The sequence below is a fragment of the Trujillonella endophytica genome, assembly GCF_900110555.1.
GTDB lineage: Bacteria > Actinomycetota > Actinomycetes > Mycobacteriales > Geodermatophilaceae > Trujillonella > Trujillonella endophytica.
Genome location: NZ_FOEE01000004.1, coordinates 57,067 through 113,456 on the forward strand (window position 1 = coordinate 57,067; position 56,390 = coordinate 113,456).

Genomic DNA, 56,390 nt, shown 5'->3' on the forward strand with positions numbered 1-56,390 from the left:
CGCTGCGTCTTTCTCGACGACGTCGATGTTCAACTCAAGATTCTTGAATAGGCCGGCATTCGTCAAGTTGGATGAGCCAACATAGGCGCGGCGTTCTGCAAAGGCATTGCCCGGTGCGTGAAAGATGTAGGTCTTACCATGCAGCGGCGCGGTCGTGAACACCTTCACCTCGACAGCCCCAGACTCCAGTTGCCCCTTTAGTTGCTGGAGGGTTGTCTGTTCTCCTTCGGACGGCAGGCCGCGCATCAACTGCGTCCGGAGGTGCTTGACAAGTTGATCCTTGGCGGCGAGGGCCTTGCCCATGTCGTTGAGGTCCGAGCCATAGGGAGGCGGCTGAACTGCATCCTGCAGCGCAGCGAGCATGAGCGCCGAGTCCGCTGGCATCACCATCCCGATGAGCACCCGCGCCACGGCGGGTTCGGTTGATTGCCTGTCGGCGACCTTGTTGTTCACTATGTCGGAGAAGCTGGCCCAGCCTCGGAGATCGAAGTACCCAGTGGCAATATCACAAGAGTCGAAGTTGGCGAGGGCTGTCTTGAGTGCAGGGCCGATGGATGACTCAGTCGTTAGGTTGTCGAAGATGTCCGGCATAAGTCCTCCATCGGGTCAGCTTCGCGGCGGCTGACCCTACTTGGGGACCCAGAGGTCCTCGGCGCAACGCGCGTCAGCGTCACCGCCCAGCTTGATGGATTGACCTCAACCGGCGGCATCCGGCTCATGGGGCCTGACGGGCCACGTACGGTCATCGCCCGATGCCTAGCGCAGCAACGCGCGGGACCATCGATGGCCCGCGGCGCTCTGTGTCGGGCCGGCGGACGCCTGGAGCCGGGGCGGGTGGCCGGGCACGCGTCGCCGGGGGCTGGTCGAGCGGTCGGATGGGGGCGTAGCGGTCGGCTTCCCGGGCGGCGAGTCCGGCGGCGTGGCGGGAGCCGAGGTCGGCGCGGTCGCGGCTGAAGGCGGCGATCCACTGCTCGCGAGCCTCGTCAGGGTCGGCGGCGATGAGGTGGGCGGTGTTGGCGGTGCGGCCGCGGGTCATGCCGACGTAGGCCGCGGCGGCGCCGGTGTGGTGGCCGAGGACCAGATGCGCTGCGGTGACGGTGTCGCCCTGGACGCCGTGCACGGTGCTGGCGTAGGCAAGCTCGACGTAGTCGGTGACGTAGTCGGCGGGCAGCACGCGGACGTCGGGACCGGTCGAGGTGACTTCACCGCCTGGCCCGTCACCTCCACGAGTGCAGGGCGTGACGAGTAGCCCGCCGCACTCGTCGACCGCGGTGACCGTCCAGGTGTCGCGGTTGGCCACGTCTAGGCCGCGGTCGTTGCGGCGGGTGGCGATCCGGTCGCCGGCTCCGATCCGCTGCCCACTCCGGGTGGTCACCACATCGGCGTCGTCTACCCGGCCGGCGGTGACCAGCCGGGCCTGGACGGTGGCGCTCAAGGCGTCGACCTGCTCAAGGGTGTCGGCCACCAGCGCGACCTCGGCGGTCGGACCGTCGGCGGCCACCTCGGCGAGGGCACCGCACAGCGCCTTGAAGTCGAGGTGCAGTCGGATCTGGTTGCGGGCCAGGAGGGCGTCGAACACCGCGCCCGAATCGTGGCCGCGGCGCATCGCCAGGGTCAGCTGGGCGTACTCGTCGTCGGGGACAGTCGCGCCGGCGGCGTCCGTACGGGTGAACCGGTGCACCGACTCGAGGTTCAGGGACGCGCCGGGGTCGACCCTGTCGGTGGCCGCGGCGGCGAGGTCGAGCACGCCGCCCCGGCCGACCGCGGCCAGCTGGTGGCGGTCGCCGAGCAGCGCCACGCGCGCCTGGCACTCGTCGGCGATGTGGAGCAGCGCGCGGGCGGTGTCCTGGTTCAGCATGCCGGCCTCGTCGATGACCAACAGATCGCCCGGCCGCAACCAGGTCACTCCTGGGCCGGTGTAGTCGTGGCCGGTGCGCGGGTCGAGCTGCCCGTCGGTGAGTCGGGTCCAGTCACCGGATTCGGTCCAGCGCCAGCCGTACTGATAGGCCAACCAGGCTGCCGACCCGGTGGGCGCGCCGGTCTCGGTGCGGGCGACCTTGGCCGCCTTCATCGTCGGGGTGACCACGGCCAGCCCGCGCCCTTCGCACTCGAGGAGGTAGCGGGTGGCGGCCAGGGTGGTGGTCTTGCCGGCCCCTGCCGCGCCCTCCATGACCACGAGCTGCCGGCCGCCGGCCAGCAGCTCGATCGCGGCGGCCTGGCCGTCATCAAGCCCGGCGACCGCCCACGCGGGCAGACGCTCCTGCCGTGGCTCCGGCAGGGCCGGTTGACCGGCGCGGGCGGCGAACCGGGCGGCCAGATCGGCTTCCACGTCGAGCACCGGGCGGGAGGTCCAGGCCCGAATGTGCTCCGGAACGCCCTCGCGCTCGAGCAGCGGCACGCACCGGCTCAGGGCGCGGGCGGTGAGGTCCTCGGCCAGCTCGAGGCGCACCGCCGCCTCGGCGACGATGCCGTCGGCGGCGAGCATCTGCTCGACCTCGCCGCGGATGTCGGCGGCGTTCCACGCTGACCGGGCGGCCGCCAGCCGGGTCAGCACCCGGTCGGCGGCGGCGTTGCGGTCCAGCGCCCCGACTGGCGTCGGCGTGAAGGCCACCGGGTGGGCCGGGTCGCGGTAGCCCAGGACGGTGAGCTCCTCCCGCCAGCGGTCCTCCAGTACCTCGCCCGGGCGGGGGTGGACCTTGTCGGGGCGGCCGTCGGCCCAGGCGCGCGCCTCCCACGCCCGCCGCAACGCCGGCCCGGCGTGTTCGCCGGGATGCGTCTGGGTCCATTCGCGTTCGTAGCGGGCGATGTTCGTGGCGATCTGCGCTGCCCGGGCACTCATCGGACCGACGAAAGGAGCGAGCTGCAGTAGTTCTCCGGTGGCGTCCGGGGTGTAGCCATGGGCGGCCCAGGCGGCCCGCAGTTGTGGGTCGGTGGCCATCGCGGCGTGCCCGATCCCGTTGATCGCTGCGAGGAAGTCGCGAATGGCGACGGTGTGCAGCCCGCGCCATTTCTCGGCGGCGAAGACGCGGGCGAGCAGCTGCAGGTGCAGATGCCGGTGCGGGTCCCCGGCCCGGGAGGTGTAGTGCTGAACCGACGCCGCCTCCAGCACCTCCACCGGCACCTGCACCTGCACCCCGCGTGACCCGACTCGGGTGGTGGCGTGTTCGGACAGCCACGCCAGGATCTGCTCGACCGCGCAGTCCTGCGCGGCGTCGTAGGCGGCGGCGATGTCCGGATGCAGCGCCGCGGCCAGCGACCACGACTTCGGACCGTTGACCACCACCTCGACGAACCGCACCGCCCGGTCGTCCGTACGCAGTCGGCCCCGCGGCTCACCGGTGGCCGGATCCAAGCCGGCCACCCATCCCTCGTAGTCTTCCCCGGACAGCGGAGCCAACTCACGAACCCGCCCGGCACCGGCGGCGTAGCGACGGGCGATGCCGGCCCCCTTGGCCAGGTAGTAGTCATCCGCCCGACCGCGGTCAGCCCCTATGTAGTGGCGCGCAGCGGCCGGCCCCCCGGCGTAGACCTTCATTCCGCCGCGCATTTATCAACGCCGTCCAATAATGACCAACACATGACCCCCAGAGATGCCGAAGGGCCCCGCGAAGCGGGGCCCGAGCTACCTCCATTGGTAGCATGCGTGCCGTTCTTAAGTCCATTCAGCGACACTTCTGACAATCGCTGACTGTTGTTGCGGCCTCAAATCGTCTTGGCAGGACTCCGTTCAGAGGTCGGAGCGGCGGGGTGCGGTCCGTGTGCCCTCGGGTCGTTCAGGTGGATGCCGGCCCTGCCCGTCGCCGCGCGGTCGCCGGATGGAGTTAAGGACACGCGTCGAGGACACCGGCGATGACCCTCCGCTCCGGGGCGGGCGAGGCCTGCGACGGCCCGAAGGCACGGAGTGCGAGGTGTCTCTGAAGGCGGCCTATGGGACAGGATGCCTCGGTGAAGCGAGACGCCCAGGTTCTGCACAGCAAGGCGATCGCCTCGATGCGGGTAGCCACAGCGGCGTTCAACTCACCGGATGACGTCGGCCGGGTGACCCAGGTGCTCCTGTCCCTTCAGCACTCGTTCGAGATGCTGCTCAAGGCCGCGCTGGTGCAGAACCGCGTCCGGGTCTTCGACAAGGAGTCGGGCCGGTCCATCGGGATGGACAAGTGCATCAACCAGGCGCAGAACGACACCGTCATTAAGCTGACCGACGACGAGGCGGGCACTCTCCGCACCATCGATGCGATGCGAGACGACGAGCAGCACTGGTTCGCCGAGGTGTCGGAGCAGATCCTCTACCTGCACGCTCGTGCCGGGATCACCCTCTTCGACGAGCTGCTGGACCGGGTGTTCGGGCAGCGGCTGGCCACCTACCTGCCCCTTCGGGTCCTGCCCCTGTCGACAGACCCTCCGCGCGACCTCCACCTCCTCCTCGACGAGGAGTACAGCGCCATCGCCGACCTCCTGAAGCCGAAGCGCCGGATGACCGAGCCCGCGAAGGCAAGGATCCGCACCCTGCTTGCAATGGAGGCTCACGAGGAGCCGGACACCCGCGTCTCCGACAAGGACGTCGCCCGAGTCGTCAAGGGCATCCGGGCGGGCAAGACCCGAGCCGAGGTCTTCCCCCGCCTGGAGAACTTGGCCACGGACGTGACCGGCGAGGGGCCGAACGTCACGGTGCACTTCAACAAGAAGGGCGAGGGCGCTGCCGTGCACTTCGTCCCCGAGGACGCCGACGTCGAGTCGGCCGCGATCCGCGAGGTCGATCTCAACGCTCGCTTCTCCCGCACGAAGGCCGAGCTCGCCGACGCGCTCGGGGTGAAGCAGCACATCGCGACCGCGCTCAGGGACCACCTCGCCGTCGACCAGGATCCCCGTTGCTACCGGGACATCACGTACAACAACTCCGTTCTCCGCAAGTACTCGGATCGGGCCTTCGCCCCCATGCGCGAGTTCATCAAGGCCGGTAAGGCCGAGGCGGTGAGGGCGGCGCACAGTCCGAACAAGGGCATGCGCCACGAGCGCTGCTCGATCGAGGGCTGCAAGGCCGGAGCGGACCCCACCCCGCCGCTGGGGTGACTCAGCGGCAGCGCCCCCTGGACTGGCGTGCCCGGTCTTGAGGCACCAGTCCAGGCAGCGGCTTCCCGCCACCACACTGCCGGGCCTGGAGTGTCGTCAGCTCGCTGCGGCCGCGGCGGCGACGAACACCCGGCCCGGCTCGTTCAGCAGAACTAGCCCGTCATGATTGGTACGGGTGGATTGCTATGTGGACATCGGCCTGACCTGCTGTTGCAGCATCTTCGAGCCCGCCGGCCGTGTCACCAAGCGTGACTCGAAGGTGTCCCGAAGGCCGCCCTTCGAGCACCGCGCGAGGTGTCCTCAAGCGGCCCACTATGGGACAGGACGATGGACTCTCGCCGCAGCGTGCCGCCTATGGCCTTGACCGTCGGCCCTCCTCCTGGAGCCACTGCATCACCGTGTGGCGGGCCTCGAGCAGTCCTAGTCCGGTGCGTTCACGCAGCAGTTTGATCGCCCGTATCCGGTCACGATCTGCACCGCCTGCCGCAACGGACATCACTTCGGCGCGTGCCTGCTCCGCCGGGACCCGTGGACGATTGGCCGCCCGCGTCTTCTCAATGCGCTTGGACCAGAAGGTCAGCAAGACGCACGCCAGGACAGCGATCGCTGCAACGACGGTCAGTGTCACGTCGCCAGCATCGTCGATGCGTCACGACGAGGCCCACTATGGGACGCGGCCGCGATCTAGCGATGTGCCTGGTCTCAGCGCTTGGCTCGCTTGAATGTGGGTGAATCCAGTACCGACATGTATCGGTGGCTCTATCGTCCTCACGTGCACGCGCGGTGGGCGGAGGCAGCAGCCCGCGCCGTGCTGTTGGGACTCACTGCGGCGATCTTCCGCCGTATGGGTCAGCGGGCTTACCGGGCGGCGTTCCGCGCTGAGCCCCGGGTCGCTTCGTTGTCAGCTTGACCGACACCATTCTCAGCTGGCGTCGGACCAGTCGTCGGCGACGCGAGAGACGTGACCGCGTCACCGTCCGCGACGGCGAGTCGTCGGCGCCTGGCGTAACCCCATCTGCTGGGACGCGTTAGCTGCTGGACTGCACACCGCGCGCTGCGCTGCTCGCCCGCAGGTCGTGTCTCCAAGCGGCCCACTACGGGACACCGGGGGGCTACCGTGAGCGGACAACTCCCGCTACTTGATTCACAAGTGGCTGAGCGCCTCTAGCGGACCCAGGGCGTGGCAGGCGGTCCGCGCAATAGTTTTCCGGAACGGAGTGGGGACGCTCATTCGTACGGTCCTGAGCGTCATTCTAGAGGGGGCCACGACTCCGGGACGCCGACCGACCGAGACGCGGGTACGGGACGCCGGTACGGGACGCGGGTCTGGGACTGGATGATCTTCACTGCAGCGGGCTGCGCTGGCCTAGCATGCCCCCATGGACTCTTGGGCGACGGGGCGCAATATCAAAGAGCATGCGACAAACTTGTGCGTTGAATTGTCCACAACCCTTGCTGCTAATGCAGCAAAAATCATCGAGTTCGACATTCAAGCCTTCAATCGAGCCCCAGGCCGACAACACCACGCGGGTCAACCACCCCGCCGGGTCGATCTTGCTAATGCCGAGTTGGCAGAACGATGGCTTAGTCAATCAGACGTGCAGGCGCGCATGCCCGATGGTGTTCGCATGGAAACAGAGGAGAATCCGGCCCGACCCTTCGGCTCTGACTTTCGGTCCCTATTTCTACGCGTTGACGAATTGGATGGCACCTCTAATGCCGCCGCCACCGCGCAGAACTGGAGCACAGTCGCACTCGCATTTGTTTGGGATCAGACGTACGCGAAGCACGTCCTGGCGGGTGGAGCTATCGCCCTGCCGGACGGGCACGCTGTCAGCTTTACTGACCGGACTCGACACCGCGCCGACGGCACCCCGCGCCCACTGGAAGCATCGGTCTATCTGCACAAGTGGGATACATACGCGGATCGAACAATTGGAGATCCCACACCGGTTGACGTCCGTACGTTGGGCGAAATCCCCGACCCGCCACATGATGGCGAGCCCGATGTCGTGCTCATCAACGCATCCGCAGGAACAGTGCGCTGCCCAAGAATTCTGGATCGGTATCCAGCCCTACTGCGGAGCACATCTTACCGGAGCTTATGTGCAGGTACGCCCATCACCTATGCGGCCGCGAGAGGTTTGACTGGAATGATCGTTGACCCTGGCGAGTCCACCTTGCATGACTCAGCACATCTTTTTATATTGGCAGCTCTCGGTTGGACCATTATGGACCTGGAAACCAGGGAGACGATCAACCTGATCGCCATTGCCGAGGAGTTTGCACTTGTCCCGGGCTACGTTAAGGCACTACCGCCAACTGTCGCATTCCGCCAGGAGAAGGCGCTAGAGCTATTGGGAGCGGTTCAGCCAGCATGACCCAGTCTCCAGCCCCCACTATCCTTCACCTGAGCCCGCACCCGGACGACGAGATGCTAGGAGCCGGTGCCGTATTACTGGCGGCCCGTCGGTCAGGTTTACGGGTTATCAACCTAGTCTGCAGCCTAGGCAGACCGCCGGATCATCAACGACGGCGTCAGGAAGTTGAGTGCGCAGCACGATTGTCGGGGATTCAGCTGGAGGTTTTACAGCCACCCCTAGGGCTGTCTCGCGGCGACGACCTTGAGGCTGCCGAGGAGTTGCTTTGCCAGACTCTGCGCCAGTTGATTGACGAGTACCGCCCCGCGCTCATCATTGGACCACATGAGCGAGACGCGCACCATGCGCACGAGCTGGTTGGGCGGGTCACCCGACGTTCCATCGAAGACAGCGGTCACAAGGGCCCTTGGTGGGCTTGGGGTCTTTGGGCCGACCTCTTGCAGCCGACACTCTACTTCTCTTATTCGGACGATTTGATGTCCGATGCGCTCCGCTGCCTACAGTGCTACGCCGGAGAGAATGCGAGAAACGACTACATTCGGCTTGCGCAAGCAAGGGGGACGGTACAGTCCGTTATCGGGTCAGAACGCATTTTTGGTTTTGGCGCCGGCCGTGCAAGCGAGTTGCCTTATGCGACCCTATTCACGGAAGAGATATTCAACGGGGGGTGGAGACTGGGAGTCAAGCGAGTCGTCGATGCCACTTCGCAACATTCATGGATCGACTGAAAACTAACCCTTAAGCATCCCCTCGTTCCGCTAGGCTGCGCCCGGATTCTCTGAAGAGTCCGCTGTAAGTGTGGGCTCAGTTTCAACGTGCTGTTCGTAACGGCCGACTGCCTTTGGGCGCCGCTTGGCAGTACGCCACGGCAAGATTAGTCGGTATAACGCCGCCATCGCCAGCGCGCCAAGCAAAAGAATTTGGTTTAGGCCTTGCCGATGGCCCGCAAGAAGGTCCTTCACCTCCACGACCTTGTAGCACGAAGCGACGACAATAAAAAATACGCTCACCGATACGGCGCGCCAAGGCCTTGGTGCACGAGTTGAACCGGCTGCTATCAAGGCTCGAATTTGGTTGCCTCGCGCGAAACTGGCGACCGCATAGCAGGCGAACACCGCCGCACACCCCCACCAGAAGTCGGTCAAGGATCCCGCACCAAAGTGTGGTGGCTCAGAAACGCGTCTCACTTGGATAAGGAGGTATGCATACAGGCAAACCGCCGCCACGTCGCTGTAGAAACGAACCTTGCCAGCCAGGCCGTCGGGGTCATATGGCGCTTCGCTGACGCGACGCGACAGTGCTATCCAGCTGCTAAGTGCGATAAAGAAGACTAGTACCAAAGCAAGTGTGGCAGTCCGGCTATCGGCAGCTGTGGCCGTTAGGATCACGTTCTCATACTTCAAGAAGGCCTGCCCCAAGACGACGCCCAGCAATACCTGCACCATCCGCTCGAGCCAGACGGAGGTCCGCTCCGCGACCTTCTCCCGCCCAGGTAGCGTCTCTTGCGGCGGGCCGGCGCTATCAGCTTCATGCATCTTCTCTCCCAGAGGCGCCTCGCCGGGACTCATTGTCGCCGACGATCCATCACAGTGTCTGCTCCCCGCCAACTTTGCCGAACCGAGGTCAGCAAACTAGGCAGGGCCGAGGAGTCAAACTGGTTATGGGTGATGCGCGCAGAGGATCGCATACGCTCGGCGGTCAACCGATAGTGCGTCTTCTGGACGCCGGCGATGCTGAAGGTACCCCGTACACCCGACTCCGATGTTCGGGCTGGACTTAGTGGGTAGATGCCGCGGTAGGGCGCTATTCGCCACAGCGAAGGTCTCGCTCCGTCCGTGATCCGCGCGTCCGCCCGGGGAGGGGCTCCCGCTGAGCCAGTCGCGGAAGCTGGATACCGATCCCTGTGGTATGCGCCAGGCGGTGTCGTCGGGCAATCCGTCGGTACTGAGCGCACGGACCACAGGGGAGGTCATTTTGTGGCGGCCTCACGCCGAGTAGGCGTTGAATCGCATGGCTGTTTTGGACGACCGGCCGGGTGTCCCATAGGCCGCCCTTAGGGACACCCGTGCGAGGTCACTGCAAATGCGGCTGGGGCCAGGGAACCAGCGGCGGCAGCCGGTGACCCGGTTGCGGGACGCCGTCGGCGTCGCGAGACGTGTGGTGCTGTTCGTGGCTTCCGGCGGCGTGGGCCATGGCGGCAAGGACGAGGGTGAGGGCGTGGCGGTCGAGGCCGGTGACAAGGTCGCCGAGGTCGACCGGGTGGCCGTCGGCGATGCTGGCGGCTGCGCGCAACACCCAGCGTTGGCTGCTGGTGCCAGTGATTGTGCCGATGCGCATGGCCCCGTCGAGTTCGGGCCAGGCGATGTGAGCCCACAGCCCCTCCCCGTCGACGTTCCCATCGAGGGTGATCAACCCAGAGGACTGTAGCTGCGGTAACCAATGGCCGGAGGTGATCAGCAGAAGGACCGCGGCCTCGTCTGAGTAGTCGCCCAGTGCGGCCCGCAGGAGTGCGTTCTCCACGTCGACCGGGTCGAGGTCGGCGGCTCTGGGCTCGAAGAGCACGGGTTCTCCTCTCCCGGCCGGCGTCAGGTTCCGGTCGAGTGTGCCGACAGGGTCTGACAGCGCGGCCGGCCCTATGAATCACGCCTGAGTCGAGCGTGGCCACGGTCGCCCGCCGCCCGGGGCGTCCGTCCGGACTCTGTGGACGGGGAACCGTGCTCACACGTACCCCTTGCCCCGGAGGAACTCCGTGCGGGAGAAGCGCACGTCAGGCAGGCCAACAGCCGACCTCCAGTAGTTGTCCAGTTCACGGCGGCGCTGCTAAGTCGCGCGGTGGTCACCAGGGACCGGAGAACCGCTGCGCACGCGCGGCCCGCTCAGGTCGGCAGGGGGCCACTCGCGGCGACCACTAGATCAACCGGCCGGAGAAGAACCGGAGAGAGCCAGACAAAGCTGGCTGTGACGTGTCACCAACGGGCCGGAAATGGCGCCTTCTGTGGTGACAGCACCGCCAGCACCGACGACCCCGGGAGCCAGCCATGCCCGACCCCACCGCCGGCCACCAGCCCGAGCTGCTCACCATCACCGAGGCCGCGGACATGCTCCGCGCACCCGTCGCCACTCTCAGGTACTGGCGCCACCTCGGCACCGGACCGCGCAGCTTCCGACTCGGCCGGCGCGTCCTCTACCGCCGGGCCGACCTGCGCAGCTGGATCGATGCCCAAGCAGACCCATCACCGCGCCCATAGCCCCGCGTCTGGCAGAGCGGCGGAACAAGGGCCTGGGGGCGCTGCGTGTTCGGGGCAGGCATCCGGTGCGGCCGTCGCGGGCGCCTGCGCCAAGCAAGGGGCTGCGCAGCATGGAAGGCCGAGGGCGGTACGGATGCAGCGGACGGGCCATCCGCGCAGCGGCAGGCCCCGTCTAGGGGCTTACAGTCCGCACTGGGTCCGCAGAAAGTCCGCAAGATGCCCGTATCCGGCCGTAGAGGGTCAACTGCTTTCCTCTCCAATAAGCGCAGGTCAGGCCGCCGATTTGAGGGAAGCGGGCAGGTCAGCGAGACGCCTGTCAATCATGTCCGGGATCACGACGTGCAGCCGGGAGCCGTCGGGAAGCATCGCGTCGACGAACGGCGTCGACATGTCGAGGCGTCGACCCGAGGTGCGCAGCATCCGCTCGACCAGGTCGGCCAGCTCCCCGGCGCCCAGGATCGTCGTCGTCAGCTCGCTGCGGCCGTGCCGGGCGACGAACACCCGGCCCGGCTCGTTCACCCAGATCTCCTCGACCTCGGGATCGTCCAGGTAGCGCTGCAGCGGGCCGAACCCCGCGACCCGGTCCAGCACGTCGCGGACGACGGACTCGGGGTCGCCGATCGGCGGCAGGGTCGAGGTCAGCGACCGCTCGGAGTAGTCGGCGACGACGTCGCGCACCAGCACCCGCACCGGCGCCGGATCGACCAGCGGGTCGAGCCCGCGACGGCGGATGAGCTCGCGCACCTCGCCGTCGACGACCTCGAGCGCACTGGTCGCAGTCGGCACACGCACCCCCATCGAGCACTGACGGTTCCGGAACGCGGGGACCATAGGAGAAGGGACGCGTTCCGTGGGACGCCCGACCGGGTGCCTGTGGACAGCTCACGCTCACGGGCCGGCACGGACCACCGGAACGGGTGTCGCCCGGGCGGGCGGCGCCGCCGCTTGACGGCGACCCTAGGGTCGCCCTGAGCAGGGGGAACTCGACGTCCATCGTCCGCGCACGTGCCCACCTCGGGATCCCTCATGAGCCTCTGGCTGCCCTCCTGGCGCCGCGCCGTCTGCCTGACCGCGCTCGTCGCCCTGTTCGCCGTGACCGGCCTGGCGGGGGCCTCGCCCGCGCGGGCCGCTCCGGGGGTCCCGGCCGGCGGCTGGCAGATCGTGACGATGGGCGACTCGTACAGCTCCGGCGAGGGCGCCCCGCCCTTCCGGTCGACACCCGGGTACGGGGACAGCTACGCCAGCGGCTGCCACCGCTCGCCCTGGGGGCACGCGGGCTTCGCCGCCACGCTCTCCGCGTGGACCGGCTGGGACCAGGCCAACGTCGCCTGCAGCGGCGCCGGGGTGCAGGACGTGGTCGACGGCTACCGCGGCGAGCCCTCCCAGCTGGACGCGCTGGGCCCGCGCACCCGGGTCGTCACCCTGAGCGTGGGCGGCAATGACGTCGGCTTCACCACGATCATGGCGGCCTGCGTCCTGCAGACCCTCCGGCTCGGGATCGCCTGCGCCACGGAGCTCGCGAGGGCCGAGACGGCGCTGCGGGAGCTCACGTCCCCGCAACCCGGCGGTGTCTCCCGCCTCGAGGCGTTCTACCGCGACGTCCTCACCCGCGCGCCGAACGCGAGGCTGCTGGTCACCGGCTATCCGCTGCTGTTCCCCACGTCCGCCGACGCCGCGCAGCCCTGCTTCGTCGCCCCGCGGTACTGGGCGACGATCAACGACCTGACCGTGCGCGGCAACGCGCTGATCCGGCAGACCGTCGAGCGGCTCGGCGGGACCTACGTCGACCTGGAGCCGACGTTCCGAGGCCACGGCGCCTGCGTCCGCGCGGGCGAGACCCCGTGGATCTGGCAGGTGATCGGCATCCCCGGTGACATCTGGGGAACCGGGAACTTCAGCTTCCACCCGACGGCCGCCGGGCAGCTCGCCATCGCCGGCGCGCTCGGTCGGGCCCTTCCCCGCGCGCGGGTGCCGCAGCCGGCCGGGGTCGCGCCGCTACCGTGACGCACCTCCGACCCGAACCTGGGGAGCCAGCCATGAACCACGCCCGCACCAAGCAGATCGGCTGGTGCGCCTTCCTCCTCCTGGCCGTCGCCGCCGCGCTCGCCGCCTGGGGCTACGACACCGGGTCGTCCAGCGGCCGCGGCCGGGGTCTCGAGCTCGCCTGGCACGGCCTGCTCGCCCTGATCGGGCAGGAGGACGTCTCCGGCTGGCGGATCTGGGTCGCCCGCGGCCTCGCGCTCGCCGGGCTGGGCCTGCTCGCCTGGTTCGTCGTCCGCCGGGTGCGCGGTCGGCGCCCGGCGGGCGCGGCGCCGGCCCCGTTCCACCCGCCGCAGGACGGCGTTCCCGGCCCGCCCTGGCAGCCGGCGACCGAGCAGCCGCGCCTGCCGGAACCGCAGCCGCAGGTCCGGTGGTCGACGGACGGGCCGCAGCCCGCCCCGCCCGTCGCGCCGGTGCTGTCCTGGGGCGCGGAGACCAGCGGCCCGACGGTGCTCCCTGTGCTCCCGACGGCCCCGCCGAGCGCCGCGTCCGGGGCCCCGGTCCCCCCGGCCGACGCCACCCGCGAGGTGATCATCCCGCCCCTGCCGCCGGGCTGGGCGCGGAACTGAACCCCGGACCGGGCCGTCAGAAGGCCATGACCGACCGCACCGCGTCCGCCGAGGCCGAGCCGCCGTCCCCGGTACCGGTCACCCGGCCCGACTCCATGACGTAGTAGGTCGTCGCCGCGGACAGGGCGAACCCGACGTGCTGCTCGACCAGGAGCACCGACAGCCCGCCGCGCCGGGCGAGGGCCAGGATCGCGTCCTGGATCTCGGTGACGACGCTCGGCTGGATGCCCTCGGTGGGCTCGTCCAGCACGAGCACGCGGGGCCCGGTGATGAGCGCCCGGGCGATGGCCAGCTGCTGGCGCTGACCACCCGACAGCAGGCCCGCCCGCCGGGCCAGCAGGCCGCGCAGCGCCGGGAACAGGTCCAGCGCCTCGTCGGTGCGCTCCCGGCCGTCCCGCCGCCCGTCGGCCACCAGTTGCAGGTTCTCCGCCGTCGTGAGCTGCGGAAAGCTCTGCTGGCCCTGCGGCACGTAGGCCAGGCCGCGGCGCACCCGCTGGTGCGGCCGCAGCCGGGTCACGTCCTCGCCGTCGAGCAGCACGCTGCCCGACCGCGGCTTGAGCATGCCGACCGCGGCGCGCAGCAGCGTCGTCTTCCCGGCGCCGTTGTGCCCGAGGACGACGGCGATGCCGTCCCGCGGGACGACGACGTCGACCCCGTGCACCACCTCGGTCCGGCCGTAGGCGACCCGCAGGTCCCGGAGCTCGAGCATCAGAGCACCTCCCCCAGCGCCGGCGCGGGCTCCGCCGTGTGGCCGGGCCCGAGGTAGACCTCCTGCACCCGCGGATCGGCCTGGACCTGCGCGTAGGTGCCCTCGGCGAGCACCTTCCCCGAGGCCAGCACCGTCACCGAGTCCGCGTAGGACCGCAGGAACTGCATGTCGTGCTCGACGACGATCACCACGTGGTCGCGGCGGATCCGGCGCAGCAGCTCCCCCGTCTGCTCGCGCTCCTCGCCGCTCATGCCCGCGACCGGCTCGTCGAGGAACAGCACGGTGGCGTTCTGCACGAGCAGCATGCCGATCTCCAGCCACTGCTTCTGCCCGTGCGCGAGCTCCCCCGCCGGGCGGTCGCGCAGGGCGGTGAGCCCCGTCGTCTCCATGGCGAGCTCGACCGTCGGCGGGATGCCCGACCGCGCCCGCAGCAGGGTCCGCCAGTTCCGAGCCGCGCCCGCGGCGATGTCGAGGTTCTGCAGCACCGTCAGCTGCTCGAACACGCTCGCCGTCTGGAAGGTCCGCCCCACCCCCGACCGGGCGATCCGGTGCACGCTCTTGCCCAGCAGCTGGACACCGTCCAGGCGCGCGGAGCCGGTCGCCGGCACGAGGCCGGTGACGGCGTCCACCAGCGTCGTCTTTCCGGCGCCGTTCGGGCCGATGAGGAACCGCAGGTCGCCCTGCAGCACCGTCAGGTTCACCCCGTCGACGGCGACGAACCCGTCGAACTCCACCCGCAGGTCCCGGATCTCGAGGTAGTCCTCACGCATCACGCGCCTCCGCTGCGTACGTCGGCCGGGGTCGGTTCGGGGTCCGGGGCGTCCGGCTCGGGTACCCCCCGGGGCAGCTCGTCCGCCGCCGGTCGCCGCCGCCGGCTGCGGACGACGGCGGCGATGGAGCCGAGCCCCCCGGGCAGGAACGCGACGACGAGGATGAACAGGAAGCCCTGGACGTAGACCCAGCCCGACTCGATCTGCTCCGACAGCGTGCTGCCGGCGTAGGAGACGGCCAGCGAGCCGAGGACCGGGCCGAACAGCGTCGCCCGCCCGCCGACGGCGACGCCGACCAGGAAGCCGATCGACGGGACGACCCCGACGTTCTGCGGCGAGATGATGCCGACGATCGGCACGAACAGGGCCCCGCCGATCGCGGCGAACACCGCGGCCACCACGTAGGCGACCACCTTCACCATCGCGGTGTCGTAGCCGAGGAACCGGGCGCGCTCCTCGCCGTCGCGGACCGCGGTGAGCAGCTCGCCGTACCGGCTGCGCCGCAGCTGGTGGACGACGGCGACCATCGCGATGAGGACGCCGGCGGCGATGAAGTACAGCATCCGCCGGTTGACCGGGTCGTTGAGCGCGAACCCGAAGAACTGGCGGAAGCTGCTCAGCCCGTTGGAGCCGCCGATGGTGTTCTGCTGGCTGATCAGCAGCAGCGCGAACGCCGCAGCCGAGGCCTGCGACAGGATCGCGAAGTAGGCGCCCTTCACCCGCCGGCGGAACACGCTGAGCCCCAGCAGCAGGGCCAGCAGCCCGGGCACCGCGACGATCCCGAGCAGCGCCGTCGCCGGGCTGCGGAACAGCTCCCACCACCACGGCAGGTCGCTGCCGGTCACCATGAACGCCGGCCGCCCGCTCGGGCCCGCGCTGCTCAGCTGCAGGTGCATGGCCATGATGTAGGCGCCGAGGCCGAAGAACAGCCCCTGCCCCAGGGTGAGCATCCCGCCGCTCCCCCACGCCAGCCCGATGCCGACGGCGACCATCGCGACGCACAGGAACTGCGCCAGCATCCGGAGCCGGAAGTCCGTCAGCATCGCCGGCGCCGCCCCGAAGAGCACGATCGCCGCGACGGCGTAGGTGGCCAGCATGGCCGCCCGCCCGGTCCACGGCCCCCGCGCCCGCGGCGCCGACACCTCGGCCGCTGCCGCTTCCGCGGGGGTGGCACTGCCGATCACACGAGACTCCTCGACTTGACGCTGAACAGCCCCTGCGGCCGCACCTGCAGGAAGGCGATGACGCAGATCAGCAGCAGCACCTTGGCGGTGCTCACCGACTGGGAGTAGGCGAACGTCGCCTGCAGCACGCCCAGCCCGAAGGCCATGAGCACCGCCCCGCGCACCCGCCCGACACCGCCGGCGACGACCACCAGGAACGCGTCGACGATGTAGGTCTGCCCCATGTAGGGCTGCGTCGAGGCGATCAGGGTGAGCGCGACGCCGGCGATGCCGGCCAGGCCCGATCCGATGAAGAAGGTCAGCCGGTCGGTGGCGCGGGTGTCGATGCCCGACGTCTCCGCCAGGCCCCGGCTCTGCACCACCGCCCGGATCCGGCGGCCCAGCGCGGTGTAGCGGAGCACCACCCCGAGCACGAGCACCGCGGTCAGGGCCAGCCCCAGGATGAACAGCCGGCCCTTGGTGAAGGGCGCGCCGAACAGGTCGACGTTGCCCTTCAGCCACTCCGGCGTCCGCACCTCGACGGCGGGGGCGCCGAAGACGTCCCGGGCCAGCTGCTGCAGGACCAGCGCCACCCCCCACGTCACGAGCAGGGTGTCCAGCGGCCGGGAGTACAGCCGGCTGATCAGCGTCGTCTCCAGCAGCACGCCCAGCAGGCCACCGACGAGGAAGGCCAGCGGGAGCGCGATGAGGAGCGACAGCCCGGCTCCGCCGACCACCTGCTGCACCACGTAGGTGGTGTAGGCGCCCGCCATGAGGAACTCGCCGTGGGCCATGTTGATGACCCCCATCTGACCGAAGGTCAGCGTGAGCCCCAGGGCGATCAGGAGGAGGACGGAGCCGAGGCTGAGCCCGGCGTACAGCTGACCGAGGACGGCGTCCACGGGACTATCCCTGCCCGACCGGGGTCAGCAGTAGGTCTCGTCCCGCTCGAGCGAGGCGGCCCAGGCGTAGCCCTCCAGGCACGGGTCGGGCTCGATCGGGCCGGCGGAGGACCAGACGGTGTCGATCAGACCCTCGGGGTTGACCCGGCCGATGAGCGCGGTCTTGGCGATGTGGTGGTTGTCCCCGTTCACCGTCACCGGGCCCTCGGGGGCGGCGAAGCTGATGCCGCCGGCCGCCTCCTGGACGTCGTCGACCTCGAAGGACCCGGCCGCCTCGACCATGTTCCGCCACAGGTAGAGCGAGGTGTAGGCGGCCTCCATCGGGTCGCTGGTCACGGCGTCCGAGCCGTAGGCCTCCTGGAAGGCCGCGACGAACGCCTCGTTCTCCGGGCTCTGCACGGTCTGGTAGTAGTTCCAGGCCGTGTACTGGCCCACGAGCCGCTCCACCCCGATGCCGGGCACCTCCTCCTCCGCGATCGACACCGACAGCACCGGCATGGTCTCCGCGGTGAGGCCGACGTTGGAGTACTGGGAGAAGAAGCTGACGTTGGAGTCGCCGTTGAGCGTGTTGAAGACGGCGTCGGCCCCGGAGGACTGCACCCGGTTCACGATCGTCGGGATGCCCTCGACCGACCCCAGCGGCTCGTAGTCCTCACCGACGATCTCGATGTCGTACTCCTCCGCGTACGCCGTGATGATGGCGTTCGCGGTGCGCGGGAAGACGTAGTCGCTGCCGACCAGGTACAGGGACTGTGCGCCGAGCTCGGTCCGCAGGTAGTCCAGGGCCGGGATGATCTGCTGGTTGGTGGTCGCGCCCGTGTAGAAGATGTTCTCCGACGCCTCGAGCCCCTCGTACTGCACGGGGTAGAAGAGCAGGCCGTCGTTGTCCTCGAAGACCGGCAGCATCGCCTTGCGGCTGCTGGAGGTCCACCCGCCGAACACCGCGGCCACGCAGTCGCTCTGCAGCAGCTTGGTCGCCTTCTCGGCGAACACCGTCGGCTCGGAGGCGCCGTCCTCGGTGACCAGCTCCAGCCGCTTGCCGAGCACCCCGCCGTCGGCGTTGATCTCGGCCGCGGCGAGCTCCAGGGACCGGCGCACGGTCTGCTCGCTGATCGACATCGTGCCGGACATCGAGTTGAGCAGCCCGATCTTGACGCTGTCGCCCGAGGTGTCGATGCAGGACTCGACGTCGGCGGTCGAGTCGCCGTTCTCGTCCACCTTGGCCCCGCAGGCGCTGGCCGCGAGGAGTGCGGCGAGGGCGAACGTGACGGTCACCGGTCGGCGGAGGGCGGTCATGGGGCTCCTTGTCGTCGAGGCGCCGCGCCGGCAGGGGCTGCCGGGCGGGGCGGAGGGCAGCGACGGCGCGGCCTCGGCGAGGCCTCGGTGCTGTCCGACGACGGGGAAGGTAGGAACCCCGTGTTCCGGTGCTGGACGTTTGCTGTGAACGGGCAGTTAACGCGAATGTGCTGGTCAACACGTCGTCACGGTTACGACACGATCGCCGTGGCGCCCTTGCCCAGCCGCGCGGGAAATGCCCGCGGGGGGCTCAGGCGCCGGCGCGGACGCTGGTGGCGAGCAGCAGCAGCGAGGCGTCGGCCGGCTCCAGCGGCCGGGCGAACAGGTAGCCCTGGGCCGAGTCGCAGGAGCCCTCGACCAGGAGCCGCCGCTGCGTCTCGGTCTCCACGCCCTCCGCGACGATCTCCAGACCCAGCGTGCGGCCGAGGTCGATCATCCCGCGCACGATCGGCGGCATCACGCCGTCGTCACCGATGGTCGCCACGAAGGAGCGGTCGATCTTGAGGACGTCGACGGTGAACTGCCGCAGGTGCGCCAGCGACGAGTACCCGGTGCCGAAGTCGTCCAGCGCCAGCCGCAGGCCCAGCGCGCGCAGGGCCGCCAGGCACTCGCTGGCCCGCTCGGGGTCGCTCACCAGCGCCGTCTCGGTCACCTCGAGGACCAGCGCCGAGGCCGGCAGGCCGCTGGCGGCCAGCGCGTCGGTGATGTGTCCGATCAGGTGCGGCGAGGTCAGCTGGACGGCGGAGACGTTGACCGCCATCGTCAGGTCCCGGCCGTGCTCGGCGCGCCAGGCCGCCGCGGCGGTGCACGCCTCGTGCAGCACCCAGGCACCGATGGCCTCGATCAGCCCCGACGCCTCGGCCACCGGCACGAACCGCGAGGGGCACACCGGGCCGAGCCGGCGCGAGTCCCAGCGCAGCAGCGCCTCGAAGCCGGTCACCCTGTCGTCGGCGAGGTCCACGACGGGCTGGTAGGCCAGCCGCAGCTCTCCCCGTGCCAGCGCGCCCTGCAGTTCCTGCTCCAGCTCGCGCGCCGCGACGGCCGACGCGCGCATGGCGGGGTCGAAGACGACGGACCGGCCGCGTCCGGACAGCTTCGCCGCGTACATCGCGATGTCGGCGTCACCGACGAGGGAGTCGCTGGTCGAGGCCGCGTCGCCCACGGCGATGCCGACGCTGCCCGACACGGTGACGCTCTGCCCGTCCAGCGGGAACGGCTCGGCGAGCGCGTCCAGCACCCGCTGCGCCGTCGCGACCGCCTCGTCGGCGCCGGACTGCTCGACCAGGAGGGCGAACTCGTCGCCGCCGAGCCGGGCGACGGTGTCCTCGATGCGGACCACCCCACGCAGCCGGGCGGCCACCCCGCGCAGCAGCGCGTCTCCGGCCGCATGGCCGAGGGTGTCGTTGACGCCCTTGAACCCGTCGAGATCGATGAAGACCACCGCCGGACGGCCGCCGCTGCGCGCGCCGCGCCGCAGCGCCTGGTCCACCCGGTCGGCGAACAGCGCGCGGTTGGCCAGCCCGGTCAGCGCGTCGTGGAAGGCCTGGTGGGCCAGCGCCTCCTCGGCGCGCTTGCGGGCAGTGATGTCCGTGATGTGGATGACGACGCCCCGCACGTCCGGGTCATCGGTGAGGTCGGCCAGCCGGACGCCGTACCAGTACGCCTCTCCCTGCCGCGCGCACTCGAGCTCGGCGTCCACCATCTCGCCGGCGGCCTCGATCGCCCGCAGGAACATGGCCAGCGCCTCGCCCGGGTCGGCCCCGAGTTCCCGCACCAGGTCGGCCGACTCGATCCCGCGACCGCGCTGGTACTCCGCCGGCAGGGTCGCGGGGTCGCTGAGCAGCTGCCCGTTGCGGCCGAGCACCACCACGGCGTCGGAGCTGTGGGCCGCCAGCGCGGCGCTGTAGCGCTGCTGCGAGACCAGCCGGGCGCGGGCGGCAGCCTCGGCGCGCACCAGCAGCATCGTCCGGGCGAACAGGAGCCCCACGAGGAGCACGCTGACGACCAGGAGCAGCCCGGGCTCCTCCTCGACGCCACCCATGTCGTTGACCGCCTCCATGCCCGTGGGCACGAGGAGGGCGCAGAGGCAGATCGCCAGGCGGCCGAGCACACCGCGCGCCGAGTCCTCGCGGTCGCGCCGGGGGTCGATGGGTCGCTCCGACGGCCGCGACACGGTAGCCAGGGCGATCAGGACGGCCCCGGCCATCCACCCGCTGTCCAGGGACAGGCTCATCACCGTGGCGTTCGCACCCAGCAGGTACCCGATGTCGCAGACCAGCCAGATGCCGGCTCCGGCGGCGACGACCAGCGGAGAGGCATCCCGCCGCACGAACAGCCGTAGGGCCAGCCCGATCAGCAGGGCGTCCAGGGCGGGATACAGCGACCAGACGATGCGCGTCCCCGTCGGCAGGTGGGCGTCGGAGGCGAGCGAGGCCAGCGACAGATGCCACACGACGGTCAGCGCCGCGAGGAACACGACGACCGCGTCGATGAACCCGGCCAGCAGGTCCTCGGTCCGGCGTTCCCGAGACCCCGCGAGCCGCCACAACCCGCTCGCCAGCGCGGCGTAGCTGCTGAGGTACAGGGCGTCCGAAGGAGCGACCTCGGCGCCGAGGTCCAGCTGGGCCTGCGCCCACCAGGAGAGGTCGGCGAGGAGGAACAGGGTCAACCCGAGGGCCAGCAGCATCGCCGCGGTCCGCCGGTGGGCGGGCTGCCGGCGGCTCCCCCACCACGCCAGGGACGCGGCGGCCAGTTCCACGCCGTGCGAGATCGTCGACCCGAGGACGCTGCCGTGGCGCGCGACGTAGAGCACGAGCAGCACCGTGACCGCCAGACCGGCGAGAGCCGGTGCCGCGCGTCGAGCTGATGCCACGCCTGTCCCCTCCACCCGGTGGTCCATCCCGTCGGGGAAGGCATCGGCGGCGGTACACCGGGTCTGCACCCGGGGCGGCCGGGGCTCCCCCGGAGGGGTGAGGAGGCCGGCGGAGGCGTTTCCCGAAGAGGCCGGGGTTCAGCGCAGGACGGCGTCGATCAGGTGCGGTCCGGGCGCCGCGAGGGCGGCGCGCAGCTGGTCGGCGAGCTCCTCGGCCGTCGCGGCCCGCGTCGCCGGCACGCCCATGCCGCCGGCGAGGGCGACGAAGTCCAGCCCGGGACCGCCGAGGTCCAGCAGCCGCCCGGCCCGCTCGCCGCCGCCGGAGGCACCGACCCGGCCCAGCTCCCCCTGCAGGATCGCGTAGGAGCCGTTGTCGCAGACGACGACGGTGACGTCGAGCTGCTCGCGGGCCATCGTCCACAGCGCCGAGATCGTGTACATCGCGCTGCCGTCGGCCTGGATCACCAGCACCGGCCGGTCCGGGGCGGCCACGGCCGCGCCCACCGCCAGGGGCAGCCCGTCGCCGATCGCGCCGCCGGTGAGCGACAGCCAGTCGTGCCGCGGCGCGCCGGACGTCAGCTCGGCCAGGCCGACGCCGGAGGTCAGGGCCTCGTCGACGACGATCGCCCGCTCCGGCAGCAGCGCCCCGACCACCGCCGCCATCGACCGCGGGGTCAGCGGCCCGCTCGGCAGCTCCGGCCGGGAGGCCTCCAGCAGCTCGGGTTGCACCTCCCTGGCCACCAGATCTGCCAGCTCGCGCAGCGCCGCGACGCCGTCCTCCCCGGGCTCGGAGAGCACGTGCACCGTGCAGTCCACGGGCACCGGGGTGCCGGGGGTGTCCGGGTAGCCGAAGAAGTGCACCGGGGGCAGGGCACCGGCCACGACGAGGTGGACGGTGCCGGCGAGCGAGGCCATCGCCATCTCCGGCGGATAGGGCAGTCGGGGCAGGTCCGGCAGTCCCGCGCCGCGCACGGTGCGCGCGGGGAACGTCTCGCTCATCAGCCGCGCGCCGGTGCCCGCGGCGACCTGCCCGGCCGCCCGCAGCCCGGCCTCGGACGCGACGACGTCCCCTCCGACGAACAGCACCACCGGCGCGCCGGAGCGCAGGACGGCGGCGACCTGCGTCAGCCGGTAGCCCGTCGGCACCGGCGCGTACCGGGCGGCGGGCGGGGCGGCGGGCTCGGCACCCTCGGACCACGAGACGTCGGCCGGCAGCAGCAGCGTGGCCACCTGCCCGCGGGCCGCGGCGGCCACCGCGTCGACGGCGTCCGCGGCGACGTCGGCCGGCGACAGCGACCGGCGCACCCAGCCCGAAACGCTGCCGGCGATCGCGTCGACGTCGGACTCCAGCGGCGCGTCCAGCCGCTTGTGCGACCGGGCGTGGTCGCCCACCACGTTGACCAGCGGCGCGCCGCCGCGGCGGGCGTTGTGCAGGTTGGCCAGCCCGTTGCCCAGCCCCGGCCCCAGGTGCAGCAGGGTGGCCGCGGGCCGGCCGGCGATGCGCGCGTACCCGTCGGCCGCGCCGGTCGCCACCCCCTCGAACAGCGTGAGGACGCCGCGCATCTCGGGCACGTCGTCCAGCGCGGCGACGAAGTGCATCTCCGACGTGCCGGGGTTGGCGAAGCAGACGTCCACCCCCGCTCCCACGAGGGTCCGGATCAGTGCCTGCGCTCCGTTCACGCCCGCGACCCTCGCACGCGGGCGCCGCCTCCGCTGGGCCAGACTGACCGCGTCCGCCGCCGCACCGAACGAGGAGCCATGACCACCCCGCAGCCCGCCACCGCCGCCACCCGCCCGCACCCCGCGTTCAGCGCGCTGGTGGGCCTGACCTCGCTCGGCGTGCTGCTCCAGGGGCTGTGGGCCGGCCTGTTCATGGGCACCGACGACGGCAGCACCTGGGTGTCGGTGCACCAGCACGGGGGCGAGGTCACGGTCGTGCTCGCGCTGCTGGCGACCGTCGCCGCCGTCGTCCTCGTGCGGCACCGGCGGGCGGTCGTGATCGCGACCGCGGTGCTGTTCCTCGCGCTGGTCGTCGAGTACTTCCTCGGCTACTTCGCCGAGGACGCCCGGGGCAACCTGGTCGTGCACGTCCCGCTGGCGATGCTGCTCATGGGGCTGGCCGTCTACCTGCCGGTGCTGGCCCGCCGCGGCTGACCCCCGCGCCCGCGCCGCCGGAGGTTCGCCCTCGCCGCCGCCCGTCGAGCCGCGCCAGGCCCTGGCTCCACGGGCGGTGGGGCGGCTCCACCTCCGGGCGTGCCGGTTCAGCGCTTGAGCTGGTACTCCCGCAGCAGGCTGCGGCTGATGATCGTCTTCTGGATCTCGCTGGTGCCCTCGCCGATGAGCAGGAACGGGGCCTCGCGCATGAGCCGCTCGATCTCGTACTCCTTGGAGTAGCCGTACCCGCCGTGGATGCGGAAGGACTCCTGGGTGACCTCGGCGGCGTACTCGCTGGCCAGCATCTTGGCCATGCCGGCCTCGACGTCGTTGCGCTGGCCGGCGTCCTTGAGCCGCGCGGCGCGCACCATCATCTGGTGCGCGGCCTCGACCTTGGTGGCCATCTCCGCGAGCTTGAACGCGATCGCCTGGTGCTGGGCGATCGGCTTGCCGAAGGTCTCCCGCTGCTGGGCGTACCGGATGCCGAGTTCGAACGCGCGGATCGCGATGCCGCAACCGCGGGCGGCCACGTTGACGCGGCCGACCTCGACGCCGTCCATCATCTGGGCGAAGCCCTTGCCCGGCACGCCGCCGAGGATCGCGTCGGCGCCGATCCGGTAGCCGTCGAACACCAGCTCGGTGGTGTCGACGCCCTTGTAGCCCATCTTCTCGATCTTGCCGGGGATGGTCAGCCCCGGGGCGACCTCGCCGAAGCCGCGGGGCTTCTCGACGAGGAAGGTCGTGAGGTTCTGGTGCGCCTTCTCGGCGCCCTCGTCGGTGCGCACCAGCGTGGCGACCAGGCTGGAGGAGCCCCCGTTGGTCAGCCACATCTTCTGGCCGTCGATGACGTAGTCGTTCCCGTCGCGCACGGCCTTGGTCCGGATCGCCGCCACGTCGGAGCCCAGGCCCGGCTCGGACATCGAGAAGGCGCCGGTCACCTCGCCGGTGGCCATGAGCGGCAGCAACCGCTCCTTCTGCTCCGCGGTGCCGTGCTGGCGGAGCAGGTAGGCGACGATGAAGTGGGTGTTGATCACGCCGGAGACGCTCATCCAGCCCCGGGCGATCTCCTCGACCGTGAGGACGTAGGTCAGCAGGCTCTCGCCGAGGCCGCCGTACTCCTCGGGGATCATCAGCCCGAAGATCCCCAGCTCCTTGAGCCCGTCGACGATCTCCTGCGGGTAGGTGTCGGCGTGCTCGAGCTCCTGCGCGACGGGGATGATCTCCTTGTCGACGAAGCTCCGGACCGTCGACAGGATCTCCTGCTGCACGTCGGTCAGGTCGGCGGTCTGGGCGAGACGGGCCATCTGGTGTGCGCTCCTCCGGGACTCCGGTGTCCTTTGTTACCCGCGAGTATGCGGGACGGCGGGCCATGGTTCTCCGTGGCTCCTGTCACCTGGTTCCCCGCGAGGCTAGCGTCGGCGCCGATGAACGCCCGCCGCCGGTTCCTGACCGCCGTGGCCGCCACCGCCCTCCTCCTCGCCGGCTGCGGCGGGGAGGACGACGCCGGCGGCCAGGACGGCGTCCCCACCGGCGAGCCGGCCCCCGCGCAGGCGGCCGAGTCCGTCGCGGCGGCGCTCGACCCCGCCACCGTCGCCCACACCGGGGAGGCCGCGCTCGCCGTCGCCCTGCGCGCCACCGATCTGCCGGCCGGCTGGTCGGTGCAGGCCAACCCGGTGCCCGACGGGAGCGACCTGGCCGGCAACCCGAGCCTGGCGGGGATCTGCGGGGTCGCCTTCGCCTCGGAGGAGCGGCGGGTCGTCAAGTTCCCGGTCGTGGGCCTGGACCCGCAGGGGGCGCCGTCCGTCGTCTCCGAGGCGATCGGCTACGACTCGGCCGCGGCGGGCGCCCTCGCGCTCACCGAGCTGCGCGACGCGCTCTCCGCCTGCCCGGCCGGCGACCGCACGTTCGTCGAGCCGCCCCTGGTGGAGTCGCTGGCCGAGGACGTCGTCGTCGCGCGGTACCGCCTCGCCGACGGCACCACCCAGGACGTGATCGCCCAGGGGCGTGGCGCGGTGGTGTCGGTGCTCATCGCGGAGGATCCTGCGGCGGGCGCGGCCGCCGCCCAGGGCATCGCCGGACGGCTTCGGGCGCTGCCCGCGGCCGCGGTCGGCCAGTGACCGGGAGGACCTCATGAGCAGCGACGGCGACTTCTACCGCGGCGACCCGCCGGCGCCGGGATACGTCCCGCAGCCGGGCTACGGCCCGCAGCCCGGCTACGGCCCTCAGCCGGGGTACGGGCCACCGGGCTACGGGCCGCCGGGCTACGGGCCACTCCCGGGCGGCCCCGTGCCGTTCGGCTACCGGCGGCCGACCAACACCATGGCGATCCTCGCGCTGGTGTTCATCTTCGTGTTCACGCCGGCGAGCCTCGTGCTCGGGCTGATCGCGCGCCGGCAGATCCGCGAGACGGGCGAGGAGGGCGACGGCCTGGCGCTGGCCGGCGTGATCGTCGGCGGCATCTCGGTCGCCTTCGGTGTGCTCGGCCTGCTGCTGTTCGTCGTGCTGGCGGCGTCCGTCAGCCCCTGACGGACGCCGCCGGCACGACGGTCACTCCTCGGGCGGGGTGAAGGTGGAGGTCCGGGACATGCCCGCCGCGCGGCCCTTGCCCGCGATGACCAGGGCCATCTTGCGGCTGGCCTCGTCGATCATCTCGTCGCCGAGCATCGCCGAGCCCTTCTTGCCGCCGGCCTCCGACGTCGCCCAGTCGTAGGCGTCGAGGATGAGCTCGGCGTGGTCGTAGTCCTCCTGCGACGGCGAGTAGATCTCGTTGGCCGCGTCGACCTGGCCGGGGTGCAGCACCCACTTGCCGTCGAAGCCGAGGACGGCGGAGCGCTTGGCCACCTCCTCGAACGCGGGCACGTCGCGCACCTGCAGGAAGGGGCCGTCGATGGCCTGCACGCCGCGGGCGCGGGCGGCCATGAGGATCTGCATGAGGATGTAGTGGAACGGGTCGCCCGGGTAGTCCGGGTGCAGGGCGCCGACGACCAGCGACTTCATGTTGATGCTGGCCATGAAGTCGGCCGGGCCGAAGATGATCGTCTCGATGCGGTCGCTGGCGAACGCGATGTCGTTGACGTTGATCAGGCCCTGCGCGGTCTCGATCTGCGCCTCGATGCCGATCCGGCCGACCTCCAGGCCGTTGGCCTTCTCGATCTGGGTCAGCAGCAGGTCCAGCGCCTTGACCTGGGCGGCGTCGGCGACCTTCGGCAGCATGATGCAGTCGAGGTTCGCGCCCGCGCCGCCGACGACCTCCAGCACGTCCTGGAACGTCCACTCCGTCGTCCAGTCGTTCACCCGGACCGTGCGGATCTTGTCGCCCCACCCGCCCTCGTTGAGCGCCGCGACGATGTTCTTGCGGGCACCGGGCTTGGCCAGCGGCGCGCAGGCGTCCTCGAGGTCGAGGAAGACCTGGTCGGCGTTCAGCCCCTTCGCCTTCTCCAGGAACCGCGGGTTGCTGCCCGGGACGGCCAGGTTGGAACGGCGGGATCGGAGCTCGGCCACGGTGCCTCCGCGAGAGTCGGTGGATGGGTTTGTTACCGGAGAGTAGCGACGGCGGGAACGCCCCGCCGTCCCAGGGCGGGCCTAGGTGGCGGGCTCCACCAGGGTGGCCGGCCGGCTGCCGCGCACGACCAGCGCCACCCCCGCCACGACGAGGACGACCCCCGGCAGCGCCAGCAGCGGCGGCAGCTGCCCGAGCAGGACCAGCGCGAACAGCAGCGCGCCCGGCACCTCCAGCAGCACGACCAGGCTGACCATCGTGGGCCCGACCGAGGCGAGCACGAGGTTGAGCAGCGTGTGGCCGAACAGTTGCGCGCAGACCGTGATGGCCGCGATCAGCCACCAGTCCCGGGCGGAGAACCCCCCGATCGGGGTACCGGTGACCAGGGCGGCGACCGCGACGGCGACCGCGCACACCCCGTAGCAGACGACGGCGTAGGCCGAGGTCGACAGCCGCTCCCGGGCCCGCGCGCCGGCCAGCACGTAGCCGCCGGCACAGATCGCGCCGAGCAGGGCCAGCGCGTCTCCGGCCAGCGCCCGCGCGCTCACGGTGACGTCGACGCCGGCCACGAGCGCGACCCCGACGACGGCCAGCACCAGCCCGCCCCAGACGGCGCCCGGCAACCGGACGCCGGCCAGGTGCGCGGCGAGCGCGGTCCAGATCGGGGTGGTGGTCACCAGCGCCGTGGAGGCCGCGACCGACGTCATCGACAAGCTGGGCAGCCAGGCGGCGAAGTGCGCGGCGAGGAACAACCCCGCGACGACGGAGCTGCCCAGGTCGCGCGGCCGCAGCCCCCGCAGGGTCGCGCGCTCGCGCAGCCCGAGCACCGGCAGCAGCACCGCCGCGCCGGCCGCGTTGCGCCAGAACGCCAGCGCCAGCATCGGCGCGGTCAGCAGCGTGGTCAGCGGCGCCGAGAGGCTGATCCCGACCACCGCCAGCGCGAGCAGCCCCACCTCGCGGGTGCCGGGCCGCCGCACCGCCCAGGACGCGGCGGTCGCCTGGCTCATGGCACGCGGATCCGGCCCGAGGCGATCGGCACGACCGCGCCGGCCACCGTCACGGCGACGGCCACGCCGGCGGTGGCGGTCGCCGTGCAGGTCAGCACCGACGGGCGGCCCAGCAGCTCGCCCTGGTGGACGACGTAGTCGCTGTCGCCCTCCCCCGGGAGCAGGCAGGTGGCCACCAGCCACACCCCCGCGCCCAGGGCCGCCGACCCGGTCGCCGGGTCCTCGCCCCAGCCGAGCCCCTGCGCGAAGACGCGCGCCCGGGCCGTGGCGGTGGTGTGGTCCCAGGAGAAGACCGAGACGCCGTGCCCGCCGAGCCGCTCCAGCGCCCGGGGGTCGGGGACCGCCCGGTCGACGGCGTCGGGGTGCACGTGCAGGTAGGCGAACGACAGCCCGCAGCCGGCGACGTCCGCGGGGTGGCCGGCCGGGTCGGGTCCCAGCTCGAGGGTCGGCCGGCCGCCGCTGAGTCGGGCCCCGTCGCGGTCCACGACCACGTCGAGCACGCCGGCCCCGCACTCCTGGCGCAGCGTGCCGGCCGGCAGCCGGCCGGTGCGGACCAACGTGTGGGCGGCGCCGACGCTGGGGTGGCCGGCGAAGGGCAGCTCGGTGCGCGGGGTGAAGATCCGCACCGCGTAGTCACCGCCCCGGTCCGGCGCCGAGAGGAACGACGTCTCGGAGAAGCCGAACTCGGCGGCCAGCGCCTGGCACTGCGCCGTGGTCAGCCCGTCGGCGTCGAGGACGACGGCGAGCTGGTTGCCCGCGAACGGCCGCGGGGCGAAGACGTCGACGATCTCGAAGGCCAGCGCTGGCGGGGCGTCCACGTCCGCCGACGGTAGCCTCAGCGCCCATGACGACGGTGACGCGGGCGTACGTCTCGCGACTCGCCGGGCTGGCGGTCTTCGACCCCAACGGCGACCGCGTCGGCAAGATCCGCGACGTCGTCATCGCGCTGCGCGTCGGCACGGCCAGCCCCCGGGTGCTGGGCCTCGTCGTCGAGGTCGTCGCGCGGCGGCGGATCTTCGTGCCGATGGGCCGGGTCACGGCGGTCGACCCGGGTGCGGTGGTGCTGAGCTCGGGCACGATCAACCTCAAGCGCTTCGAACAGCGCCGAGGCGAGACCCTGGTGCTGGGCGAGCTGCTCGACCGCTCCGTGACGATCATCGAGAACGGCCGGCCCGCGACCGTCGTCGACGCCGGGATGGAGCAGCAGCGCACCGGCGAGTGGCAGATCACCCGGCTCGCCGTGCAGGAGCCGGGCCGGATCGGCCGCCGGGGCCAGCTGCACCAGCTGGCCTGGGACGAGGTCTCCGGGCTTGCGCTGTCGGAGACCACCCAGGGCACCGAGACGCTCATCGCGACCTACCGCGAGCTCAACGCCGCCGACCTCGCGCACGCCCTGCAGGACCTGCCGATCAAGCGCCGGCACGAGGTCGCCGAGGCCCTGGACGACGAGCGGCTGGCCGACGTCCTCGGCGAGCTGCCCGAGGCCGAGCAGGTCGTCATCCTCGGCACCCTCGCCGACGCCCGCGCGGCCGACGTCCTCGAGGAGATGGACCCCGACGACGCCGCGGACCTGCTGGCCGAGCTGTCCAACGTCGACCGCAACCGGCTGCTGGAGCTCATGGAGCCCGACGAGGCCGCACCGGTCCGCCAGCTGCTGCAGTACTCCGAGGACACGGCCGGCGGGATGATGACCAGCGAGCCGGTCATCCTCACCCCCGACGCGACCATCGCCGAGGCGCTGGCCCGGGTGCGGGCGCCGGAGCTCACCCCCGCGCTGGCCAGCCAGGTCTACGTCTGCCGGCCGCCGTCGGCCACCCCCACCGGCCGCTACCTGGGGCTGGCCCACATCCAGCGCCTGCTGCGCGAGCCCCCGTCGAGCCTGGTCAGCGGGGTCCTGGACGACCTGGAGCCGCTGCGCCCGGACACCCCGCTGGCGCTGGTCACGCAGTACTTCGCCACCTACAACCTGGTCGCCGCGCCGGTCGTCGACGAGCAGGGCCGGCTGGTCGGCGCGGTCAGCGTGGACGACGTCCTGGACCACCTGCTGCCGGAGAACTGGCGCGAGCGGGCGCGGCGTGGCTGACCCCGGCCGGCGGCTCGACGTCCCGCGGGGCCAGGCCCGCGGCCTCGGCAACTTCCTGCGGCTGGACCCCGACGCGGTCGGCCGCTTCGCCGAGGGCATCGCCCGGTTCCTCGGCACGGGGCGCTTCCTCGCCGTCCAGACGCTGATCGTGATCATCTGGATCGTGCTCAACGTCGCCGCCGTCCGGCTGCGCTGGGACCCCTACCCGTTCATCCTGCTCAACCTGGCGTTCTCCACGCAGGCGGCGTACGCGGCGCCGCTGATCCTGCTCGCGCAGAACCGCCAGGCCGACCGCGACCGGGTGCAGGCCGAGGAGGACCGCGCCCGGGCGGCGAGCACGCGCGCCGACACCGAGTACCTGGCCCGTGAGCTGGCGGCGCTGCGGGTGGCGGTCGGCGAGCTGGCCACCCGCGACTTCATCCGCGGCGAGCTCGGCCGGATCCTCGAGGACGAGAGCGAGGAGCGGGAGAAGAAGGCCCGCAAGAAGAAGGAGCGGGACAAGGAGCGGGAACGGGAGCGCGAGCGCGAGCGGGAGGCCGGGCGCTGACTGCCCGGCGGACCTGTCGGTACCCGGCGGCACACTGCCGGGCATGCGCGCGCACTCCGTGCTGCCCTCGCCGGTCGGTCCGCTGACCGTCGTCGCCGACGACGGCGTCCTCGTCCGGCTGTACCTCGACCCGCCCGGTCCCGAGGCCGCCCTGGGGCCGCGGGACGACGCCGCGCTGGCGCCCGTGTCCGCCCAGCTCGGCGAGTACTTCCGCGGCGAGCGCGAGGCGTTCGACGTGCCGCTGCGGCCGGTCGGCAGTGCCTTCGAGCGGGCGGTGTGGGCGCAGCTGAGCGCGATCCCCTACGGCGAGACCCGCTCGTACGGGCAGGTGGCGCGCGCGGTCGGCGAGCCGGGCGGGGCCCAGGCGGTCGGGCTGGCGTGCGGGCGCAACCCGCTGGCGGTCGTCGTCCCCTGCCACCGGGTGGTCGGGGCGGACGGCGCCCTGGTCGGCTTCGGCGGCGGCCTGCCCCGCAAGCGGTTCCTGCTCGACCTCGAGCAGCGCGAGGCCCGGCTCTTCTAGCGTCCCATCAACCGTTGTTGACGGAATCCGGTCATCAACGTAGGTTGATGGACGTGGTCGACCTCCCGCCCGTGCCCGACGCGGACGACCCCGAGGCGGCACTCGCCGCCGTCGTGGCGCTCCGCCGGCTGGCGACGCGGCTGGAGGTCGAGGCGGTGACCGAGGCCGTCGACCGGGGCTGGACGTGGGCCCAGGTCGGAGAGGCGCTCGGGATCAGCGCACAGGCCGCACACAAGAAGCTGGCTGCCGAGGTCCGCGCACGGCGCGGACGGTGATGGAGGAGACGACGATGGGTCTGGTCCGCGCGATCCGGGACATCCGCACGATCAAGCGCCTGCTGACCGGCGCGGAGGCCGAGGCGCGCAGCGCCGGGGAGGCGGTACCCGGCCCCGAGCACCTGCTGCTGTCGGCCGCCGCGCTGCCCGACGGCTCGGCCGCGCGCGCCCTCGCGCGGCTGGGCACCGATGCCGCCGCCCTGCGCTCCGCCGTGGCCGCGACCCACGCGGAGGCCCTGACCGACCTCGGCCTGGAGGCGGGCACGGCTCCCGCACCCGCCCTCGCCACCCCCGCCGCGGGGCCGATGCGGACCAGCCCGCAGGCGCAGCAGGTATTCCAGCGGGCCGTGGAGCTCTCCAAGCGCGCGTCACCGGCGGGGCTGCGCGGTGTCCACGTGCTCGCGGCGGTCGGCGAGCTGGAGCGCGGCACCGCGGTCCGCGCGCTGCGCCGGCTCGGGGTGGAACCCGGGCAGGTGACGGCGGCGGCGCGCGCCGAGGAGGACGTCCTCGCCTGAGCTCACGCCAGGACGTGCACCAGCGCGCCCGTTCCCCCGGCCAGCACGAGGACGACGATGAAGGGCGCCCGCAGCGCGAGGGCCAGGGCGGCGACGGCCAGCCCGGCGAGCCGGCCGTCGACCACCAGCTCGCCGTCCGCGGTGCCCGCCTGCACGGCGACCAGGGCGGCCAGCAGCGCCGCCGGCACGAAGTCGACGACCCGGGCCACCCACGGCTGCTCCACCCAGCGGGCCGGTACCGAGAGCCCGGCCAGCTTCAGCAGGTAGCAGCCGAGGGAGGCGCCGAGCACCAGCGTCCAGAGCGTGCCATCGCTCACGCGGCGCCCTCCCGCCGGCGGGGCGGGCCGGCCAGCGCCACGGCGACCACCGCCGCGATCACCTGCACCCCGGGCGCCACGACCGGCGTCAGGAGGAGGGCGACGACCGCCCCGCCGAACGCCACCCGGCGCTGCACCGCCGCTTCCGGGAACCCGCGCAGCAACCGCGGCCACAGGAGCGCGAGGAAGGCGGCCGGGACGACGGCGTCCAGCGCCGCCTGCGCGGTCTCCCCCAGCGCCGCCGAGCCCAGGGCCCCGACGACCGTGGTCGCGTTCCACAGCAGGTAGACGCTCGCGCCGGTGGCGAGGAAGCCGACGCGGGCGAGCCTGCGCTCGGGCGCGGCCACGGCCATCGCCGTCGTCTCGTCGATGACCCAGTGCGCGCTGGCCGCCCGGGACAGCACGCCCCGGGGACGCAGCAGCGGCACGAGCCGCACGCCGTACACGGTGTTCCGGGTGCCCAGCAGCAGGGCGCTGCCCGCGGCGGCCAGCGCACTGCCGCCCGCGCCCAGGACGCCGACCAGCGCGAACTGCGAGGCCCCGGTGAACATCAGCATCGACAGGGCCGTCGCCTGCCAGACGTCCAGCCCCGCGGCGGCGGCCGCCGCACCGAACGCCACGCCGTACAGCCCGACGGCGACGCCCAGCCCGATGGCGTCGCGCAGGACGGCGGTGCGGGCGGCGTCGGACACGCCTGCCGAGGCTAGGCGGCGCGGGACCGCCGCCGCCGGACGGTGCGGTCGAGGATGCCGAGGGTGGCCTTCAGCGCGCTCTCCGGCACGATCGGCATCGCCACGAACGGCCGCAGGTCCTCGCGCAGGTTCGACCAGTCGCAGTAGGACGTCACCCGGGTGCCGCCCTCGGCCGGCTCGAGCCGGTAGCCGTACACGTGGCCCAGCGGGGGGTCGATGAGCGCCCCCTCGATCGCCCAGGCGATCGCGCGGTCCGGCTCGTAGACGGTGATGGCGACCTCGATGTCGTACCGGCCCAGCGGCATGTCACCGAGCGCCTCGCGGTCCATGTGCACCACGAAGCGGTCGCCGACAGCGGTCACCGGCTCGCCCTCGGCATCCATGAGCATCCCGGAGGCGTCGATGTCGACGTGTCCCTGCGGGTCCCGGAGGACGGCGAACACCTCGGCCGGGGAGGCGGGGACGACGCGGCTGACCTCGATCCGTTCGGCGTCGGCGGGGACCTCGGCGGCTGCGGACCGGCTGGGATCGCTCATGCGGGGAGCCTCGCACGCGGTGCGCAGCAGATCACCCCGACGGCGGACGGCTCGTGCCGCGCACCGCCGTACAGTGGCCGCAGACCCGTGTGCGCAGGTCGCGCCGAGGCCGGAGGCCGGAACGGGTGCCCCGTCGAAGGAGACACACATCCCGATGTCCGACACCCTGACCGGCCAGCCGGCGCTCGATGCAATCAACGCCGCCCTGGCCACCGTCCAGGACCCGGAGATCAACCGGCCCCTCACCGAGCTCGGCATGGTCAAGGACGTCCAGATCGGCGCCGACGGCTCCGTCCGCGTCGACGTCTACCTGACCGTCGCCGGCTGCCCGATGCGGGAGACCATCACCAGCCGGGTGACCCAGGCCGTGGGCGCCGTCGCCGGCGTGACCTCGGTCCGGGTCGAGCTCGACGTCATGAACGACGAGCAGCGCGCCGAGCTGCGCAAGACAGTGCGCGGCAGCGACACCGCCGACCCGGTCATCCCGTTCGCCCAGCCGGGCTCGCTGACCCGCGTCTACGCGGTCGCGTCGGGCAAGGGCGGCGTCGGCAAGTCCAGCGTCACCGTCAACCTGGCCGCGGCACTGGCCAAGCGGGGCCTGTCGGTGGGCGTCGTGGACGCCGACATCTACGGCCACTCCGTGCCGCGCATGCTGGGCGTCGACGACAAGCCCACCCAGGTCGACAACATGATCATGCCGCCGCAGTCCTACGGCGTGAAGGTCATCTCCATCGGCATGTTCACCCCGGGCAACACCCCGGTCGTGTGGCGCGGGCCGATGCTGCACCGGGCGCTGCAGCAGTTCCTCGCCGACGTGTGGTGGGGCGACCTCGACGTCCTGCTCATGGACCTGCCGCCGGGCACCGGCGACGTCGCGATCTCGGTGGCACAGCTGGTGCCCAACGCCGAGATCCTCGTGGTGACGACGCCGCAGCTGGCCGCCGCCGAGGTGGCCGAGCGGGCCGGCGCCATCGCGACGCAGACCCACCAGCAGGTGGTGGGCGTCGTGGAGAACATGTCGTGGCTGGAGCTGCCCGACGGCTCCCGCATGGAGGTCTTCGGCGCCGGCGGCGGCGAGGCCGTCTCCGACGCGCTGACCCGCACGCTCGGCGCCCGCGTGCCGCTGCTGGGCCAGATCCCGCTGGACACCCGGCTGCGCGAGGCCGGCGACAACGGCGCGCCGATCGTGCTCGCCGAGCCCGAGTCCCCCGCGGCGCAGGCCCTGGAGAAGATCGCCGACGCGCTCGCCGTCCGCCAGCGCGGCCTGTCCGGCATGTCCCTGGGCCTGACCCCGGTCAAGCACTGAGCTGACGCATCGAGAGGTCGCGGTCCCGCCCGGGACCGCGGCCTCTCGCGCACTGCGGGTGTTCCTCGTGCGTTGCCGACGCTGCAGGACCCGCAACGCACGAGGAACACCCACAAGGCCTCGCCGGAACCGTGCCAGCGCGGCGCCGGCGTCAGGTCAGGTCGCGTCGAGGTCGAACGGCGGCGGGGTGCCCGCGTCGCGGGGGCGGACGGCGTCCTTCCGGAAGGTCACCGCGCCCGCCCCGGCGGTCTCGGCGGCCAGCCCGCCCGAGCCGTTGCCCCGCGCCGTGCCCCGGGCGACCGGCGGGCCGTCGTCGTCGGCGAGCAACTGGTCGCGGAGGAACGTCTTCGGGTGGTACTTGCGCAGGTCGAGGTCGCGCAGGCCGGCGAGGTCGTCGCCCAGCGACTCGTCGACCTGCGCCCGGACGCCGGTGATCGCGGTGCGCAGCCGCTTCAGCCCCGACGCGGCCTCCTTGGCCAGGTCCGGCAGCCGCTCCGGCCCGAAGATGAACAGCGCGGCCAGCGCGAGGACGACGATCTCTCCCCAGCCGATCGAGTCGAACACGGCTCAGGCCTCCCCGAGCGTCGCCTGGACCGTCGTGGACTCCTCGCCGCCGCGCACGTACTCGATGGTCACCGTGTCCCCCGGCGCGTGGACATCGACGGCCACCGCGAGCTCCTCCGAGCTGCCGACGCGCATGTCGTCGACGGCGATGATCACGTCCTGCTCGCGCAGGCCCGCCTCGGCCGCCGGCCCCTCGGGCTCGACGTTGACCACGAGGGCGCCGTCGCGCGTGCCGTCGGTGACGGACCGGGCGTTGACGCCGAGGGTGGCGTGCACGGCCTCCCCGTTGGCGATCAGCTGCTCGGCGATGAAGCGAGCCCGGTCGATCGGGATCGCGAAGCCCAGCCCGACGCTGCCGCCGCCGAGCGAGGCGATGGCGGTGTTGATGCCGATGACCGCGCCGGTCGCGTCGACCAGGGCACCGCCGGAATTGCCGGGGTTGATCGGCGCGTCGGTCTGCACCGCGCTGATGACGGCGTTGGTGTCGCTGCCCTCGCCGGACAGCCGCACGGGCCGGTCCAGCGCGCTGACGATGCCGGTCGTGACCGTGCCGGCCAGGCCCAGGGGCGAGCCGATGGCGATCACCGGGTCGCCGACGACGAGGTCGTCGACGCTGCCGAGCGAGGCCTCGAGCAGGCCGGGCTTCTCGACCTTGATGACGGCGATGTCGCTGGCCGGGTCGCGCCCGACGATCCGCGCCTCCGACCCGCTGCCGTCGGAGAAGACGGCGCGGATCTCGGCGTCGTCGTTGCCGTCGGCGCCGGAGATCACGTGGTTGTTGGTCATGATGTAGCCGAGGTCGCCGTCGACGACCACGCCGGAACCGGTGGCCCCGGCGTCGCCCAGGCGCACCTCGATGGAGACGACGGCGGGGGTGACCGCCGCGGCGATCTCGGCGACCGACCCCGGCTCGCGGACGACGCCCTCGTTCACCTCCGACAACTGCGTGTCGGCGTCGAGCAGCGGGGACTCGGCGGCCGTCCGCGTCAGCCAGTAGCCCAGCGCGCCCCCCAGCGCCCCGATGACCAGCACGGCCAGCAGCACCAGCGCGGAGATGCGGATCGACAGGTCGCGGAACCGCAGCTTCTTGCGGCCCTTGCCGTCGACGACGACCGGGCCTTCCTGCTCGGCCTCGTCGGGGTAGACGGCCGGACCGGTCAGCGCCGCGGGCGCGTGCGGGTCCCGCCACGGGTCGGTCCGCGCGTCGGACTTCCACCACGGGCCGGCCGAGGTGCGCCGCCGGCCGAGCCGCCCGCCGGGGGGCTCCTGGAGCCCGCGCCGGTCGGTGCCCGCGGGTGCGAAGGCCCGGAGCAGCGCCTCCGGCGGCGGGGGTGCGGCCGGGCGCGGTGGCAGGGTGGGGCCGCCGCCGGCGAAGGTGCCGCTGACCGCTGCCGGCCTGCCGAACGCCTGGCTCAGCGCCGGGCTCGCCTCGGGCCGGGCCGGCCCGGTGGAACGCGGCCGCACCGGGGGCGGGTCGAACCCGCCCGCGCGGCCTTCCGGCCGGGTGAAGGCCTCGTCGGGGGAGCCGTCGACGGGCCGGCGGTCGTCGCCCTCGGGGGACGGCGGGGTCTCGGGCAGCGGGTCCTCCCCCGGGGCGCGGGGCGGTCAGGAGCGGGGCGGTCAGGGACCGTCGGTCGTCACCAGTGTCTCAGTGCGCGGGCGCCGCGGGGATCAGGGCGCTCCGCCGGCCGCTCCGGCGCGGGCCAGGGCGGTCTGGGACCCGTCGGTCAGCGTGCGCACGACCGGCGGCACGACCTCGCTGCGCTCACCGGCGTGCGAGCCGGCGACCGGGGATCCCGGCGGATCGACCCGTTCGGCGGGGGCGGGCAGGCTCAGGGCGAGCGCGGTGACGCCGATGCCCAGGCCGGCCAGCGCGCCGGCCATGCTGCGACGCAGCCAGCGGGCCTGCCCGGGGCGCACGGCTGGGGCGGGGTACGGGTCGAGCGGGACCGACCAGGAGCCGGAGTCGTCGCGGAGGGTGAGCTGCCCCGGGCCGATGCTGAGCGCGCCCGGCCCGCCGGCCCCGGGGACGTCGGTGGTGAAGGGGATCGCCCGCAGCCGGCTGAGCAGGTCGCCGGGCACCGCGACGTCGGTCGCCCCGTGCAGCGCCTCCTTGGCCTCGCGCTGGGCCTGCACGGCCATCCGGCAGGAGACGCAGCCGGTGAGGTGCCGGGCGGCGCGGGCGGCGGGTCCACTGGCGAGTTCGCCGTCGACCAGCGCGGCGATGGCCTCCTGCGCCAGGTGGCTCTCGGGAAGGCCCATGCCGCTCATGCCGCGCCACCCTCGGCCGGAACCGGTCCGCGGCGCGGGGCGAGGTGGGCCAGGGACTGTCGCAGCTGCACCCGCCCGCGGTGGATGCGGCTGCGCACCGTGCCGAGCTTGATGCCCAGGGTGGCGGCGATCTCCTCGTAGGTGAGGCCCTCGATGTCGCACAGGACCACGGCGACGCGGAACTCCGGTGCCAGCGCATCCAGCGCCGCCTGCACCTGCGGGTCGAGGTGGGTGTCGGCGTAGACCTGCTCGGGACCGGGGGCGGTGCCGGGCAGCCGCTCGGTGTCGTCGGGGAGCGCGTCGAAGCGGATGCGCTGGCGGCGGCGGACCATGTCGAGGAAGAGGTTGGTCGTGATGCGGTGCAGCCAGCCCTCGAAGGTGCCCGGCGAGAAGTCGGCCAGGGACCGGAACACCCGGACGAAGGTCTCCTGCGTGAGGTCCTCGGCGTCCTGCGCGTTGCCCGACAGCCGGTAGGCCAGCCGGTACACGCGGGCGGAGTGGTCGCGGACGACCTGCTCCCACGTGGGTGCCACCCAGACCGCCGGCTCGGCGGCCTGCTCCTCGGGAACGGGCGGGGCGGACTCGGACACGGCACCAGGATCGCAGACCGCGGCCCCGTTCTCCTGCCCGGCAGCGGTGGATCCAGCCCCGACGGGGGGCTGATCGGTCGTTCGCGAGGTGCGCACGGAACGCACAACGACCCGGCACCGGGCGGGCGTTCCCGTTCACAGCGACTTCACAGGCCACGCCGCCCGTACGGCCGACGACCGCCGCCACTACCCTCGGCCGGTGATGAGCGCCCGGGGAGGGCCGCCGATCGGCGGCGAGGGCGGCGACCCCTCCGGCGGCGAGGCCGGCAGGGCCTACGCCGACCGCTTCGCCGACGAGACGCCCGCGCTGTCCGCCGCGCGCGCCCGGGCCGCGCAGCTCGACGGGCCTCCCCCGGTCACTCCTGCCGTCGGCGCGACGCTCGCCGTCCTGGCCGCCGGCGCGGGCGCGCGGGGCGTCGTGTCGGTCGGCAGCGGCGGCGGCGTCGGCGGGCTGTGGCTGCTGCAGGGCATGCGCGGCGACGGCGTCCTCACCTGCCTGGACTCCGACGCCGAGCAGCAGCTGGCCGCGCGACGGGCGTTCGCTGACGCGGGCCACCCGCAGGGCCGCACCCGGATGATCTTCGGCACACCGGGCGAGGTGCTCCCCCGGCTGTCGACCGGCGCCTACGACCTCGTGGTCTGCGCGACCTCGCCGACCGACTACGCCGACGAGCTGCCCGGACTGGTCGGGCTGCTCCGCCCGGGCGGGGTGCTGATCTGCCACGGCCTGCTCGAGGGCGGCCGGGTCGCCGACCGCTCCGTCCGGGACCCGGAGACCGTGGCCTGGCGCGACGTGGCCCGGCGGGTGCGCGAGGACGAGCGGCTCACCTCCGCCGTCCTGCCGGTCGGCGCCGGCCTGCTGGTGGCCAGCACCGCCCGCTGAGGATCAGCCGAAGGGGTGCTCGGCGACCGGCTCCCACGGCCCGCCGAGGTAGCGCCACAGGCCCAGCCCCCGCGCCGGCACCGTCCCCGGGACGAACGCCGCGGCGAGCTCGGCGTGCAGCGCCCGGGCGATGCCGGGGTCGACCTTGTTCTGCACGGTGACGTGCGGGGCGTGCCACTGACGGTCCTGCGGCGTCAGCCCGTCCGCCCACGCGTTGGCCAGCCCGGCGCGCAGGTCGTCCAGCTCGGCCGAGGCCAAAGCGTAGGCGACCCCGCGGCCGAGGAACCGCACGCCGGTCACCTCGACGTCGAACGGCGGGCGGGCGGCGGCCGCGGCCAGGTCGGCGTCCACGGCCGCCAGACGCTCGCCGGGCAGCGCGTGGAACAGGGTCACGTGCGCGGCGAGGTGGTTGCGCGCCGCCGGGAAGTGCGCGGCCCGCAGCCGGTCGAACCGCCGCTGCGCCTCCTCGCCCAGCAGCAGCGTGACGACCAGAGGTGCGGCATTCATCCCGACGCCCACTGCCCCCTGCGAGGGCCCGCCGCGAGCTCGCGCGTGGTGGGGGGCAGGGGGTCCCCCATCACAGCAGGGCGCGCGCGCCCTTGCCGAGCACGGTCACCCCGCCGGCGCTGACGTCGTAGCGCTCGCGGTCGGCGTCGAGGTCGACGCCGATCCGGGCCCACGGCGGCACGACCACGTTCTTGTCCAGGATCGCGCGGCGGACGTAGGCGCCCTCGCCGATCTGCACGCCGTCCATCAGCACGCTCTCCTCGACCCGGGCCCCCCGGTCGATCCGCACGCCGGGTGAGACGACGGAGTGGTGCACCGAGCCGCCGCCGATGATCGCCCCCGCGCTGACCATCGACTCCTCCGCGCGGCCGCCGAGGACGAACTTGGCCGGCGGCAGTTGCGGCGGGAGCGTGAGGATCGGCCAGCGGTCGTTGTAGAGGTTGAAGATCGGCGTCACCGACACCAGGTCCATGTGGGCGTCGAAGTAGCTGTCGATCGTCCCCACGTCGCGCCAGTAGCCGTGGTCGCGCTCGGTCGCGCCCGGGACGACGTTGGTGGAGAAGTCGTAGACCCACGCGTCGCCGGCCTCGGCCAGCATCGGCATGATCGACCCGCCCATGTCGTGCACCGAGTGCGGGTCCTCCGCGTCGGCCCGCAGCGCCTCGAGCAGGGCGTCGGTGCTGAACACGTAGTTCCCCATCGAGGCGAAGACCTCGTCGGGCGAGTCGGGCAGACCGGGCGGGTCCGCCGGCTTCTCCAGGAACTGCCGCACCTTGCCCTCGGCGTCGGCGTCGATGACCCCGAACCCGCCGGCCTCGCTGCGCGGCACCCGCAGCCCGGCGATGGTCACGCCCGCGCCGGTCTGCATGTGCTGGTCGATCATCTGCGCCGGGTCCATGCGGTAGACGTGGTCGGCGCCGAAGACGACGACGACGTCGGGCCGGGCGTCGTAGATCAGGTTGAGGCTCTGCAGGATCGCGTCGGCGCTGCCCAGGTACCAGCGCGGGCCCAGCCGCTGCTGGGCCGGGACGGGGGTCACGTAGTTGCCCAGCAACTGCGACATCCGCCAGGTCGTGGTGATGTGCCGGTCGAGGCTGTGGCTCTTGTACTGCGTGAGGACGGCGATCTGCCGGATGTCGCCGTTCACGAGGTTGGACAGCACGAAGTCGATGAGCCGGTAGTTGCCGCCGAAGGGCACCGCGGGCTTCGCCCGGTCCTGGGTCAGGGGCGCCAGGCGCTTGCCCTCGCCACCGGCCAGGACGATGCCGAGAACCCGAGGACCGCCGCGCATGCGGGCAACGTATCCGCTGGGCAGGCCGGTCAACCGCTCCCGCCCACCGGTACCGCTCCGGCGGGTGAAGAAGAACCTGCTCGCCGCCCACCCCTCGCAGGCTCGGGGCGGGGCACGACCTCGCCGTCCTCCTAAGCTTCGTCCGTGCGCATCGGCATCGTCACCCGCGAGTGGCCCCCGGACGTCTACGGCGGCGCCGGCGTGCACGTCGAACACCTCGTCGCGGCGCTGCGCTCGCTGCCCGCGGGTCCCGATCTCGACGTCCACTGCTTCGGGGCCGACCGCGGCGACGCCGTGGCCCACGCGGTGCCGGCCGGGCTCGCCGGGGCCAACGGCGCCCTCCAGGCCCTGGGTACCGACGTCGAGATCGCCGCCGCCCTGGACGGGGTCGACCTGGTGCACTCCCACACCTGGTACGCCAACGGCGCGGGGATGCTCGCCGCCCTGGTCCACGGGATCCCGCACGTGGTCACCGCGCACTCCCTGGAGCCGCGCCGGCCGTGGAAGGCCGAGCAGCTGGGCGGCGGCTACCGGCTCTCGTCCTGGGTGGAGCGCACCGCCTACGCCTCCGCCGACGCGGTGGTCGCGGTGAGCGCCGGCATGCGCGACGACGTCCTGGCCGTCTATCCGGAGCTGGACCCCGCGCGGGTGCACGTCGTCCACAACGGCGTCGACGCCGAGGCCTACCGGCCGGTGCCGGCGCCCGACGTCGTCCGCTCGCTGGGCGTGGACCCCGACCGGCCCTACGCGCTGTTCGTCGGGCGGATCACCCGGCAGAAGGGGCTGCTCCACCTGCTGGCCGCCGCCGACCGGCTGCCCGCCGACGCGGCTCTGGTGCTGTGCGCCGGGGCCCCGGACACCCCGGCGGAGCGCCAGCAGGTCGCCGAGGCCGTGGCCGCGCTCCAGGCCCGCCGCAGCGGCGTCGTCTGGATCGAGACGATGCTGCCCCGCGCACAACTGGTGCCGCTGATCACCGGGGCGACCGTGTTCGTCTGCCCGTCGGTGTACGAGCCGCTGGGCATCGTCAACCTGGAGGCGTCCGCCTGCGGCACCGCCGTCGTCGCCAGCGCGGTGGGCGGCATCCCCGAGGTCGTCGACGACGGCCGCACCGGGCTGCTGGTGCCCTACGACCCGGCCGACCCCGGCGCGTTCGAGGCGGGCCTGGCCGACCGCACCGCCGAGCTGCTGGCCGATCCGGCGCGGGCCGCGGCGATGGGGGCCACCGGCCGCGAGCGCGTGCTGTCGGAGTTCGGCTGGGCCGCCATCGCGCAGCAGACGGCGGCGGTCTACAGCTCCGTCCTCGGCTGACGGCGGCCGGCGCGGCGCGGCGGCGCTGGTACCGTCCCGTCCCGCCGGCCTCCGCGCCGGCGACGCTCCGGCAGCGAAGTCCGGTGAGAAACCGGCGCTGTCCCGCAACTGTGAGGGCCACCCCCGTGGCCCGAGCCAGATCGCCTGCCCCGCGTCATGTCCGCACCCTCGAGGCAAGGGTCGCGCGTCCGGGCGTGGGATCCCGGGGGGCGGCACCTGCCCCGCCGCTGGAGGCCTTCCTTGCCCCGCTCCCCCTTCCCCTCCCCGCGGCGCTCGCTCGCCCTGCTGCTGCCGGCCGCGCTCCTCGTGCTCACCGCGTGCGGCGAGGACTCCTCGGCCGACGACGACGGCGGATCCGCCTCCGGCGGCGACGGCAGCTTCCCGGTCACCGTGTCCAGCGACGCCGGCGAGATCACGCTCGACGACCGGCCGGAGGCGATCGTCTCGCTGTCGGCCACCGCCACCGAGATGCTCTTCGCCATCGGCGCCGACGACCAGGTGGTCGCCGTCGACGACACGTCGAACTTCCCGTCCGGGGTGCCGACGACGGACCTGTCGGCCTACACGCCCAACGCCGAGGCCATCGTCGGGTTCGCCCCCGACCTGGTCGTGCTCAGCGACGACATCAACGGCATCGTCGACGCGCTCGAGACCCTCGACGTGCCCGTCCTGATGCTGCCCGCCGTCGACGACCTCGAGGGCAGCTACGACCAGCTGCGACTGCTCGGCGAGGCCACCGGCAACGGCGACGGCGCCGACGACGTCGTGGCCGACATCCAGGAGCGGATCGACGCGGCGGTGGCCTCCGTGGACGGCGCCGGGGAGGGCCGGCGGGTCTACCACGAGCTGGACCCGAGCTTCTACAGCGCCGACAGCACCACCTTCATCGGCAGCGTCTACGCCCTGTTCGGCCTGGAGAACGTCGCCGACGGCGCGTCCGGCGACAACGACGGCTACCCGCAGCTGTCGGCCGAGTACGTCGTCGGCCAGGCGCCGGAGCTGATCGTCCTGGCCGACACGGTCTGCTGCGGGGAGTCCGCCGCGACCGTCGCGCAGCGGCCGGCCTTCGACACCGTCCCGGCGGTCCAGCAGGGCCGGATCCTGGAGGCCTCCGACGACGTCGCCTCCCGCTGGGGGCCGCGGATCGCCGAGTTCACCGAGTCCGTCGCCGCGGCGCTCGACGGCTGACCGCACCGGCATGGCGACGACGGTGAAGGGCACCCGGGACGGCGGGGCGACGGCGGGGGCTCCCGCCGGCCGCCGGTCCCCGGGCACCGTCGTCGTCGTCGGCGGCTCGGTGGCGGCGCTGCTGGCCGCCGTCCTGGCCGGGATCTGGGTCGGCGCCCTGCCCCTCCCCCCGGGCGCGGTCCTCGCCACCCTGGCCGACCGGGCGCTGTCGCCGCTGGGCATCGACGTGCCCGGCGGCCTGACCGGCACGGAGGCGGCGGTGCTGCTGGAGCTGCGCCTGCCCCGGGTGGTGCTGGCCGCCCTGGTGGGCGCCGGGCTGGCGATCGCCGGCGGCTCCTACCAGGGCGTGTTCCGCAACCCGCTGGCCGACCCGTACCTGCTGGGCGCCGCCGCGGGGGCGGGGCTGGGCGCGACGCTGGTCATCGCGTACGCGCCCGGGGTGACGGTGGCGGGGGTCGGCGTCGTCCCGCTGGCGGCGTTCGCCGGCGCGCTGGCGGGGGTCGGCGGGGCGCTCGCCCTCGGCGCGGCCGCCGGGTCCAACAACGCCACCCTGCTGCTGGCCGGCGTCGCGGTGGCCGCCTTCCTGGCGGCGGCGCAGACGCTGGTCCAGCAGCAGAACTCCGAGGACCTGCAGAAGGTCTACGGCTGGCTCCTCGGGCAGCTCGGCAGCGCGCAGTGGTCCGACATCCGGCTGGTCCTGCCCTACCTGGTGCTGGCGTCGGCGGTCCTGCTGCTCTGCGCCCGCCCGCTGGACGTCCTCGCCGTGGGCGACGACGAGGCCCGGTCGCTCGGGGTGCACCCGACCCGCGTGCGGCTGCTGGTCATCGCCGCGGCGTCGCTGGCCACCGCGTCGGCCGTGGCGGTCAGCGGCCTGATCGGCTTCGTCGGCCTCGTGGTGCCGCACATCGTGCGCCGCCTGGTCGGCGGCTCCCACGTGCGGCTGCTGCCGGTCTGCCTGGTCGGCGGCGGAGCGTTCCTCGTGCTGTCCGACGTGATCGCCCGCGTCGTCCTCGCCCCCGCCGAGCTCCCGCTGGGCGTGGTCACCGCGTTCATCGGCGCCCCCTTCTTCGCCGGGCTGCTCTGGGCCCGCGGGCGGCGGGGATGACGGGGGCAACAGGGGCGACGGGGGCGACGGCCCCCGGCGGGGCGCGGCTGGAGGTCCTCGGCCTCGGGGCCGCGCACGGCCGCACCGCGGTGCTGCACGACGTCCGGCTCACCGTCGACCCGGGCGGCTGGCTCGCGGTGATCGGGCCGAACGGATCGGGGAAGTCCACGCTGCTGCGCTCGGTGCTCGGCGCCCATCCGCACTCCGGGCAGGTCCGCCTCGACGGCGCCCCGCTGACCGGGACCGGGGTGCGCGCCCGGGCCCGCCAGGTCGCCTACGCCCCGCAGCAGCCGGTGCTGCCGGAGGGGCTGACCACCCGCGACTACGTCTCCCTCGGTCGCACCCCGCACCGGGCACTGCTGTCCGCGCCGCGCGCCGTGGACCGGCGGGTGGTCGCCGAGGTGATGGGCCGGCTGGAGCTCGACGGGCTGGCGGAGCGGCTGCTGACCACCCTCTCCGGCGGCGAGCAGCAGCGCGCGGTGCTCGCCCGGGCGCTGGCCCAGCAGCCGCGGGTGCTGCTGCTCGACGAGCCCACCGCGGCGCTGGATCTCGGGCACGCCCAGCAGGTGCTCGACCTCGTCGACTCGCTGCGCCGCCAGGACGGGATCACCGTGCTCAGCACCCTGCACGACCTCACGCTCGCCGGGCAGTACGCCGACCGGCTGGCGCTGCTGTCGGCCGGCCGGGTCGTGGCCGAGGGCCCGCCGGCCGACGTGCTCACCCCCGCGGCCCTGCAGCGCTACTACGGCGCCCGGGCGCACGTGGTGGCCGGCCCGCACGGACCCGCCGTGCTGCCGCTGCGCGGACCCGGCTGACGCCGTCCCGGCCGCTCCGACGCGCGGAGCCAGCGGGAGAGGTGACAGGCTCATCCGTCGTGAGCACACGACCGCCCGGCCCGGACGGCGATCCCGTGCGCTCGCTGCTGCACGTGTCGCACAACCTCCCGGCCGCGCGGCTGGGCACCGTCGTCGCCGAGCACGCCGCGGGCCTGGGCGCCCGCGAGGCCGTGGTCTACCTCGCCGACTACGCCCAGCACGTGCTGCTGCCGGTGCCCGGCGACGGGGTCCCGGACCGGCAGCCCGTGACCATCGACGGCTCGACGGCGGGCCGGGCCTTCCGCCGCGTGGTCCCGGTGCGCTCCGGCGGCGCGGAGGGGCCGGCCCGGCTCTGGATGCCGCTGCTGGACGGCGCCGAGCGGCTCGGCGTGCTGGAGCTGGTGCTGGACGCCGATGCCGGCGACGGCGTCGAGGAGGAGGCCCGGCCGTTCGCCTCGCTGGTCGCGGAGCTGGTCGTGACCCGGGACGCCTACAGCGACGCGTTCGCCCGCCTGCGCCGGCGCACGCCGCTGAGCCTGGCCGCGGAGATCCAGTGGGACCTGCTGCCGCCGCTCACCTACGCCAGCGACCGGGTCGTGATCACCGGGGCCCTCGAGCCGGCCTACGAGATCGGCGGCGACACGTTCGACTACGCCGCCAACGACCCGCTCGTCGACCTGATGGTGCTCGACGCGGTCGGCCACGGGCTGCCCGCGGCGCTGCTGGCCGGCGCCGCCGTCGGCGCCTACCGGCACGGCCGCCGCCGCGGCCTGGAGCTGCCCGAGATCGCTGCCGGGATGGACGCCGTCATCGCCGGGCAGTTCCCGGCCAGCCAGTTCGCCACCGCGGCGCTGGCCCGCCTCGACAAGCGCACCGGCCTGCTGCAGTGGGTGAACTGCGGGCATCCGGAACCGCTGATCGTCCGCGACGGCGCGCTGGTCCACCCGCCGTCCTGCCCGCCGGCCCGGCCGCTGGGCCTGCAGTCGGCCCCCGCCGAGCTCTGCACGACCCAGCTGCACCCCGGGGACCGGGTGGTGCTCTACACCGACGGCGTGGTCGAGGCGCGCTCGCCGTCCGGGGAGTTCTTCGGCGAGGAGCGGCTGGCCGACCTGGTCGTCCGGGCCCAGAGCGCCGGCGAGCCCCCGCCGGAGACCATGCGCCGCCTCATGGGGAGCGTGATGCAGCACCAGGCCGGCCAGCTCCAGGACGACGCGAGCATCGTCCTGGTCGAGTGGCGCACCGGAGCCGAGGACAGGCTGCGGCTGTGAGCGCACTCGGAGAGGACGAGGACGTCTCGAGCGAGGTCGCGGCGCCGCTGCCCGACGTCGTCGTCGGGCTGGTCGCGGCGCCCGGCGCGGCGGCCGAGCTGGCCGGCCGGCTGGCGCCCGAACTGGCGGCGGAGCTCGCCGCGCAGCACCCCGAGGTCCGCTGGGACGTCCGCGCCGTCGAGGACGGCCTGGTCCGCCCCCCGGCCGACGACGACGCCATCGTCGCGGCGACCCGCGCGCGGCTGCTCGCCGAGGACTGGGACCTCGCCGTGGCGCTGACCGACGTGCCGCTGGAGGTCTCCCGCCGGCCCGTCGTCGGCACGGCCAGCCCGCTGCACGGAGTCGCGCTGATCTCCCTGCCCGCTCTCGGCGCGGTGGGCCGCCACCGCCGGGCGCTGCACACCGCGGTCGACCTCGTCCGGGCGCTGGTCGGCACGGCCGACGGCGAGGTCGACGCCGGCGACCGGGCCGCGCTGGGCCGGCGGCTGCGGCAGCTGGCCGCGGACGACGACGGCTCCGACGGGCTGCTGTACACGGCGCGGGTGCTCAGCGGGAACCTCCGGCTGCTCGTCGGCATGGTGCGGGCCAACCAGCCGTGGCGGCTGGCGATCCGGCTCTCCCGGGCCCTCACCGCCGCCGTCGCCGCCGGGGTCTTCGCCCTGATCACCGCCGACGTCTGGCGGCTCGCGGACTCCTTCGGCGGAGTGCGGCTGACCGTCGTCGCGCTCGGCTCGGTGGTCGCCGTCGTGGTCACGCTGATCATCGGCGCGGAGCTGTGGGAGCGGCCCCGCGGCCGCCGGGCGCGCAAACAGGTGCTGCTGTTCAACGTGGCCACCGCGACCACCGTGGTGATCGGCGTGCTGTCGCTGTACGCCGTGCTCTTCCTGCTGGCCCTGGCCGGTGGGCTGCTGCTCGTCGTCGAGCCGCTGTTCGCCGAGGGGCTCGGGCACGACGCGCACCTGTCGGACTACCTGGAGCTGGCGTGGCTGGTCTGCTCGCTGGCCACCGTGGGCGGGGCGCTGGGTGCCGGGCTGGAGTCCGACGACGCCGTCCGCGAGGCGGCCTACACCCACCGTTCCGGCGGGGCGGGCGACGCCCCCGGTTGACCGGCGCCTGTGGCGGGCATCACCAGGGTGTGGGGACCATCGCGGAGCGGTTCGACTCGGCGCTCCAGCGCGCCGGGACGCCGGGCCTCACCGGACCCGAGCTGCTGCCGGTGCGGCTGATGCGGGCCTGCGCCGAGACCCTGCCCGTGGACGGCGCCGGACTCAGCGTCGAGGACGCGTCGGGCCGGCGGCTCCCCCTGGGCGCCAGCTCGCCGGACGCCGCGACGGCCGAGCGCCTTCAGTTCATGGTCGGCGCCGGGCCGTGCCTGGCCGCGCACCACAGCCGCGAGCCGGTCTTCGCCATGACCGCGGACCTGCGCCGCCGCTGGCTGCCCTTCGCCGAGCTGCTGCTGAGCCGCACGCCCTACCGGGGCGTGGTCGCACTGCCCCTGCCGCTGTCGCTGGCCGGCAACCTCGCCATCGACCTCTATTTCACCGACGACGCGGCCGTGCCCCGCCTGCCGGTCTTCGAGGCGATGGCCACCGGTGGCCTGATCACCTCTGCCCTCAGCGAGGCGGCCATCTGGTCGGACTGGGAGCACGCGCACGGCCCCGAGTGGCTGCGCACCCCGGCCGCGAGCCGCCGTGCCGTGGTCTGGGAGGCGCTCGGCAGCCTCGCCGTCGCCCACGGCACCGACTCCCGCGGTGCCCTGGACCTGCTCCGCGCCGCCGCGTTCTCCGCCGGTCGCCCGGTCGACGACGTCGCCGCGGACCTGCTCTCCGGCCGGATCTCGCCCACCTCGCTCGCCCCGCCCGAGGCCCCGGCGACCTGAGCCCGGCATTCCCCCCGCCGGTGTGGGCTCCGCCGCCTCCGGACGCGGAACAGCGCTGCCGCGCCACCCGCTGCACCCAGGGTGGAGACCGCCGCACCGTCGTCCCCCGCCCGCCCGCCGTCCCCCGTCGTCCCGCCGTCCATCGGGGACGTGGCGTCCATCGGGGGCGCGCCGTCCTCCGGGGTGGTCCCGTCCCCGACCCCCCTGCTGGACGTCCGCGAGATCTACGCCGAGCCCGCCGCCCTCGACTCGGCCCGCGGCCGGGAGGTGCTCGCCCGCTTTCCCCGCGCCGAGGTGATCGAGGTGCCCTCGCACTGGCAGATCCCCGACCTGCACGGCAACGCCGGCAACGTGGACCGCTGGGTGCGGGTCAAGAGCGAGACGCTGGTGCTCGGGGTCAAGAAGTCGCTGTCGGCGCGGGCGAACAGCCGCTCGTCGAACTGGATCGCGCCGTCGACGGCGAACGGCTGCGCCATGGCGTGCGCCTACTGCTACGTCCCGCGCCGCAAGGGCTACGCCAACCCGATCACCGTGTTCACCAACATCGAGCAGATCACCGGCTACCTGCGCCGCCACGTCGCCCGGCAGGGGCCCAAGACCGAGCCGGACCAGTGCGACCCCGGCTCGTGGGTCTACGACATCGGCGAGAACAGCGACTGCTCGGTCGACGCGCTCGTCAGCGACAACGTCGCCGACCTGGTCGCCACCTTCCGCGAGCTGCCGACGGCGAAGGCGTCCTTCGCCACCAAGTACGTCAACCGGCGGTTGCTCGGCCTCGACCCGCGGGGGCGCACCCGAGTCCGGTTCTCGCTCATGCCCGACGCGGACGCCCGCGTGATCGACGTCCGCACCAGCCGCATCGCCGAGCGCATCGCCGCCGTCGACGACTTCGTGGCCGCCGGGTACGAGGTGCACCTCAACCTCTCCCCCGTCGTCCTGCGGGAGGGCTGGGAGGCCGACTGGGCGCAGCTGCTCCGGCAGCTGGACGACGGGATCGGCCCGGCGGCCAAGGCGCAGGCCGCCGCCGAGGTGATCCTGCTGACCCACAACCGGGACCTGCACGAGGTCAACCTCGGCTGGCACCCGAAGGCCGAGGACCTGCTCTGGCGGCCCGACCTCCAGCAGCCCAAGCGCAGCCAGAACGGGCAGTGGAACGTGCGGTACCGCAACGACGTCAAGCGGGCCGGCGTCGAGCGGCTGACCGAGCTGGTCGGCCACCACGCGCCCTGGCTGCGAATCCGCTACGCGTTCTGACCGGTACCGAGCGTGTGCGATCCTGTGAACTCGGAACTGGGCGGTTCGGGAGGTGGTCGGTGCCCGAGACCCTCCCCGGGGCAGCCGCGTCGTCGCTGCTGGACTCCCTGCCGGACACGGTGGTCGCCGCCGACGGGGAAGGCCGGATCGTCTACGTCAACCCGGCCGTGACCGCCCTGCTCGGGCACGACCCGGCCGACGTGCTGGGCCTGCCCCTGACGGCGATCATGCCCGCGCGCTTCCACAGCGGGCACGGCGCGCACATCACCCGTTTCCTCACCACGGGCGAGGGCGAGCTCGTCGGGAACATCACGCAGCTGCCGGCCCTGCACGCCAACGGGCACGAGGTGTCCATCGACGTGACCCTCGGGCGGGTCGACCTGCCCGACCTCGGCGCCGCCGTCGTCGCCGTGTTGCGCGACGCCAGCACCACGATCCTGCTGGAGCGTCAGCTGCAGGTCAGCCGCTACCTCGCGGCGACGCTGCGGGTTACCACCGCCCTGACCGAGGCGCCGAACGCCGACGTCGCGTTCGAGCACCTGCTGCCCAACCTCTGCGCGGAGCTGGACTGGGACTGCGCCACCCTGTGGCAGCCCGACGACGCCGCTCAGCGGCTGGTCTACGGCGGCATCTTCGCGGTGCCCGGTGTGGACGTCGCCGCCCTGCACGCGGCCAAGCAGACGCTGACGTTCCACCGCGGCCAGGGGCTGCCCGGTGTGACCTGGCGCCGGCAGACCCCCCAGTCGATCGAGGACCTGCAGTCGGCTCCGCCGGCGTACGGCGCGGCGGCGGCGCGGTCGGCCGGGTTCCGCACCGGCGTGGCCTTCCCCGTCCTGCGCGGCGACGAGCTGCTGGGGGTCTGCGAGCTGTTCACCCGCCAGCCGCGGCCCGTGCCGCCGGAGCTGCTGGAGGTGCTCGGCAACGCCGGCCGCCAGATCGGCCAGTTCCTGGGCCGGCTGCGCGCCGAGTCGGAGATGCGCGAGCTCGCCGACACCCTCCAGCGCAGCCTCCTGCCCGCGACGCTGCCCACCGTGCCGGGGCTGGACCTGGCCGCCCAGTACCGGCCCGGCGGCTCCGCGCTGGTGGGCGGCGACACCTACGACGTCGTCCCGCTGCCCGACGGCCGCTGGATGGTGCTGATCGCCGACGTCTGCGGCACCGGCGCCGAGGCGGCGGCGGTCACCGCGCTGACCCGGCACACGGCCCGCGCCGCGGCCGCCGGTTCCGGCGACCCGGCGGAGGTGCTCGCCGCGGTGCACGCCGCCCTGCTGCACGAGCAGGCGGGCGGACCGCTGCGCTTCGTCACCGCCGCCTGCCTGGTCCTGGAGCCGGGCCCGGGGACGGTGCTGGGCCGGCTGAGCATCGCCGGCCACCCCCGGCCGCTGCTGCGCCGCGGCGAGGGCTGGGAGGAGGTCGGCGTCGTGCACCCGCCCCTGGGCGTGGGCGACGACGCCCGGTTCGAGTCGGTGCCGCTGGTCCTGTCCCCCGGCACGTCGCTGGTCCTCTACACCGACGGCGTCACCGAGGCCCGCGACTCCGCGGGGGTGCAGCTCGGGGAGGCCGGCCTGATCGGCCTGCTCTCCCGGCCCGGCGCGGACGCCGCCGACCGCATCGCCGAGACCATCGCCTCGGCCGTCGCGGCCCGGGTGGCGGGGTCCCGCTACGAGGCCGACGACCTCGCGGTCCTCGCCATCACCGTTCCCTCCCGCTAGCGGTTTCCGCCCGCGCGTTGGCGGCAGCACGCCGCCTCGGGCACGGGCTGCGCGCGGCCGCCTACCGTGGCGGCATGGCGCGGGTGGCGGTGGTGGGCGCCGGGCTCGGCGGGCTGGCCGCGGCCGCCCGGCTCGCCGCCCTCGGCCACGACGTCCTGGTGCTGGAGCAGGCGGCCGCGATCGGCGGCAAGCTCGGCTGGTACGCCCGCGACGGGCACGGCTTCGACACCGGACCGAGCCTGGTGACCCTCCCCCAGGTGTACCGGGACCTGTTCGACGCCACCGGGGGCCCGCTGGACGAGGCCGTCGACCTCGTCCGGCTGGACCCCGCGGTCGCCTACCGTTTCGCCGACGGGACCCGCCTCACCGTCCCCGGGCACGCCGCCGCGGTGCCGGCCGCCCTGGACGCGGCGCTGGGCGGGGGCGCCGGAGCGCAGTGGGCCGGGCTCATGGCCCGGGCCGAGCGGATGTGGCGGGTCACCGAGCAGCCGTTCCTGCGCTCGCCCCTGGCCGGCGTGGCGACGCTGGCCCGGCTGGCCCGCAGCGGCCGGGACGTCGCCACCGTCGCGCCGTGGCGCACGCTGCGCGGGCTGGGCCGGTCGCACCTGCACTCGGCCGAGCTGCGGATGCTGCTGGACCGCTACGCCACCTACTCCGGCTCCGATCCGCGGCGGGCGCCGGCGGTGCTGGCCACCGTGCCGTACGCCGAGCAGGCCTTCGGCTCCTGGTACGTCCGGGGCGGCCTGCGCCGGCTGGGCGAGGCAGTCGCCGCCCGGGCCGTCGAGCGCGGGGCGCGGATCCGGGTCGGGGCGGCGGTCGAGCGGATCGTCGTCGAGGGCGGGCGGACGGCGGGCGTCGCGCTGGCCGGCGGCGAGGTGGTGCGCGCCGACGTCGTCGTGTCCGGGGCCGATGCCGCCGCGCTGTACCGCGACCTGCTCCCCCCGCTGCCCGCGACGCGGCGGGTGCGCGGGGACCTGGTGCGCAGCACCCCGTCGTTGTCGGGCTTCGTGCTGCTGCTCGCGCTGCGCGGCCGCACCCCGGGCCTGGCCCACCACACCGTGCTCTTCCCGGGCGACTACGACGCGGAGTTCGACGCGGTGTTCGGCGCCGGGCGCTCGCGCGGCGTGCCCCGGCCGGTCGAGGACCCCACCGTCTACGTCAGCGCCCCCGACGACCCGGCGACCCGGCCCGAGGCCGACAGCGAGTCCTGGTTCGTGCTGGTCAACGCGCCGCGGCACGACCCGGCCGGTGGGGTCGACTGGGACGAGCCGGGGCTGGCCGACCGCTACGCCGCCCGGGTGCTGGAGGTCATGGCGCAGCGGGGGCTGGACGTGCGGCACCGGGTGCGATGGTCCGTCGTCCGCACCCCGGCGGACCTGGCGCGCGAGACCGGCAGCGTCGGCGGCTCGATCTACGGCACGTCGAGCAACGGGGCCCGGGCGGCGTTCCTCCGCCCGGGCAACGCCGGGCCGGTTTCCGGGCTGTTCCTGGTGGGCGGTTCCGCGCACCCCGGCGGGGGGCTCCCGCTGGTCGCGCTGTCGGCGCAGATCGTGGCCGGCCTGGTCGGACCGGCCTGACGGCCCGCGCAGCCTGCTCAGCCGCGCGCGGCGCCCAGCCCGAGGAGCGCGGCCAGGCCGAGCGCGCTGCGGGGCGCGTACGCCGTGCGCCACAGCCCCCCGTGGACGGCGGCGTGCGCCTCGTCCTGCCACGGGTGCTCCTGCCGGGGTCCGCCGCCGGTGTGCAGGTCGTGCACCAGCAGCGCGGCCATCAGGACGTTGGAGGTCGCGGGTTCGAAGACCTCGACGCCGAACCGGTGGGCTCCGGCGTAGGCGGCGGCCAGCGCGCGGTTCTTCAGCACCGAGCGGGTGCGCGTGGGCGGCGCGACGTTCATCGAGACCGTCGTCCCGGCCTCCCGTGCCGTGGTGGCCCGCCATCGCTGCAACCGCTTGGCCAGCGCGTAGTTCGGGCCCTGCTGGGGAACGAGGCTGTCGTTGATCCCCGGGTCGGCGCCGGGGACGTAGGCGCGCCGCAGCAGGCGCCCGGCGCTGGCGGTGCGCAGGGGGCGGACCAGCAGCTTCGCCGCCGTCGAGCGGCCGGCGTAGGCGTGCACGGAGTGCTCCACCGCGGCACCGGGCACGGCGAACACGTCGGTCGGCGTGGCGAGGAAGGCCAGCGCGAGGTCCGGCCGCTCCCGCTGGAGGCGGAGGGTGAGGGCGTCGACGGCGGTGGACACGCGGACGTTGTCGGCGCCGTCGGCGTACACGTAGTTGCCGAGCACGAGGGCGCCGGGCAGACCGCTTCCCCACTCGGCGACGGCGGGCACCTCGGCCACGAGGTCGACGCCGGCCGCCTCGGCCAGGTCGCCGTCGGACCGACTGCCGACGGGGACCAGGAGGGTGCCGGCACCCCGCGCGGCGGTCTCCAGCACCCTCCGCCACAGCGGCGGGCGGGGCAGGTCCGCCGCGGCGACGCGGGCACCCCAGCGCAGCAGCGCGGGAAGCGGGCCCATCTCGGCGCCGGCGCCGAGGACGACGACGGTCCGGTCGGGCAGCGCCAGCCACTCGGGATGCGCAGCGACCGCCCGCACCGCCTCGGCGGCGGAGGGCTCCATCACCCCGTCGGCCACCCAGCCGTCGAGCCGGCGGGCCAGGTCGTCACCGCGCAGTCGGCCGCCGCGGAAGGGCACGGAGAGCTCGCGCTCGGGCTCGGCGTGGCCGCGCACCTCGCGGGTGTCCAGGGCGCGCGCCGCCGGGGCGGTCGCGAGGGCGGCCAGCGGCTGCTCCGCCCCCTCCACCGCGACCCGCATCCGCTCGTGCAGCGACGTCAGACCGGCGGCGGCGATGGTGCGGGCCCGGTCCGGACGCTCCAGGCCCGCCTCCACCAGGCGGCGGAAGTGCACCAGGTAGCCGGCCCGCCAGTTCGTCTCCTGCTCGGCGGCGAGGGCCCCGGGCGGGTCGATCGGCCGCAGCGCGTCGGCGACGACCGCGCGCCCGACGGCCGCGGTGCTCCGCCGCCCGTCGGCACCGGCCGGGAAGACGACGCCGTTGTCGCCCGCCACTCAGTCCACCGCTGCCGGGAGGGGGTCGACCGGCGCCCCGGCCTCGAGCCAGCGCAGGAGCAGCCGGGCGCCGTAGCCGGTGCCGCCCTTGACCACCTCGGCGTCGTCGGAGCCCGCGCGGGCCGGTCCGGCGACGTCGAGGTGCGCCCACGGGAGGTCGCCGGCGAACGGCTTGAGGAACAGCGCCGCCGTCGTGCCACCCGGGTTGCCCGGGGCGTTGTTCGCATCGGCGATCGTGCTCGTCAGCGCGTCGGCGTAGTCCTCGGCCAGGGGCATCCGCCAGAGCCGCTCGCCGGTGGAGCCCGCGGCCGCGGTCAGCGCCTCGGCCAGCCCGTCGGTGGTGGCGTAGAGGCCCGCCGTCCGGGTGCCCAGCGCGACCTTCATCGCGCCGGTGAGGGTCGCGACGTCGACGAGAACGGTCGCGCCCAGCTCCAGCCGCGCGTGGGCCAGGGCGTCGGCGAGGACCATGCGGCCCTCCGCGTCGGTGTTGAGCACCTCGGTCGTGCGGCCGCCCACGTGCCGCACCACGTCGCCCGGCCGGTAGGAGTCCCCCGACACCGCGTTCTCGGCGGCGGGGACGACGACGGTGACGGCGACCGGCAGCTGCAGGCGCACCGCGGCGTCGAACGCGGCGAGCACCGCCGCGCCCCCGGCCATGTCGGTCTTCATCTCGCGCATGCCGCCGGTCGGCTTGATGGAGATGCCGCCGGTGTCGAAGGTGATGCCCTTGCCGACCAGCACCGGCCGCCGGCTGCCGGCGCCCGGCGGCCGGTAGTCGGCGACGACGACCCGGGGTGGGCTGACCGAGCCTCCGCCGACGGCGAGCACGCCGCCGAAGCCGCCGGCGCGCAGCTCGTCGGGGCCGAGCACGGTCACGGTGACGTGGTGCAGCCCGGCGAGGCGCTGCTGCGCCTGCTCGGCGAGCCACGCCGGTGTCTTGGTGTCGGCCGGGGTGTTGATCAGGTCGCGGGCCCAGGCGACCGCCTCGCCGGTGATGCGGCCGGCGGTGGCGGCGGCGGCGACACGGGGGTCCGGGGCGGCCGCGGCGACGACCGCCACCTCCGCCAGCCGCGGCGGGTGCGGCGTGCTGGTCAGGCGGAAGCGGTAGCCGGCCAGCAGGGCGGCCTCGACGGCCGCCCGCACCTCCTCGGCGCCGGCCGGTGCGACGCCGTCGAGCGGGAGGACGAGCCGGCGTGCCCCGTGCTCGGCCAGCGTCTGCGCCCGCCGCACGGCGGTCGCCACGTACGAGCGCAGGTCCGGGAGGGTGCCCGAGCCGACGCCGACGGCGACCACGCTGCGTGGCCTGCGGCCGGGCACCGGCAGGTTGGTGATCGTGCCGGCGCCGCCGGTGTTCCCGGTGTCGCGCAGGGCGCCCGCCAGCAGGTCCGCGTCGACCGGTGTGGGCCGCCCCGGCTCCGGCTCGGTGAGCCAGGCGGGGAGCGCGCTCCCGCTGCCGACCGGCACGGCCAGGACGTCGTCCGCACCGAGCGACGGCAGGTCGGGCAGGACCTCGACCCGCGGGAACGGCGCGGCCCCGGCCGCCGGCATGCTGCCGTCGGCCGGGGCCACGTCGCCCGGTGCGGGGCTGCCCGAGGGCAGGCTCGCCGCGGTGTTCAGCTGGTCGCGCCCTTCAGTGCCTCCGAGAGCGCCGTCGCCTCGTCGGGCGACAGTTCGACGACGAGACGCCCGCCGCCCTCGAGCGGTACGCGCATGACCAGGCCGCGCCCCTCCTTGGTGACCTCCAGGGGACCTTCACCCGTGCGCGGCTTCATGGCCGCCATGCGTGCCTCCTTCGCCGGCCACCCGTCCCCTTCGATGGCGACGGTGTGGCTCCTCTCCGTGCAGTGAGCTGCACCCATGATCCCGTATCCCTGCCCGCGAGACCAACCTGGGACACCGTTCAGGTGAGGGCGCGGAAACAGGTGGCCACGTGGTCGTCCACCATCCCGGTCGCCTGCATGAGCGCGTAGGCCGTGGTGGGGCCCACGAAGGCGAAGCCGCGGCGCTTCAGCTCCTTGGCCATGGCCACCGACTCGGGGCTCGTGGCGGGCACCTCGTCGAGCGTCGCCGGCCGGGTGCGCGGCCCCTCGGGCGCGAACGACCACAGCAACGCGGTGAGGCCTTCGGGCAGCAGTTGCGCGGCCCGGGCGTTGGCGATCGCGGCGTCGACCTTCGCGCGGTTGCGGACGATGCCGGCGTCGGCCAGCAGCCGGGCCCGGTCCTCCT

At 73.6% G+C, this 56,390-nt stretch carries 55 protein-coding genes and 1 pseudogene (2 of these 56 only partly in view); 26 read left to right on the forward strand and 30 right to left on the reverse strand.

Going from position 1 to position 56,390, the window contains the following annotated elements; all coding sequences use genetic code 11:
* Together BMY88_RS07620 and mobF are read right to left on the reverse strand one after the other, a co-directional pair.
* Positions 1–591: the 5' end (the start) of a helicase-related protein gene (locus BMY88_RS07620; protein ID WP_091941823.1), read on the reverse strand. It extends 2,730 nt beyond the left edge of the window; only the first 591 of its 3,321 coding nucleotides appear in the window; the start codon lies at positions 589–591; its stop codon lies beyond the left edge, outside the window.
* Positions 592–859: 268 nt separating this feature from the next.
* A pseudogene (gene mobF / locus BMY88_RS07625) lies at positions 860–3,535 on the reverse strand (MobF family relaxase); the annotation flags it as partial.
* Between the two features lie 410 nt (positions 3,536–3,945).
* On the opposite strand from mobF, the gene BMY88_RS07630 reads away from it, so the two are divergent.
* Positions 3,946–5,070 carry a DUF3644 domain-containing protein gene (locus tag BMY88_RS07630; protein ID WP_139220426.1) on the forward strand — a complete coding sequence of 375 codons (1,125 nt, stop codon included), beginning with the start codon at positions 3,946–3,948 and terminating at the stop codon, positions 5,068–5,070.
* 352 nt (positions 5,071–5,422) lie between these two features.
* Here the strand turns inward: BMY88_RS07630 and BMY88_RS23315 are convergent, their stop codons facing one another.
* Positions 5,423–5,698 (reverse strand): hypothetical protein, encoded by a 276-nt coding sequence (locus BMY88_RS23315; protein WP_139220427.1) that lies wholly within the window; start codon positions 5,696–5,698, stop codon positions 5,423–5,425.
* 751 nt (positions 5,699–6,449) lie between these two features.
* On the opposite strand from BMY88_RS23315, the gene BMY88_RS23320 reads away from it, so the two are divergent.
* Both BMY88_RS23320 and BMY88_RS24840 read left to right on the forward strand, forming a co-directional pair.
* Positions 6,450–7,451 (forward strand): hypothetical protein, encoded by a 1,002-nt coding sequence (locus tag BMY88_RS23320; RefSeq protein ID WP_139220428.1) that lies wholly within the window; start codon positions 6,450–6,452, stop codon positions 7,449–7,451.
* A gap of 53 nt (positions 7,452–7,504) precedes the next feature.
* Positions 7,505–8,179: a PIG-L deacetylase family protein gene (locus BMY88_RS24840; RefSeq protein WP_428978312.1), complete on the forward strand. Its 675-nt coding sequence runs from the start codon at positions 7,505–7,507 to the stop codon at positions 8,177–8,179.
* A 30-nt stretch (positions 8,180–8,209) separates the two neighbouring features.
* Here BMY88_RS24840 and BMY88_RS23325 read toward each other — a convergent pair whose 3' ends face one another.
* Together BMY88_RS23325 and BMY88_RS07640 are read right to left on the reverse strand one after the other, a co-directional pair.
* The gene (locus BMY88_RS23325) at positions 8,210–9,019 is read right to left on the reverse strand and encodes a hypothetical protein (protein WP_139220429.1); all 810 of its coding nucleotides are present in this window, start codon (positions 9,017–9,019) and stop codon (positions 8,210–8,212) included.
* Positions 9,020–9,524: 505 nt separating this feature from the next.
* Positions 9,525–10,013 (reverse strand): hypothetical protein, encoded by a 489-nt coding sequence (locus BMY88_RS07640; RefSeq protein ID WP_091941830.1) that lies wholly within the window; start codon positions 10,011–10,013, stop codon positions 9,525–9,527.
* 476 nt (positions 10,014–10,489) lie between these two features.
* Between BMY88_RS07640 and BMY88_RS07645 the strand changes: the two genes are divergently transcribed.
* Positions 10,490–10,699, forward strand: coding sequence for a helix-turn-helix transcriptional regulator (locus BMY88_RS07645; protein WP_091941832.1), 210 nt, complete (start codon positions 10,490–10,492; stop codon positions 10,697–10,699).
* Positions 10,700–10,969: 270 nt separating this feature from the next.
* Here BMY88_RS07645 and BMY88_RS07650 read toward each other — a convergent pair whose 3' ends face one another.
* Complete coding sequence (locus BMY88_RS07650) at positions 10,970–11,485, reverse strand: ATPase, T2SS/T4P/T4SS family (protein ID WP_244524525.1); 516 nt, start codon at positions 11,483–11,485, stop codon at positions 10,970–10,972.
* Positions 11,486–11,725: 240 nt separating this feature from the next.
* On the opposite strand from BMY88_RS07650, the gene BMY88_RS07655 reads away from it, so the two are divergent.
* On the forward strand, positions 11,726–12,703 hold the full coding sequence (locus BMY88_RS07655) for an SGNH/GDSL hydrolase family protein (RefSeq protein ID WP_091941834.1): 978 nt from the start codon (positions 11,726–11,728) through the stop codon (positions 12,701–12,703).
* 32 nt (positions 12,704–12,735) lie between these two features.
* A complete protein-coding gene (locus BMY88_RS07660; protein WP_091941836.1) occupies positions 12,736–13,308 on the forward strand; it encodes a hypothetical protein in 573 nt (190 codons plus the stop codon).
* Between the two features lie 16 nt (positions 13,309–13,324).
* Here the strand turns inward: BMY88_RS07660 and urtE are convergent, their stop codons facing one another.
* The 7 genes from urtE to BMY88_RS07695 all read right to left on the reverse strand — a co-directional run bounded on the left by urtE (position 13,325) and on the right by BMY88_RS07695 (position 22,700).
* Positions 13,325–14,017 (reverse strand): urea ABC transporter ATP-binding subunit UrtE, encoded by a 693-nt coding sequence (gene urtE / locus BMY88_RS07665; RefSeq protein WP_091941840.1) that lies wholly within the window; start codon positions 14,015–14,017, stop codon positions 13,325–13,327.
* The gene (urtD, locus tag BMY88_RS07670) at positions 14,017–14,787 is read right to left on the reverse strand and encodes an urea ABC transporter ATP-binding protein UrtD (RefSeq protein ID WP_091941842.1); all 771 of its coding nucleotides are present in this window, start codon (positions 14,785–14,787) and stop codon (positions 14,017–14,019) included. The genes urtE and urtD overlap by 1 nt, the downstream gene beginning before the upstream one ends.
* Entirely contained in the window at positions 14,787–15,971 is a 1,185-nt protein-coding gene (gene urtC / locus BMY88_RS07675) for an urea ABC transporter permease subunit UrtC (protein ID WP_211435549.1), read from the reverse strand. The genes urtD and urtC overlap by 1 nt, the downstream gene beginning before the upstream one ends.
* Positions 15,968–16,852: an urea ABC transporter permease subunit UrtB gene (urtB, locus tag BMY88_RS07680; RefSeq protein WP_091941844.1), complete on the reverse strand. Its 885-nt coding sequence runs from the start codon at positions 16,850–16,852 to the stop codon at positions 15,968–15,970. Before urtB ends, urtC begins: the two co-directional genes overlap by 4 nt.
* A 24-nt stretch (positions 16,853–16,876) precedes the next feature.
* Positions 16,877–18,148 (reverse strand): urea ABC transporter substrate-binding protein, encoded by a 1,272-nt coding sequence (gene urtA / locus BMY88_RS07685; RefSeq protein WP_091941846.1) that lies wholly within the window; start codon positions 18,146–18,148, stop codon positions 16,877–16,879.
* Between the two features lie 250 nt (positions 18,149–18,398).
* On the reverse strand, positions 18,399–21,020 hold the full coding sequence (locus tag BMY88_RS07690; protein WP_139220430.1) for a putative bifunctional diguanylate cyclase/phosphodiesterase: 2,622 nt from the start codon (positions 21,018–21,020) through the stop codon (positions 18,399–18,401).
* A 138-nt stretch (positions 21,021–21,158) separates the two neighbouring features.
* Positions 21,159–22,700 carry an acetolactate synthase large subunit gene (locus tag BMY88_RS07695; RefSeq protein ID WP_091941850.1) on the reverse strand — a complete coding sequence of 514 codons (1,542 nt, stop codon included), beginning with the start codon at positions 22,698–22,700 and terminating at the stop codon, positions 21,159–21,161.
* Between the two features lie 78 nt (positions 22,701–22,778).
* Here BMY88_RS07695 and BMY88_RS07700 point away from each other — a divergent pair, with 78 nt between their 5' ends.
* Positions 22,779–23,174, forward strand: coding sequence for a hypothetical protein (locus BMY88_RS07700; RefSeq protein ID WP_091941852.1), 396 nt, complete (start codon positions 22,779–22,781; stop codon positions 23,172–23,174).
* 107 nt (positions 23,175–23,281) lie between these two features.
* On the opposite strand, the gene BMY88_RS07705 is transcribed toward BMY88_RS07700, so the two are convergent.
* Positions 23,282–24,478, reverse strand: a complete 1,197-nt coding sequence (locus tag BMY88_RS07705; RefSeq protein ID WP_091941854.1) for an acyl-CoA dehydrogenase family protein — start codon at positions 24,476–24,478, stop codon at positions 23,282–23,284.
* A gap of 120 nt (positions 24,479–24,598) precedes the next feature.
* Here BMY88_RS07705 and BMY88_RS07710 point away from each other — a divergent pair, with 120 nt between their 5' ends.
* Together BMY88_RS07710 and BMY88_RS07715 are read left to right on the forward strand one after the other, a co-directional pair.
* Positions 24,599–25,291 carry a hypothetical protein gene (locus tag BMY88_RS07710; protein WP_091941856.1) on the forward strand — a complete coding sequence of 231 codons (693 nt, stop codon included), beginning with the start codon at positions 24,599–24,601 and terminating at the stop codon, positions 25,289–25,291.
* 13 nt (positions 25,292–25,304) lie between these two features.
* Positions 25,305–25,700, forward strand: coding sequence for a DUF4190 domain-containing protein (locus BMY88_RS07715; RefSeq protein ID WP_091941858.1), 396 nt, complete (start codon positions 25,305–25,307; stop codon positions 25,698–25,700).
* A 21-nt stretch (positions 25,701–25,721) separates the two neighbouring features.
* Here BMY88_RS07715 and BMY88_RS07720 read toward each other — a convergent pair whose 3' ends face one another.
* The 3 genes from BMY88_RS07720 to BMY88_RS07730 form a co-directional block, all read right to left on the reverse strand.
* Entirely contained in the window at positions 25,722–26,675 is a 954-nt protein-coding gene (locus BMY88_RS07720) for an HpcH/HpaI aldolase/citrate lyase family protein (protein ID WP_091941859.1), read from the reverse strand.
* An 81-nt stretch (positions 26,676–26,756) separates the two neighbouring features.
* Entirely contained in the window at positions 26,757–27,680 is a 924-nt protein-coding gene (locus BMY88_RS07725; RefSeq protein ID WP_091941861.1) for a DMT family transporter, read from the reverse strand.
* Complete coding sequence (locus BMY88_RS07730; protein WP_091941863.1) at positions 27,677–28,498, reverse strand: PhzF family phenazine biosynthesis protein; 822 nt, start codon at positions 28,496–28,498, stop codon at positions 27,677–27,679. Before BMY88_RS07730 ends, BMY88_RS07725 begins: the two co-directional genes overlap by 4 nt.
* A 26-nt stretch (positions 28,499–28,524) precedes the next feature.
* Here BMY88_RS07730 and BMY88_RS07735 point away from each other — a divergent pair, with 26 nt between their 5' ends.
* The 5 genes from BMY88_RS07735 to BMY88_RS07755 are packed head-to-tail and all read left to right on the forward strand — an operon-like array spanning position 28,525 to position 31,620.
* Positions 28,525–29,763, forward strand: a complete 1,239-nt coding sequence (locus BMY88_RS07735) for a magnesium transporter MgtE N-terminal domain-containing protein (RefSeq protein WP_091941865.1) — start codon at positions 28,525–28,527, stop codon at positions 29,761–29,763.
* Entirely contained in the window at positions 29,756–30,310 is a 555-nt protein-coding gene (locus BMY88_RS07740; protein ID WP_091941867.1) for a DUF1003 domain-containing protein, read from the forward strand. The genes BMY88_RS07735 and BMY88_RS07740 overlap by 8 nt, the downstream gene beginning before the upstream one ends.
* A gap of 43 nt (positions 30,311–30,353) precedes the next feature.
* Positions 30,354–30,830 carry a methylated-DNA--[protein]-cysteine S-methyltransferase gene (locus BMY88_RS07745; RefSeq protein WP_091941869.1) on the forward strand — a complete coding sequence of 159 codons (477 nt, stop codon included), beginning with the start codon at positions 30,354–30,356 and terminating at the stop codon, positions 30,828–30,830.
* Positions 30,831–30,877: 47 nt separating this feature from the next.
* Positions 30,878–31,105 carry a hypothetical protein gene (locus BMY88_RS07750; RefSeq protein ID WP_091941871.1) on the forward strand — a complete coding sequence of 76 codons (228 nt, stop codon included), beginning with the start codon at positions 30,878–30,880 and terminating at the stop codon, positions 31,103–31,105.
* 14 nt (positions 31,106–31,119) lie between these two features.
* Entirely contained in the window at positions 31,120–31,620 is a 501-nt protein-coding gene (locus BMY88_RS07755) for a Clp protease N-terminal domain-containing protein (protein WP_091942347.1), read from the forward strand.
* A gap of 2 nt (positions 31,621–31,622) precedes the next feature.
* Here the strand turns inward: BMY88_RS07755 and BMY88_RS07760 are convergent, their stop codons facing one another.
* From BMY88_RS07760 to BMY88_RS07770, 3 genes are read right to left on the reverse strand one after another with little or no spacing between them, the layout of a single operon-like run.
* Positions 31,623–31,937: an AzlD domain-containing protein gene (locus tag BMY88_RS07760; RefSeq protein ID WP_091941873.1), complete on the reverse strand. Its 315-nt coding sequence runs from the start codon at positions 31,935–31,937 to the stop codon at positions 31,623–31,625.
* A complete protein-coding gene (locus BMY88_RS07765; protein WP_091941875.1) occupies positions 31,934–32,629 on the reverse strand; it encodes an AzlC family ABC transporter permease in 696 nt (231 codons plus the stop codon). Before BMY88_RS07765 ends, BMY88_RS07760 begins: the two co-directional genes overlap by 4 nt.
* A gap of 11 nt (positions 32,630–32,640) precedes the next feature.
* Positions 32,641–33,165, reverse strand: a complete 525-nt coding sequence (locus BMY88_RS07770) for an SRPBCC family protein (RefSeq protein ID WP_091941877.1) — start codon at positions 33,163–33,165, stop codon at positions 32,641–32,643.
* Positions 33,166–33,319: 154 nt separating this feature from the next.
* Here BMY88_RS07770 and BMY88_RS07775 point away from each other — a divergent pair, with 154 nt between their 5' ends.
* Entirely contained in the window at positions 33,320–34,471 is a 1,152-nt protein-coding gene (locus BMY88_RS07775) for an Mrp/NBP35 family ATP-binding protein (RefSeq protein WP_091941879.1), read from the forward strand.
* A gap of 156 nt (positions 34,472–34,627) precedes the next feature.
* Here BMY88_RS07775 and BMY88_RS07780 read toward each other — a convergent pair whose 3' ends face one another.
* From BMY88_RS07780 to sigE, 4 genes are all read right to left on the reverse strand, one after another.
* Entirely contained in the window at positions 34,628–35,035 is a 408-nt protein-coding gene (locus BMY88_RS07780) for a twin-arginine translocase TatA/TatE family subunit (protein WP_091941881.1), read from the reverse strand.
* Positions 35,036–35,038: 3 nt separating this feature from the next.
* Complete coding sequence (locus BMY88_RS07785) at positions 35,039–36,499, reverse strand: S1C family serine protease (protein ID WP_244524526.1); 1,461 nt, start codon at positions 36,497–36,499, stop codon at positions 35,039–35,041.
* 207 nt (positions 36,500–36,706) lie between these two features.
* Entirely contained in the window at positions 36,707–37,306 is a 600-nt protein-coding gene (locus BMY88_RS07790) for an anti-sigma factor family protein (RefSeq protein ID WP_244524527.1), read from the reverse strand.
* On the reverse strand, positions 37,303–37,896 hold the full coding sequence (gene sigE / locus BMY88_RS07795) for an RNA polymerase sigma factor SigE (protein WP_091941885.1): 594 nt from the start codon (positions 37,894–37,896) through the stop codon (positions 37,303–37,305). Before sigE ends, BMY88_RS07790 begins: the two co-directional genes overlap by 4 nt.
* A gap of 202 nt (positions 37,897–38,098) precedes the next feature.
* On the opposite strand from sigE, the gene BMY88_RS07800 reads away from it, so the two are divergent.
* Entirely contained in the window at positions 38,099–38,779 is a 681-nt protein-coding gene (locus BMY88_RS07800) for an O-methyltransferase (protein ID WP_091941887.1), read from the forward strand.
* A gap of 3 nt (positions 38,780–38,782) precedes the next feature.
* On the opposite strand, the gene BMY88_RS07805 is transcribed toward BMY88_RS07800, so the two are convergent.
* Positions 38,783–39,286 carry a 2'-5' RNA ligase family protein gene (locus BMY88_RS07805; RefSeq protein WP_091942349.1) on the reverse strand — a complete coding sequence of 168 codons (504 nt, stop codon included), beginning with the start codon at positions 39,284–39,286 and terminating at the stop codon, positions 38,783–38,785.
* A 70-nt stretch (positions 39,287–39,356) separates the two neighbouring features.
* The gene (gene glgC, locus BMY88_RS07810) at positions 39,357–40,577 is read right to left on the reverse strand and encodes a glucose-1-phosphate adenylyltransferase (protein ID WP_091941889.1); all 1,221 of its coding nucleotides are present in this window, start codon (positions 40,575–40,577) and stop codon (positions 39,357–39,359) included.
* A 144-nt stretch (positions 40,578–40,721) separates the two neighbouring features.
* Here glgC and glgA point away from each other — a divergent pair, with 144 nt between their 5' ends.
* From glgA to BMY88_RS07860, 10 genes are all read left to right on the forward strand, one after another.
* Positions 40,722–41,885 (forward strand): glycogen synthase, encoded by a 1,164-nt coding sequence (gene glgA, locus BMY88_RS07815; RefSeq protein WP_091941891.1) that lies wholly within the window; start codon positions 40,722–40,724, stop codon positions 41,883–41,885.
* Positions 41,886–42,125: 240 nt separating this feature from the next.
* Positions 42,126–43,073 (forward strand): ABC transporter substrate-binding protein, encoded by a 948-nt coding sequence (locus tag BMY88_RS07820; RefSeq protein ID WP_244524528.1) that lies wholly within the window; start codon positions 42,126–42,128, stop codon positions 43,071–43,073.
* A gap of 10 nt (positions 43,074–43,083) precedes the next feature.
* A complete protein-coding gene (locus BMY88_RS07825; protein ID WP_091941894.1) occupies positions 43,084–44,178 on the forward strand; it encodes a FecCD family ABC transporter permease in 1,095 nt (364 codons plus the stop codon).
* On the forward strand, positions 44,175–44,993 hold the full coding sequence (locus BMY88_RS07830; protein ID WP_091941896.1) for an ABC transporter ATP-binding protein: 819 nt from the start codon (positions 44,175–44,177) through the stop codon (positions 44,991–44,993). The genes BMY88_RS07825 and BMY88_RS07830 overlap by 4 nt, the downstream gene beginning before the upstream one ends.
* 59 nt (positions 44,994–45,052) lie before the next feature.
* A complete protein-coding gene (locus tag BMY88_RS07835) occupies positions 45,053–46,261 on the forward strand; it encodes a PP2C family protein-serine/threonine phosphatase (protein ID WP_091941898.1) in 1,209 nt (402 codons plus the stop codon).
* A complete protein-coding gene (locus tag BMY88_RS07840; protein ID WP_091941900.1) occupies positions 46,258–47,367 on the forward strand; it encodes a hypothetical protein in 1,110 nt (369 codons plus the stop codon). Before BMY88_RS07835 ends, BMY88_RS07840 begins: the two co-directional genes overlap by 4 nt.
* Positions 47,368–47,396: 29 nt before the next feature.
* Entirely contained in the window at positions 47,397–48,140 is a 744-nt protein-coding gene (locus tag BMY88_RS07845; RefSeq protein ID WP_091941902.1) for an ANTAR domain-containing protein, read from the forward strand.
* 150 nt (positions 48,141–48,290) lie between these two features.
* Positions 48,291–49,394 (forward strand): spore photoproduct lyase family protein, encoded by a 1,104-nt coding sequence (locus tag BMY88_RS07850; RefSeq protein ID WP_244524529.1) that lies wholly within the window; start codon positions 48,291–48,293, stop codon positions 49,392–49,394.
* A 59-nt stretch (positions 49,395–49,453) separates the two neighbouring features.
* The gene (locus BMY88_RS07855) at positions 49,454–51,106 is read left to right on the forward strand and encodes a SpoIIE family protein phosphatase (RefSeq protein ID WP_091941906.1); all 1,653 of its coding nucleotides are present in this window, start codon (positions 49,454–49,456) and stop codon (positions 51,104–51,106) included.
* Between the two features lie 74 nt (positions 51,107–51,180).
* The gene (locus tag BMY88_RS07860; protein ID WP_091941908.1) at positions 51,181–52,683 is read left to right on the forward strand and encodes a phytoene desaturase family protein; all 1,503 of its coding nucleotides are present in this window, start codon (positions 51,181–51,183) and stop codon (positions 52,681–52,683) included.
* Between the two features lie 17 nt (positions 52,684–52,700).
* Here the strand turns inward: BMY88_RS07860 and BMY88_RS07865 are convergent, their stop codons facing one another.
* The 4 genes from BMY88_RS07865 to BMY88_RS07880 all read right to left on the reverse strand — a co-directional run.
* Positions 52,701–54,164 (reverse strand): hypothetical protein, encoded by a 1,464-nt coding sequence (locus BMY88_RS07865; RefSeq protein ID WP_091941910.1) that lies wholly within the window; start codon positions 54,162–54,164, stop codon positions 52,701–52,703.
* Positions 54,165–55,733, reverse strand: coding sequence for a leucyl aminopeptidase family protein (locus BMY88_RS07870; protein ID WP_244524530.1), 1,569 nt, complete (start codon positions 55,731–55,733; stop codon positions 54,165–54,167).
* Positions 55,734–55,777: 44 nt separating this feature from the next.
* Entirely contained in the window at positions 55,778–55,945 is a 168-nt protein-coding gene (locus BMY88_RS07875; protein ID WP_081807929.1) for a DUF3117 domain-containing protein, read from the reverse strand.
* 119 nt (positions 55,946–56,064) lie between these two features.
* On the reverse strand, positions 56,065–56,390 hold the 3' portion of the coding sequence (locus tag BMY88_RS07880; protein ID WP_244524531.1) for a DNA-3-methyladenine glycosylase I. Its footprint extends 223 nt past the window's final position; the window shows 326 of its 549 coding nt (coding positions 224–549); its start codon lies beyond the right edge, outside the window; it ends in the stop codon at positions 56,065–56,067.

Excerpts from the sequence above, each read along its gene's own strand:
- BMY88_RS07825 (WP_091941894.1), top strand. The coding sequence starts at position 43,084 with ATGGCGACGACGGTGAAGGGCACCCGGGACGGCGGGGCGACGGCGGGG.
- BMY88_RS07875 (WP_081807929.1), bottom strand. The coding sequence starts at position 55,945 with ATGGCGGCCATGAAGCCGCGCACGGGTGAAGGTCCCCTGGAGGTCACC.
- BMY88_RS07715 (WP_091941858.1), top strand. The coding sequence starts at position 25,305 with ATGAGCAGCGACGGCGACTTCTACCGCGGCGACCCGCCGGCGCCGGGA.
- BMY88_RS07830 (WP_091941896.1), top strand. The coding sequence starts at position 44,175 with ATGACGGGGGCAACAGGGGCGACGGGGGCGACGGCCCCCGGCGGGGCG.
- BMY88_RS07645 (WP_091941832.1), top strand. The coding sequence starts at position 10,490 with ATGCCCGACCCCACCGCCGGCCACCAGCCCGAGCTGCTCACCATCACC.
- BMY88_RS07805 (WP_091942349.1), bottom strand. The coding sequence starts at position 39,286 with ATGAATGCCGCACCTCTGGTCGTCACGCTGCTGCTGGGCGAGGAGGCG.
- urtE (WP_091941840.1), bottom strand. The coding sequence starts at position 14,017 with ATGCTCGAGCTCCGGGACCTGCGGGTCGCCTACGGCCGGACCGAGGTG.
- BMY88_RS23325 (WP_139220429.1), bottom strand. The coding sequence starts at position 9,019 with ATGAGTCCCGGCGAGGCGCCTCTGGGAGAGAAGATGCATGAAGCTGAT.
- BMY88_RS23320 (WP_139220428.1), top strand. The coding sequence starts at position 6,450 with ATGGACTCTTGGGCGACGGGGCGCAATATCAAAGAGCATGCGACAAAC.
- BMY88_RS07660 (WP_091941836.1), top strand. The coding sequence starts at position 12,736 with ATGAACCACGCCCGCACCAAGCAGATCGGCTGGTGCGCCTTCCTCCTC.
- BMY88_RS07755 (WP_091942347.1), top strand. The coding sequence starts at position 31,120 with ATGGGTCTGGTCCGCGCGATCCGGGACATCCGCACGATCAAGCGCCTG.
- BMY88_RS07790 (WP_244524527.1), bottom strand. The coding sequence starts at position 37,306 with ATGAGCGGCATGGGCCTTCCCGAGAGCCACCTGGCGCAGGAGGCCATC.
- BMY88_RS07750 (WP_091941871.1), top strand. The coding sequence starts at position 30,878 with ATGGACGTGGTCGACCTCCCGCCCGTGCCCGACGCGGACGACCCCGAG.
- BMY88_RS07700 (WP_091941852.1), top strand. The coding sequence starts at position 22,779 with ATGACCACCCCGCAGCCCGCCACCGCCGCCACCCGCCCGCACCCCGCG.
- BMY88_RS07705 (WP_091941854.1), bottom strand. The coding sequence starts at position 24,478 with ATGGCCCGTCTCGCCCAGACCGCCGACCTGACCGACGTGCAGCAGGAG.
- BMY88_RS07775 (WP_091941879.1), top strand. The coding sequence starts at position 33,320 with ATGTCCGACACCCTGACCGGCCAGCCGGCGCTCGATGCAATCAACGCC.
- BMY88_RS07710 (WP_091941856.1), top strand. The coding sequence starts at position 24,599 with ATGAACGCCCGCCGCCGGTTCCTGACCGCCGTGGCCGCCACCGCCCTC.
- BMY88_RS07770 (WP_091941877.1), bottom strand. The coding sequence starts at position 33,165 with ATGAGCGATCCCAGCCGGTCCGCAGCCGCCGAGGTCCCCGCCGACGCC.
- glgC (WP_091941889.1), bottom strand. The coding sequence starts at position 40,577 with ATGCGCGGCGGTCCTCGGGTTCTCGGCATCGTCCTGGCCGGTGGCGAG.
- urtD (WP_091941842.1), bottom strand. The coding sequence starts at position 14,787 with ATGCGTGAGGACTACCTCGAGATCCGGGACCTGCGGGTGGAGTTCGAC.
- BMY88_RS07725 (WP_091941861.1), bottom strand. The coding sequence starts at position 27,680 with ATGAGCCAGGCGACCGCCGCGTCCTGGGCGGTGCGGCGGCCCGGCACC.
- urtA (WP_091941846.1), bottom strand. The coding sequence starts at position 18,148 with ATGACCGCCCTCCGCCGACCGGTGACCGTCACGTTCGCCCTCGCCGCA.
- BMY88_RS07745 (WP_091941869.1), top strand. The coding sequence starts at position 30,354 with ATGCGCGCGCACTCCGTGCTGCCCTCGCCGGTCGGTCCGCTGACCGTC.
- BMY88_RS07800 (WP_091941887.1), top strand. The coding sequence starts at position 38,099 with ATGAGCGCCCGGGGAGGGCCGCCGATCGGCGGCGAGGGCGGCGACCCC.
- BMY88_RS07860 (WP_091941908.1), top strand. The coding sequence starts at position 51,181 with ATGGCGCGGGTGGCGGTGGTGGGCGCCGGGCTCGGCGGGCTGGCCGCG.
- BMY88_RS07655 (WP_091941834.1), top strand. The coding sequence starts at position 11,726 with ATGAGCCTCTGGCTGCCCTCCTGGCGCCGCGCCGTCTGCCTGACCGCG.
- BMY88_RS24840 (WP_428978312.1), top strand. The coding sequence starts at position 7,505 with ATGCTAGGAGCCGGTGCCGTATTACTGGCGGCCCGTCGGTCAGGTTTA.
- BMY88_RS07735 (WP_091941865.1), top strand. The coding sequence starts at position 28,525 with ATGACGACGGTGACGCGGGCGTACGTCTCGCGACTCGCCGGGCTGGCG.